The sequence below is a fragment of the Janthinobacterium silvisoli genome, assembly GCF_014200725.1.
Taxonomy (GTDB): Bacteria; Pseudomonadota; Gammaproteobacteria; order Burkholderiales; family Burkholderiaceae_D; genus Janthinobacterium.
This window is the reverse complement of the sequence record NZ_JACHCL010000008.1, coordinates 1-57,671: the sequence shown is the minus strand read 5'-3', so window position 1 is coordinate 57,671 and position 57,671 is coordinate 1. Positions and strand designations below refer to the sequence as shown.

Annotated in this window: 51 protein-coding genes (1 of these 51 running past the window's edge); 27 read left to right on the top strand and 24 right to left on the bottom strand. The window is 60.0% G+C overall.

Going from position 1 to position 57,671, the window contains the following annotated elements:
- On the top strand, positions 1 to 896 hold the 3' portion of the coding sequence (locus HDE75_RS24195; RefSeq protein WP_183681949.1) for a cholesterol oxidase substrate-binding domain-containing protein. 862 nt of this gene lie to the left of the window's left edge; the window shows 896 of its 1,758 coding nt (coding positions 863–1,758); its start codon lies beyond the left edge, outside the window; its stop codon occupies positions 894 to 896.
- Positions 897 to 1,168: 272 nt separating this feature from the next.
- Here the strand turns inward: HDE75_RS24195 and HDE75_RS24190 are convergent, their stop codons facing one another.
- Together HDE75_RS24190 and HDE75_RS24185 are read right to left on the bottom strand one after the other, a co-directional pair.
- Positions 1,169 to 1,579, bottom strand: coding sequence for a CopD family protein (locus HDE75_RS24190; RefSeq protein WP_183681952.1), 411 nt, complete (start codon positions 1,577 to 1,579; stop codon positions 1,169 to 1,171).
- 5 nt (positions 1,580 to 1,584) lie between these two features.
- Entirely contained in the window at positions 1,585 to 1,917 is a 333-nt protein-coding gene (locus tag HDE75_RS24185) for a DUF3817 domain-containing protein (RefSeq protein WP_221291988.1), read from the bottom strand.
- A 306-nt stretch (positions 1,918 to 2,223) separates the two neighbouring features.
- Here HDE75_RS24185 and cyoE point away from each other — a divergent pair, with 306 nt between their 5' ends.
- On the top strand, positions 2,224 to 3,075 hold the full coding sequence (gene cyoE, locus HDE75_RS24180; RefSeq protein WP_183681955.1) for a heme o synthase: 852 nt from the start codon (positions 2,224 to 2,226) through the stop codon (positions 3,073 to 3,075).
- 24 nt (positions 3,076 to 3,099) lie between these two features.
- On the opposite strand, the gene HDE75_RS24175 is transcribed toward cyoE, so the two are convergent.
- Genes HDE75_RS24175 through HDE75_RS24165 form a run of 3 tightly spaced genes read right to left on the bottom strand, consistent with a single transcriptional unit; the run spans position 3,100 to position 8,953 of the window.
- Entirely contained in the window at positions 3,100 to 4,572 is a 1,473-nt protein-coding gene (locus HDE75_RS24175) for an efflux transporter outer membrane subunit (protein WP_260174354.1), read from the bottom strand.
- Positions 4,573 to 4,586: 14 nt separating this feature from the next.
- The gene (locus tag HDE75_RS24170) at positions 4,587 to 7,769 is read right to left on the bottom strand and encodes an efflux RND transporter permease subunit (RefSeq protein ID WP_183681961.1); all 3,183 of its coding nucleotides are present in this window, start codon (positions 7,767 to 7,769) and stop codon (positions 4,587 to 4,589) included.
- On the bottom strand, positions 7,766 to 8,953 hold the full coding sequence (locus tag HDE75_RS24165; RefSeq protein ID WP_183681964.1) for an efflux RND transporter periplasmic adaptor subunit: 1,188 nt from the start codon (positions 8,951 to 8,953) through the stop codon (positions 7,766 to 7,768). Before HDE75_RS24165 ends, HDE75_RS24170 begins: the two co-directional genes overlap by 4 nt.
- Before the next feature lie 169 nt (positions 8,954 to 9,122).
- Here HDE75_RS24165 and HDE75_RS24160 point away from each other — a divergent pair, with 169 nt between their 5' ends.
- Positions 9,123 to 10,133, top strand: coding sequence for a GlxA family transcriptional regulator (locus HDE75_RS24160; RefSeq protein WP_183681967.1), 1,011 nt, complete (start codon positions 9,123 to 9,125; stop codon positions 10,131 to 10,133).
- Positions 10,134 to 10,199: 66 nt separating this feature from the next.
- On the opposite strand, the gene HDE75_RS24155 is transcribed toward HDE75_RS24160, so the two are convergent.
- A complete protein-coding gene (locus tag HDE75_RS24155; protein WP_183681970.1) occupies positions 10,200 to 10,991 on the bottom strand; it encodes an SDR family NAD(P)-dependent oxidoreductase in 792 nt (263 codons plus the stop codon).
- Positions 10,992 to 11,132: 141 nt separating this feature from the next.
- Between HDE75_RS24155 and HDE75_RS24150 the strand changes: the two genes are divergently transcribed.
- Both HDE75_RS24150 and HDE75_RS24145 read left to right on the top strand, forming a co-directional pair.
- The gene (locus HDE75_RS24150) at positions 11,133 to 12,050 is read left to right on the top strand and encodes a LysR family transcriptional regulator (RefSeq protein ID WP_183681973.1); all 918 of its coding nucleotides are present in this window, start codon (positions 11,133 to 11,135) and stop codon (positions 12,048 to 12,050) included.
- 89 nt (positions 12,051 to 12,139) lie between these two features.
- The gene (locus tag HDE75_RS24145; RefSeq protein WP_183681976.1) at positions 12,140 to 13,198 is read left to right on the top strand and encodes an alpha/beta fold hydrolase; all 1,059 of its coding nucleotides are present in this window, start codon (positions 12,140 to 12,142) and stop codon (positions 13,196 to 13,198) included.
- Here HDE75_RS24145 and HDE75_RS24140 read toward each other — a convergent pair.
- Together HDE75_RS24140 and HDE75_RS24135 are read right to left on the bottom strand one after the other, a co-directional pair.
- Positions 13,179 to 14,669, bottom strand: a complete 1,491-nt coding sequence (locus HDE75_RS24140; RefSeq protein WP_183681979.1) for an MFS transporter — start codon at positions 14,667 to 14,669, stop codon at positions 13,179 to 13,181. The two genes, HDE75_RS24145 and HDE75_RS24140, sit on opposite strands and share 20 nt — an antisense overlap.
- A gap of 119 nt (positions 14,670 to 14,788) precedes the next feature.
- Positions 14,789 to 15,328, bottom strand: coding sequence for a GNAT family N-acetyltransferase (locus HDE75_RS24135; RefSeq protein ID WP_183681983.1), 540 nt, complete (start codon positions 15,326 to 15,328; stop codon positions 14,789 to 14,791).
- Positions 15,329 to 15,425: 97 nt separating this feature from the next.
- Between HDE75_RS24135 and HDE75_RS24130 the strand changes: the two genes are divergently transcribed.
- From HDE75_RS24130 to HDE75_RS24115, 4 genes are read left to right on the top strand one after another with little or no spacing between them, the layout of a single operon-like run.
- Positions 15,426 to 16,319 carry a LysR family transcriptional regulator gene (locus HDE75_RS24130; protein WP_183681986.1) on the top strand — a complete coding sequence of 298 codons (894 nt, stop codon included), beginning with the start codon at positions 15,426 to 15,428 and terminating at the stop codon, positions 16,317 to 16,319.
- A gap of 44 nt (positions 16,320 to 16,363) precedes the next feature.
- Positions 16,364 to 16,873, top strand: coding sequence for a MarR family winged helix-turn-helix transcriptional regulator (locus tag HDE75_RS24125; protein ID WP_183681988.1), 510 nt, complete (start codon positions 16,364 to 16,366; stop codon positions 16,871 to 16,873).
- Positions 16,874 to 16,875: 2 nt separating this feature from the next.
- On the top strand, positions 16,876 to 17,313 hold the full coding sequence (locus HDE75_RS24120; protein WP_183681991.1) for a PaaI family thioesterase: 438 nt from the start codon (positions 16,876 to 16,878) through the stop codon (positions 17,311 to 17,313).
- Between the two features lie 60 nt (positions 17,314 to 17,373).
- The gene (locus HDE75_RS24115) at positions 17,374 to 18,900 is read left to right on the top strand and encodes a leucine-rich repeat domain-containing protein (RefSeq protein WP_183681994.1); all 1,527 of its coding nucleotides are present in this window, start codon (positions 17,374 to 17,376) and stop codon (positions 18,898 to 18,900) included.
- Positions 18,901 to 18,917: 17 nt separating this feature from the next.
- Here the strand turns inward: HDE75_RS24115 and HDE75_RS24110 are convergent, their stop codons facing one another.
- Positions 18,918 to 20,072 carry an acyltransferase family protein gene (locus tag HDE75_RS24110; RefSeq protein ID WP_260174356.1) on the bottom strand — a complete coding sequence of 385 codons (1,155 nt, stop codon included), beginning with the start codon at positions 20,070 to 20,072 and terminating at the stop codon, positions 18,918 to 18,920.
- 85 nt (positions 20,073 to 20,157) lie between these two features.
- Entirely contained in the window at positions 20,158 to 21,174 is a 1,017-nt protein-coding gene (locus tag HDE75_RS24105) for a site-specific integrase (protein WP_183681997.1), read from the bottom strand.
- Between the two features lie 253 nt (positions 21,175 to 21,427).
- Here HDE75_RS24105 and HDE75_RS24100 point away from each other — a divergent pair, with 253 nt between their 5' ends.
- Positions 21,428 to 22,444: a DNA-binding protein gene (locus tag HDE75_RS24100; protein WP_183682000.1), complete on the top strand. Its 1,017-nt coding sequence runs from the start codon at positions 21,428 to 21,430 to the stop codon at positions 22,442 to 22,444.
- A gap of 23 nt (positions 22,445 to 22,467) precedes the next feature.
- On the opposite strand, the gene HDE75_RS24095 is transcribed toward HDE75_RS24100, so the two are convergent.
- Entirely contained in the window at positions 22,468 to 23,115 is a 648-nt protein-coding gene (locus tag HDE75_RS24095) for a hypothetical protein (RefSeq protein WP_183682002.1), read from the bottom strand.
- Between the two features lie 183 nt (positions 23,116 to 23,298).
- Between HDE75_RS24095 and HDE75_RS24090 the strand changes: the two genes are divergently transcribed.
- Positions 23,299 to 24,243, top strand: a complete 945-nt coding sequence (locus tag HDE75_RS24090; protein ID WP_183682005.1) for a VirK/YbjX family protein — start codon at positions 23,299 to 23,301, stop codon at positions 24,241 to 24,243.
- 31 nt (positions 24,244 to 24,274) lie between these two features.
- Complete coding sequence (locus HDE75_RS24085) at positions 24,275 to 25,666, top strand: serine hydrolase (RefSeq protein ID WP_183682008.1); 1,392 nt, start codon at positions 24,275 to 24,277, stop codon at positions 25,664 to 25,666.
- A gap of 1,102 nt (positions 25,667 to 26,768) precedes the next feature.
- On the opposite strand, the gene HDE75_RS24080 is transcribed toward HDE75_RS24085, so the two are convergent.
- The 3 genes from HDE75_RS24080 to HDE75_RS24070 form a co-directional block, all read right to left on the bottom strand.
- The gene (locus HDE75_RS24080; RefSeq protein ID WP_183682011.1) at positions 26,769 to 27,248 is read right to left on the bottom strand and encodes a GNAT family N-acetyltransferase; all 480 of its coding nucleotides are present in this window, start codon (positions 27,246 to 27,248) and stop codon (positions 26,769 to 26,771) included.
- Positions 27,245 to 28,795 (bottom strand): EAL domain-containing protein, encoded by a 1,551-nt coding sequence (locus tag HDE75_RS24075; protein WP_183682014.1) that lies wholly within the window; start codon positions 28,793 to 28,795, stop codon positions 27,245 to 27,247. The genes HDE75_RS24080 and HDE75_RS24075 overlap by 4 nt, the downstream gene beginning before the upstream one ends.
- Positions 28,796 to 28,899: 104 nt before the next feature.
- A complete protein-coding gene (locus HDE75_RS24070; RefSeq protein WP_183682017.1) occupies positions 28,900 to 30,408 on the bottom strand; it encodes an MFS transporter in 1,509 nt (502 codons plus the stop codon).
- A 93-nt stretch (positions 30,409 to 30,501) separates the two neighbouring features.
- On the opposite strand from HDE75_RS24070, the gene HDE75_RS24065 reads away from it, so the two are divergent.
- The 3 genes from HDE75_RS24065 (at position 30,502) to HDE75_RS24055 (ending at position 33,099) form a co-directional block, all read left to right on the top strand.
- Positions 30,502 to 31,389 (top strand): LysR family transcriptional regulator, encoded by an 888-nt coding sequence (locus HDE75_RS24065; protein WP_183682020.1) that lies wholly within the window; start codon positions 30,502 to 30,504, stop codon positions 31,387 to 31,389.
- Between the two features lie 43 nt (positions 31,390 to 31,432).
- A complete protein-coding gene (locus tag HDE75_RS24060) occupies positions 31,433 to 31,921 on the top strand; it encodes a hypothetical protein (protein ID WP_183682023.1) in 489 nt (162 codons plus the stop codon).
- Positions 31,922 to 32,064: 143 nt separating this feature from the next.
- Complete coding sequence (locus tag HDE75_RS24055) at positions 32,065 to 33,099, top strand: hypothetical protein (protein ID WP_183682026.1); 1,035 nt, start codon at positions 32,065 to 32,067, stop codon at positions 33,097 to 33,099.
- Positions 33,100 to 33,306: 207 nt separating this feature from the next.
- Here the strand turns inward: HDE75_RS24055 and HDE75_RS24050 are convergent, their stop codons facing one another.
- The 4 genes from HDE75_RS24050 to HDE75_RS24035 all read right to left on the bottom strand — a co-directional run bounded on the left by HDE75_RS24050 (position 33,307) and on the right by HDE75_RS24035 (position 36,553).
- Positions 33,307 to 33,537, bottom strand: coding sequence for a hypothetical protein (locus tag HDE75_RS24050; protein ID WP_183682028.1), 231 nt, complete (start codon positions 33,535 to 33,537; stop codon positions 33,307 to 33,309).
- Positions 33,534 to 34,718, bottom strand: coding sequence for a low temperature requirement protein A (locus HDE75_RS24045; protein WP_409254936.1), 1,185 nt, complete (start codon positions 34,716 to 34,718; stop codon positions 33,534 to 33,536). Before HDE75_RS24045 ends, HDE75_RS24050 begins: the two co-directional genes overlap by 4 nt.
- A gap of 126 nt (positions 34,719 to 34,844) precedes the next feature.
- The gene (locus HDE75_RS24040) at positions 34,845 to 35,795 is read right to left on the bottom strand and encodes a 2-hydroxyacid dehydrogenase (protein ID WP_183682034.1); all 951 of its coding nucleotides are present in this window, start codon (positions 35,793 to 35,795) and stop codon (positions 34,845 to 34,847) included.
- 71 nt (positions 35,796 to 35,866) lie between these two features.
- Positions 35,867 to 36,553, bottom strand: coding sequence for a hypothetical protein (locus HDE75_RS24035; protein ID WP_183682035.1), 687 nt, complete (start codon positions 36,551 to 36,553; stop codon positions 35,867 to 35,869).
- Positions 36,554 to 37,526: 973 nt separating this feature from the next.
- On the opposite strand from HDE75_RS24035, the gene HDE75_RS24030 reads away from it, so the two are divergent.
- From HDE75_RS24030 to HDE75_RS23995, 8 genes are all read left to right on the top strand, one after another.
- On the top strand, positions 37,527 to 39,728 hold the full coding sequence (locus tag HDE75_RS24030; RefSeq protein ID WP_183682038.1) for a TonB-dependent receptor: 2,202 nt from the start codon (positions 37,527 to 37,529) through the stop codon (positions 39,726 to 39,728).
- A gap of 149 nt (positions 39,729 to 39,877) precedes the next feature.
- The gene (locus tag HDE75_RS26995; protein ID WP_183682041.1) at positions 39,878 to 41,017 is read left to right on the top strand and encodes a sensor histidine kinase; all 1,140 of its coding nucleotides are present in this window, start codon (positions 39,878 to 39,880) and stop codon (positions 41,015 to 41,017) included.
- A gap of 153 nt (positions 41,018 to 41,170) precedes the next feature.
- A complete protein-coding gene (locus tag HDE75_RS24020) occupies positions 41,171 to 42,616 on the top strand; it encodes a circularly permuted type 2 ATP-grasp protein (RefSeq protein WP_183682045.1) in 1,446 nt (481 codons plus the stop codon).
- Positions 42,617 to 42,618: 2 nt separating this feature from the next.
- Positions 42,619 to 43,575, top strand: coding sequence for an alpha-E domain-containing protein (locus HDE75_RS24015; RefSeq protein WP_183682047.1), 957 nt, complete (start codon positions 42,619 to 42,621; stop codon positions 43,573 to 43,575).
- A complete protein-coding gene (locus HDE75_RS24010) occupies positions 43,575 to 44,384 on the top strand; it encodes a transglutaminase family protein (RefSeq protein ID WP_183682050.1) in 810 nt (269 codons plus the stop codon). The genes HDE75_RS24015 and HDE75_RS24010 overlap by 1 nt, the downstream gene beginning before the upstream one ends.
- Before the next feature lie 57 nt (positions 44,385 to 44,441).
- On the top strand, positions 44,442 to 45,320 hold the full coding sequence (locus HDE75_RS24005; protein ID WP_183682053.1) for a proteasome-type protease: 879 nt from the start codon (positions 44,442 to 44,444) through the stop codon (positions 45,318 to 45,320).
- Positions 45,321 to 45,411: 91 nt separating this feature from the next.
- The gene (locus tag HDE75_RS24000; RefSeq protein ID WP_183682056.1) at positions 45,412 to 46,749 is read left to right on the top strand and encodes an alpha/beta hydrolase; all 1,338 of its coding nucleotides are present in this window, start codon (positions 45,412 to 45,414) and stop codon (positions 46,747 to 46,749) included.
- 85 nt (positions 46,750 to 46,834) lie between these two features.
- Positions 46,835 to 47,260 carry a Fur family transcriptional regulator gene (locus HDE75_RS23995; protein ID WP_183682059.1) on the top strand — a complete coding sequence of 142 codons (426 nt, stop codon included), beginning with the start codon at positions 46,835 to 46,837 and terminating at the stop codon, positions 47,258 to 47,260.
- An 11-nt stretch (positions 47,261 to 47,271) separates the two neighbouring features.
- Here the strand turns inward: HDE75_RS23995 and HDE75_RS23990 are convergent, their stop codons facing one another.
- The 4 genes from HDE75_RS23990 to zigA all read right to left on the bottom strand — a co-directional run bounded on the left by HDE75_RS23990 (position 47,272) and on the right by zigA (position 51,031).
- Positions 47,272 to 47,790 carry a GNAT family N-acetyltransferase gene (locus HDE75_RS23990; RefSeq protein ID WP_183682062.1) on the bottom strand — a complete coding sequence of 173 codons (519 nt, stop codon included), beginning with the start codon at positions 47,788 to 47,790 and terminating at the stop codon, positions 47,272 to 47,274.
- Between the two features lie 42 nt (positions 47,791 to 47,832).
- A complete protein-coding gene (locus HDE75_RS23985) occupies positions 47,833 to 48,627 on the bottom strand; it encodes a hypothetical protein (RefSeq protein WP_183682064.1) in 795 nt (264 codons plus the stop codon).
- Positions 48,624 to 49,634 (bottom strand): CobW family GTP-binding protein, encoded by a 1,011-nt coding sequence (locus HDE75_RS23980; protein ID WP_183682067.1) that lies wholly within the window; start codon positions 49,632 to 49,634, stop codon positions 48,624 to 48,626. Before HDE75_RS23980 ends, HDE75_RS23985 begins: the two co-directional genes overlap by 4 nt.
- A 167-nt stretch (positions 49,635 to 49,801) precedes the next feature.
- Complete coding sequence (gene zigA, locus HDE75_RS23975) at positions 49,802 to 51,031, bottom strand: zinc metallochaperone GTPase ZigA (protein WP_183682070.1); 1,230 nt, start codon at positions 51,029 to 51,031, stop codon at positions 49,802 to 49,804.
- A 172-nt stretch (positions 51,032 to 51,203) separates the two neighbouring features.
- Between zigA and HDE75_RS23970 the strand changes: the two genes are divergently transcribed.
- From HDE75_RS23970 to HDE75_RS23955, 4 genes are read left to right on the top strand one after another with little or no spacing between them, the layout of a single operon-like run.
- A complete protein-coding gene (locus tag HDE75_RS23970) occupies positions 51,204 to 51,860 on the top strand; it encodes an ABC transporter ATP-binding protein (protein ID WP_183682073.1) in 657 nt (218 codons plus the stop codon).
- Positions 51,857 to 53,050, top strand: a complete 1,194-nt coding sequence (locus HDE75_RS23965) for an ABC transporter permease (protein WP_183682076.1) — start codon at positions 51,857 to 51,859, stop codon at positions 53,048 to 53,050. Before HDE75_RS23970 ends, HDE75_RS23965 begins: the two co-directional genes overlap by 4 nt.
- 10 nt (positions 53,051 to 53,060) lie before the next feature.
- Positions 53,061 to 53,540 carry a DUF3299 domain-containing protein gene (locus tag HDE75_RS23960; protein WP_183682078.1) on the top strand — a complete coding sequence of 160 codons (480 nt, stop codon included), beginning with the start codon at positions 53,061 to 53,063 and terminating at the stop codon, positions 53,538 to 53,540.
- The gene (locus HDE75_RS23955) at positions 53,537 to 53,995 is read left to right on the top strand and encodes a TlpA family protein disulfide reductase (protein WP_183682080.1); all 459 of its coding nucleotides are present in this window, start codon (positions 53,537 to 53,539) and stop codon (positions 53,993 to 53,995) included. Before HDE75_RS23960 ends, HDE75_RS23955 begins: the two co-directional genes overlap by 4 nt.
- Before the next feature lie 18 nt (positions 53,996 to 54,013).
- On the opposite strand, the gene HDE75_RS23950 is transcribed toward HDE75_RS23955, so the two are convergent.
- Both HDE75_RS23950 and HDE75_RS26615 read right to left on the bottom strand, forming a co-directional pair.
- The gene (locus HDE75_RS23950) at positions 54,014 to 57,148 is read right to left on the bottom strand and encodes an AAA family ATPase (protein ID WP_183682083.1); all 3,135 of its coding nucleotides are present in this window, start codon (positions 57,146 to 57,148) and stop codon (positions 54,014 to 54,016) included.
- 16 nt (positions 57,149 to 57,164) lie between these two features.
- On the bottom strand, positions 57,165 to 57,671 hold a 507-nt coding region (locus HDE75_RS26615; RefSeq protein ID WP_221291987.1), incomplete at its 5' end, for a hypothetical protein.

Genomic DNA, 57,671 nt, shown 5'->3' with positions numbered 1-57,671 from the left:
CATTTTCCAGTTTCCTCGACAGTGCGGGCCGGGCGGAAGCGATCTGGTTTCCATTTACCGACCATCCCTGGCTCAAGGTATGGAGCGTATCCCCGGTCAAACCGGCTTTCGCGCGCGAAACGACAGTGCCTTTCAATTACACATTTTCAGACAACTTGCCGGCCAACCTCAACGACCTGGCGTACAAGATTGCCACCCTGGGTCAGGGCGGCATGACGCCGCTGTTCGGCCAGACGCAATTCACGGTGGTTGGCGGTGGCCTGACGTTCACCGGTGGCTGGGACTTGTGGGGCTGGTCCAAGAACCTGCTGCTGTACGTCAAACCGACCACCTTGCGCATCACCGCCAATGGCTATGCGGTGCTGACCCGGCGCGACAATGTGCAGCGCGTCTTGAATGAATTCGCCACCTTTTACCGCGCGCGGGTGGCCGCCTATCAGGCCCTGGCGCGTTATCCGATGAATGGCCCGGTGGAAATCCGCGTCACGGGCCTGGACCAGCCGGGCGACGTGGCCGGTGCGAACGGCGTCTCGCCCATCTTGTCGGCAATCCGCCCACGGCCCGACCATGCCGACTGGGACGTGGCTATCTGGCTCGACATATTGACCTTCCCCGGCACGCCGTATGCGAACGAGTTTTACCGGGAAGTGGAACAATGGCTGGAAGCCAATTACAACGGCAATGATGCGGCCGTCCGTCCGGAATGGTCGAAAGGCTGGGGCTACAGCAACCAGGCGGCCTGGGCCGATCCGATCGCCTTGCAAACGACGGTCCCCAACGCCTTCCGCACAGGCCAGCCTGCCGGCAGCAACTGGGATAGCGCCGTGGCCGTGCTGAACAAGTATGATCCGCACCGCCTGTATTCATCTGCACTGCAGGATAGCCTGGGCCTGTAAAGTGGCTGAGAAGAAATATTTTAAAGTAGACAACTGATGCAAAAAACGCTACCTTGTTGGCCAACTTCCATCGCCACCAAGGTAGCTCAATGACATTGTTGCCCCGTTTGACCTTGCAGGGCACGCAACGGGTCTTGCGCACCCTGCAACTGGGGCCGCTGCCCGTAAAAGGCGTGATCCTCGGCTCGCTGGTGCCGCCGCAAACCGACCCGCACTGGGACTTGAGCCAGCGTTCACCGGCCCACCGCTGCCCTTCAGTAGCGATCGATTTCCTACACTTGCGGCTTGACAATCACAAGCACGGTAATGATGGCTGTCGCGACGAGGATGCCTGCAAAAAAGCCGAAGCGGCCAGGCCAGGCTTGCCGCGCCAGGTTCGGCGACCTGTTGCGCAGCCGGGCCACCAGCATGCCATGCAGTCCGGACAAGCACAGCACAAGAAACAATTTGGCGATCAGCCAGGCTTGCGGAAACCAGCCGCCGGTCGACGCCAGCACCAGTCCCAGTATCCATGCCAGTAGCATGGCCGGCGTGGTGACTCGCCGGTCCCACGCGCGCAGGGTGGCAAGTAAAGGAGCCATGGGCTGGCTGCGGCAGGCCAGGATGCCTGCGACGGCCAGCATCCCGCCGATCCAGGTGGCGACTGCCGCAATGTGCAGCGTTCTCAGCAAAAGATAATCCATGCCGGCTATTCCTGTGCCAGCGACGCCAGGCGGCGCGCCAGCAACCGCTCGTTGAGCAAGGCGCCGAACGGGATGATGGGCGCCAACGCCATGCGCAGGCGCTCTGCACGTGTCCAGCTGCCAAGAAAAAGCGTCTGCACCAGCATCCAGCAATACAGCAGGAAGGCCAGGCCGTGTATCGGCCCGATGAGGGACACCATGCCTGGGTATCCGCCCAGATGCTTGAGCGGCATGGCAATACCGAGCAACAGCAGCAGCGTGCACCCTTCGAATAACGATATGTAGCGCATTTTGCATAGTTGTGCGCGGTCTTCCTGGTAGGTCGTTGCCAAATCCATCTGGTTTCCTTTAGTCGATACTGCAGGCATCTTAGTTCGTTCAAGCAGACCGCAAGCGCCATATTTCCCACCATTCCAGACATCAGGCGGCATGCCCCTTAAATGGCGGCAAACGAGGGAACTACGTCCTCTTTCCAGGCGGGCACGCCAATACAATATTCGCGCGACAAACAGTTGCCCAACCATTTGCCTACTTTGAAAGGATGATATGTACGATTCCCGGCAACACCAGCCCACCTGCCTTGCCGCAGAAGGCAAGCACGCGCCAGCGCCGCGCTTCGCGCTTGAATGCGCCCGGCGATACTGATGTACAAAGCTTATCTCGCCCTGACCAAGCCAGGCATCGTGCTGGGCAATCTTGTTTCCGTCACAGGCGGCTTCCTGCTGGCAACGCATGGACAGGTTGACTGGTGGCAAGGTGCGCTGGTGGCTACCGGCGTGTCGCTGGTGGTCGCTTCCGGCTGCACCGTCAACAACGTCATCGACCGCGACATCGACCAGCTGATGCAGCGCACGCGCAGGCGGCCGATGGCGAACGGCGCCATTGGCATACCCGCAGCGTGCGCCTATGCCACCATACTATTGCTGGCGGGGCTAGGCTTGCTGTACGCGGCAACCCAGCGCTGGCTGCCACTGATGCTGGTATTGCTGGGCTATGCCGTCTACGCCGGCTTGTACACGCTATGCATGAAGCGCACGTCGGTGCACGGCACGCTGGTCGGCAGTATTTCCGGCGCCATGCCGCCAGTGGCCGGCTATTGCGCGGCGCAGGGCCATTTCGACGCCACGGCGCTGCTGTTGCTGGTGATGTTCAGCTTGTGGCAAATGCCGCATTCCTATGCCATCGCCATCTTCCGCGCCGCTGACTACCGGGCCGCCGCCATTCCCGTCTTGCCGCTGGTGCGCGGCCATGCCACGGCCAAGCGCCACATCCTGCTGTATATCATCGCTTTCATGGCTGCCTCGCTGTCGCTGGGCGCCTTCGGTGCTGGACGTTTGTATATGCTGTCCATGCTGGCCGCCGGCGCCTGCTGGCTGGCGGTCGGCATCGCCGGCCTGCGCGCCTGCGACGATGCCCGATGGGCACGCCAGGTCTTCTTTGCATCGATCGCGGTGGTCACCGTGCTCAGCACGGCCATGGCGCTGCATGCAGTTTGAACTGGCGTACCCTGGCGGCTACTTTCAGCGCGCAGCCACCAGCCCCGCCGTCGCATCCCAGCCGCCGCCTAGCGCCCGTATCAGGCTGACGGTGGCCGCTGCCTGAGCCCCGGCCAGCCGGTTCAGCTGCAAACGCGCCTGCAGGATCTGCCGCTGTGCGTCGATCACTTCCAGATAGCTGACCTGCCCTTCTTCATACTGGCTCTGCGACAATTGCCCGGCGCGCTGCGCCGCCGTGACGGCCGCCGTCTGGGCAGCAGACTGCACCTTGAGCAAGCGCAAGTCAGCCAGGCTGTCCTCCACCTCGCGAAACGCCACCAGCACCTGCTGGCGGTACAGGGCCACGTCTTCGTCCAGCTGGGCTTGCGCGCCGCCCAGCATGGCGCTGCGCCGTCCGCCATCGAACAGGGGGACGGACAGCGCCGTGCCGGCCAGCGGCCCGAGCAGGAAAGTCCGGCTGGACCAGTGGAACAGGTTGCCCAGCGTGGCAGACTCGACACCCAGCATCGCAGTCAAGTCCAGCCTGGGGAAAAATGCCGAGCGGGCCAGGCCAACGCGCGCATAGGCCGCCGCCATGGCGCGTTCTGCCGCGGCAATATCGGGACGACGCTCGAGCAAGGCCGAGGGCAAGCCAGCCGGCACCGGCACATCGACCGGCGCCAGCGGCATGGCGGCAAAGGCAAATTGCGCCGGCGGCTTGCCCAGCAACACGGCCAGGCTGTGCTCGGCAACAACGCGCTGGCGCGCCACGCCTGCTGCATCGGCACGCGCGCTCTCCAGCACATTGCGCGCGCGCGCCACGTCCAGTTCGCCGACCTCGCCCTCCTTGAAGCGGCGCTCGACCAGCTTCAGCGTATCTTCCCGCAGGGCCACGGTTTGCTGATACACACGCAGTTGCGCATCAAACTCACGCAGCTGGAAATAGTGTTGCGCCACATCGGCCTGCAGCGCGAGCAGCACCGAATGAAACAGCGCAACGCTGCGGCCAGCATCGGCCTGCGCGGCGCGTATCCCGCTGCCGACCCGGCCGAACAGGTCCACTTCATATGAAGCCGCCGCCTGGGCGCGCCACAAGGTCTGGCCAGGCACTTGCGCGCCGTCTGCCAGCGACTGCGACGCCGGCGAAGCGCGTTGCCGCGTAGCGCCGAACCCGGCGTCGAGCGCCGGCAAACGTGCCGCCTCCTGCGCTTGCGCCAGCGCCCGCGCCTGCCGCAAGCGGGCGGCGGCGGCCTGCACATCCTGGTTGGCGGCGATGGCCTGGTGTTCAAGCTCGTCCAATAGCGGATCGCCGAAGATGGCCCACCACTGGCCGCGCGGCGCTTCTTCGGCCGGCTCGGCCAGCTTCCAGCCGGCGTTGTCTTCCGCCTGCGCCTCCTTGAAGGTGGCCGGGATGCTGGCCTCGGGCCGCTGCCATGGCTGTTCTACCGAGCACGCCGCCATCAGCGACAGCAGCGCGCTCCCTATGACCAGCCGTGGCAACGGCAGGCGTTTCGTCATTTTGCGTTTCTTCATCAGGCTACCTTGTTATAGTCGGTCTGGTGCGGCGCATCTTTTTGCGCCACATGTATTTTTCCGCCAGCAATCGTGCGCAGCACCACGTAGAACACGGGCGTGAGCATCAGGCCAAACAGCGTCACGCCCAGCATGCCGAAAAACACCGCCACGCCCATCGCCTGGCGCATCTCGGCGCCAGCCCCGCTGGACACTACCAGCGGTATCACGCCCATGATGAAGGCAATCGAAGTCATCAGGATGGGCCGCAGGCGCAGCCGGCTCGCTTCAATCGCCGCTGCCATCGGCGTATGGCCGTCATGTTCGAGTTCGCGTGCAAACTCCACGATCAGGATGGCGTTTTTCGACGCCAGGCCGACCAGCACCATCATGCCAATCTGCGTGAAGATATTGTTGTCGCCACCGGTCAGCCACACTCCGGCCAGCGCCGACAGCACGCTCATGGGCACGATGAGGATCACCGCCAGTGGCAAGGTCAGGCTTTCGTACAATGCCGCCAGCACCAGGAACACCAGCAGCACGCTGATGGGAAAGATCCACATGCCGGCGTTACCCGCCAGCACTTGCTGGTAAGTCAGGTCGGTCCATTCGAACTTGACGCCTTTCGGCAATACCTCGGCCGCAATACGTTCGGCCGCCGCCTGCGCTTCCCCGGACGAATAGCCGGGCGCCGGCCCGCCGTTGAGGTCGGCGGCGGTATGGCCGTTGTAGCGGACCACCGAGATCGGGCCATAGGTCGGCGTGACCGTTGCGAGCGACGCCAGCGGCACCATGTCGCCGGCGGCATTGCGGGTCTGCAACTGCAGGATGTCGTCGGCGTTCTGGCGGTAAGGCGCATCCGCCTGTACCCGCACCTGATAGACACGGCCAAAGCGGTTGAAATCGTTCACGTACAGCGAACCGAGGTAGGTTTGCATCGTGTTGAAGACGTCGGTCACGGGCACGCCCAGCTGTTTAGCCTTGATACGGTCCAGGTCAACATCGAGCTGGGGCACGTTGATCTCGTAATTCGAGAACATGGGTCCAAGCTCGGGCGCGCTGGCGGCGCGCTTGATAAATGCCGCCTTGGCCCGGTTGAGCGCCTCATAGCCGACCGCGCCATGGTCTTCCAGCTGCATCTTGAAGCCGCCCAGGGTGCCTATGCCGAGCACTGGCGGCGGCGGAAACACGGCGATAAAAGCCCCTTTGATGCCGGCAAATTGCTGGTTCAGCGAAGCGGCGATGGCGGCGGCGGACAAATCCTTGCCCTGGCGCTCGCGGAACGGCTTGAGCGGCACGAACACTACCGCCGCGTTCGAGCTATTGGTAAAGCCATCCACCGACAGGCCGGGAAACGCGACCGCATGCGCGGCGCCGGGCTGCTTCATGATGATGTCGCCCATGGCGCGGGCGACCTGCTCGCTGCGCTCGAGCGAGGCGCCATTGGGCAGGCGGGCAAAGGAAATCAGGTATTCCTTGTCCTGCGCAGGCACGAAACCGCCCGGCACGATGCGCGTCACCAACACGGTCACGCCCAGCAGCGCCGCATACACCACCAGCATCATGCCCTTGTGCCGCAACGCGCCCTTCACGCCGCGCCCATAGCGATCCGAGCCGCGCCGGAAGAGCCGGTTGAACCAATTGAAGAAGGGCCCCAGCACGCGATTGATGGCGCGCGTCACCGCATCTTCCCTGGCGCCATGCCCGCGCAGTAACAATGCCGCCAGGGCCGGCGACAGGGTCAGCGAATTGAAGGCGGAAATGACCGTCGAAATGGCGATCGTCATGGCAAACTGCTTGTAAAACTGGCCAGTCAGTCCGCTCATGAACGCCAGCGGGACGAAGACGGCCACCAGTGTCAGGGCAATCGCGATGATGGGGCCGCTCACTTCCTGCATGGCTTTATAGGTCGCGTCGCGCGCATTCAGGCCCGATGCGATATTGCGCTCCACGTTTTCCACCACCACGATCGCATCGTCGACCACGATGCCTATCGCCAGCACCATGCCAAACAGGGACAGCGCATTGATGGAGAAACCGAAGGCCAGCAGCAGCGCAAAAGTGCCGACGATGGATACCGGCACCGCAATCAGGGGGATAATCGAGGTGCGCCAGGTTTGCAGGAACACAATCACCACCACGACCACCAGCGCAATGGCTTCCAGCAAGGTGTGGATGACCGCCTCGATGCTCGATTTCACGAAGCGCGTCGGGTCGTACACGATGCTGTATTCCACGTCCTGCGGAAAATCGGCGCTCAATTCCTTCAACGCAGCGCGGACATCGTCGGCGATCTGCAGCGAATTGGCGCCCGGGCTCTGGTTGATCGACAGCGCAATGGCAGGCTTGTTGTCCAGCATCGAACGCCGCCCATATTCGGCGGCGGCCAGTTCTATCCTGGCAATGTCGCGCAGGTAAGTCACGGCGCCATCGGCAGTCTTTACCACGATGGCGCCGAATTCCTCCTCGGTCGACAGCCGGCCGCGCGCATTCACCGACAGTTCCAGCGGCGCGCCCGGCACCGACGGCGAAGCGCCCACCACGCCGGCGGCAACCTGCACGTTCTGCTCGCGGATCGCGCTCACTACGTCCATCGCAGTCAGCTTGCGCTGGGCGATCCTGGCGGGATCGAGCCAGACCCGCATGGCATAGTCGCCGGCGCCCCAAAGTTGCACCTCGGCTACGCCTTTTATGCGCGCCAGCCGGTCGCGCACGTTCAGCAGCGCGTAGTTGCGCAGGTAAGTGATGTCGTAGCGGCCATGCGGCGATAGCAGATGCAGGAACATGGTCACCGTCGGCGAACTTTTGGTGGTGGTCACGCCGAGACGCTGCACATCTTCCGGCAAGCGTGGCAGCGCCTGGTTCACGCGGTTCTGTACCAGCTGTGCCGCCAGGTCGGGATTGGTGCCGAGCTGAAAGGTCACCGTGAGTGTCAGATTGCCATCATTGGTCGATTGCGACTGCATGTACAACATGTTTTCCACGCCATTGACTTGCTCTTCCAGCGGCGCCGCGACTGCCTCGGCGATGACCTTCGGATTGGCCCCCGGATACTGGGCATGCACGATCACGGACGGTGGCACCACTTCCGGATACTCCGATATCGGTAGCTGGAACACGGCCACCAGGCCAGCGAGCAGGATGATGACGGACAACACGCCGGCAAAGATCGGCCGGTCGATAAAGAACCTGGAGATATTCATCGGATTGTGCTCTCAGCCAGTTGGCCAGCGCCTGGCGTGCCGCCCATCGCCACCAGATGCGCGCGCACCCTGGTCTCGGCCTGGATGCGTTGCGCGCCGTTGACCACCACCCGCTCGCCCGCCTGCAAGCCGCTATTGATGACGCGCAGATTGCCGCGCAAGGCGCCCACCTGCACTTCCCGGTAAATGGCGCGGTCTTGCTGATCGATCACATAAACAAACTTCCTGGACTGGTCCGTGCCGATGACGGCATCGTCGACCAGCAGCGCCGCGTGCGGCGCGCCGCCGCCCATGCGGATGCGCGCATACAGGCCGGGCACCAGCACGCCGTCGCGGTTGTCGAAGCGCGCCCGCATGCGTATCGTGCCCGACGATGGATTCAGGCGGTTGTCCACCGACTGCATTTCACCCTGGCGGGGATAGCCATTTTCACCGGCCAGTCCCAGTTCGGCGGCCACCTTGCCGCCATGGCGGCTGCGGCTGCTGTATTGCAGGTAGCTTTGTTCGTCCGCATCGAATTCCGCATACATCGGCGACACTGACACGATCGTCGTCAGCGGCGCGGCGCCTGCGCCCGTGCCAACGACATTGCCCAGCGTCATTTCGGCGCGGGATACCCGGCCGGCAATCGGCGCGGCGATGCGCGTGTGGTCCAGATTGATTTTCGCCGCCGCCAGCGCGGCGCGCGCCGATTGCAGATTGGCCGCCGCTTCGCGCGCGGCATGGCGTTTCTCGTCGTAATCGCGCCGGGCAATCGCGTTGTCGCCGATCAGGCGTTGCGCGCGCTCGCCGTCGGCTTGCAGATAATCGGCACGCGCCTGCGCTGCCGCCAGCAGGCCTGTGGCGCGGTCGACTTCCGCCTGGTACGGGCGGGGATCGATGACGAACAGCAGATCGCCTTTGTGCACCAGCGCACCGTCGCGGATATTGACTGCGACGATGGCGCCGGACACTTGCGGCCTTATTTCAACCTGCTCCACCGCCGCCAGGCGGCCGGAATAGGTGTGCAGCTCAGTAATGGTTTGTTGCAGCACGACGGCCACATCCACTTCCGGCAAGGTCGCCTGGGATGACGGTGGCGGCGTACCGGCGCGCAGGGCGCCATACGCGCCCAAGCCGGCCACGGCGATGGCGACCAGCGAGGCCGAGGCCATCCTGGAGCGGGAAAAAGAAAAAAGAGACATAAGGGATTGAACAAGATAGTTGCAGTGCCGCAATTCTCAGTGCTGGCTGCGGCAACGCAAAGGACGTAGTTCCCTCGTTTCTGGTCATTGACTGGCACATGCCTGTCATGACGTTTTTTGAGGGAAATATGTCATTGCCGCCACTACCATTTTGTTGCATCATGGCCCCATGAATACCATAGACGAACTCAAGGAACCCGCCTCCCTGCCCCTGGATAGCGCCGCCGGCAACGCACGCGAGATTGCATTCCTGGTGTACCCGGGCTTTCAGATACAGGACCTGAGCGGGCCATTGGCGGCGTTCGAGGTGGCGGCAACGATCAACGGCGGCTGCCGCTACCAGTGCGAGGTGGTGTCGCTCGCGGGCGGCGCCATCTGCAGTTCGGCCGGACTGGAAATCGTGACCCGCCAGATCCGGGCCCAGCCCTATGACACGCTGCTGGTGGTGGGTGGCTCGATGTCGTCCGATCCGGCCATCCTTCCTGCCATCTCCGACCAACTGAACATCGCCGCCATGCGCGGCAGCCGCCGCATCGCCAGCGTTTGCACCGGCGCCTTCCTGCTGGCGGCAGCCGGCTTGCTCGATGGCCGGCGGGCAACAACGCATTGGAAATATGTCGCTCGCCTGCAACGCCAATATCCCAGGATCAAGGTGGAAGGAGACCGTATATTTACCAAGGACCAGGGAATCTGGACTTCGGCCGGCGTGACCTCCGGCATCGACCTGGCGCTGGCCATGATCGAGGAAGACCTGGGCAGCGACACCGCGCGCGACGCCGCGCAGATGCTGGTGGTGTATCACCGCCGGCCAGGCAATCAGTCGCAGTTCTCGGCCATGGCGGCCATGGAGCCCGAGTCGGACCGCATCCGGCAAGTGCTGATTTATATGCGGGAACATCTGCGGCAAGAGCTGTCGACTGAGCATCTTGCTGCCGTCGCCTGCCTGAGTCCGCGTCAGTTCGGCCGTTCCTTCCTGATGGAGACGGGCGAAACGCCGGCGAAGGCGGTCGAGCGGCTGCGCGTGGAAGTGGCACGGCTGAAGGTGGAACGCAGCGCCGAACCGATTGAAATCATTGCCCGTACCTCCGGCTTTGCCGATCCTGAACGAATGCGGCGCGCCTTCATCCGCGTGACTGGCCATCCACCGCAAAGCATACGGCGCATGGCGGGCCATGCCTGACCCTGCCCAGCCTCGCCATCGATAGTACAAAATAATGACGACGTGCTTGTCATTCCTGCTCCACCTTTACATACCCACAACCGTATAACCGCCATCGACCAGCAGGTTTTGTCCCGTCACAAAGCGTGCCTCATCGCTCGACAACCAGACGGCCACGTCGCCCACGTCCGCTGGCTGGCCTACCCTGCGCAGTGGCGTGGCGGCGGCGAAGGTGTCGGCCAGCGCATCGTTGCCGCCCAGGCGCTCGAACATGGGCGTGGCGATAATCCCGGGCAAAATACTGTTGACACGTATGCCCAGCGGTCCCAGTTCCACTGCCAGCGCGCGCGTCATGGCCAGCAAACCACCCTTGCTGGCGGCGTAGGCGGAAGAGCCACTGACCGCCGTGTCCGCCAGCCACGAACTGGTGTTGACGATGACGCCACCTCCATCACCGCCATGGTGGGCCATGGCTTGTGCTGCATACTTGATGGAAAGCCAGACACCCTTCAGATTGATGCCCACCACATGATCGAAGTCGTTTTCTGTCAATTCGGTGATCGGGGCGAAAGCGCCTTCCGTACCCGCATTGTTAAACACGATATCGAGACCGTCAAAAGCGCTTAATGTGCGCTTCACCATCGCTTCGGCTTCGGCGGCAACAGACACATCGGCTACCACGGCAATCGCCATGCCACCCGCATCGCGTATCAAATTGACTGTTTCCTGCAACTTTTCCAGCTTGCGGCCAACCACTGCGACCCTGGCGCCTTGACGTGCATAAGCCAGCGCAGCGGCACGGCCTATGCCGCTGCCACCTCCTGTGACGAGGGCGACTTTGCTGGTGAAACGTTGCTCGGTAGAAGAATGGTTATGCATGGGTGATCTTTCTATTATCAAAAGTAAGCACAGGAATCCAGTGTAGGGCCATCGATTCCTGCTGATAAGCCATAGTTTCACCATAGCCTTGCTGGCCCTGATTCATCAATCAAGCTTGCCATTTGCGGTATAGTCACTTATATGCGCCCTCATGAATTTGCCGAACTGTCAGCCTTTATCGCCATTGCAGAAGAAGGCAGTTTCCGGCGTGCTGCAGCGCGCCTGAATTTGACACCATCCACGCTCAGCCACTCCCTGCGCGCACTGGAACAGCGGCTGGACGTACGCCTGTTGCAACGCACGACGCGCTCCGTGTCGCTGACGGACGCGGGCACAGCCTTGCTGGCGCAAATCGCCCCCGCATTCAGCAGCATCGCCGCCGCCATCGATGGCGTGAATGCGTTTCGCAAGCGGCCACGCGGCACCGTGCGCCTGAACCTGCCCCTACTGGCGGCGCAAATGATATTGGCGCCACGGCTGGGGCAATTCCATGCTGCCTATCCCGATATCGTGCTGGAAGTGGCCATCAACGACGGTTTGGTCGATATCGTCCGCGAAGGCTACGACGCGGGCATGCGCCTGGGCGACAGCGTGGAACTGGACATGGCAACCGTGCCCGTCAGCGGCACGCAGCGCCTGGCCATCGTCGGCGCCCCGGCTTATTTTGCGCACCATGCAGCACCACGCACACCGCATGACCTACTGGCGCACAGTTGCATCGGCTACCGCCTGGTGGCAGGCGGCGCCTTGTGCCGCTGGCAATTTGCCAAGGATGGCCATGCGCTGGAAATACAGGTCAGCGGCCCCATGGTGCTGGGCACGCCCGGACTGATGCTCGATGCGGCATTGGCTGGCGTAGGACTGGCTTCCGCACTGGAAAGTACCGTCACCGGGCATCTAGCCGCAGGCCGGCTGGTGCGCGTACTCGACGACTGGTGCCCGCCGTTTGCCGGATTTCATCTGTACTATTCCAGCCGTCGGCAGATGCCGGCCGCCCTGCGTGCCGTGATCGATTTCCTGCGCGCTGGCGAAATTATCACACCTCAAAATTCAGGTTAAATATTTCAATCTGGACAACTGCTACCTGACACGTTATCTTCATGGACTATGCCTATGTATCCGGCAGTCACGTCACCATGAAAGCCCCCATGCGCAAACTTGGTCCTGTATTGATCTTGCTGGCATTAATCGTCCTATCCTGCTTCGGCCTGGCGCAAGCGGCTTCCCCTCAGCCAATTTGTGCCGCGCCAAAACAAACCATCCATGAGCAAGGCTATGTGCCCATCAATGGCATTGAGCAATGGATCACGATCAACGGTGCGCGCTGCGGCAATCCAGTGATCCTGTTTTTGCACGGCGGTCCCGGCAATCCACTCAGTCCGTTTGCCGATAACATTTATGCCGGCTGGGAACAGCATTACACGCTGGTGCAGTGGGATCAGCGCGGCGCGGGCATGACGTACAGCAAGAATCGCCCTTCAGAGGATACAAAGCTGAGCCTGGAGCAGATGCGCGACGACGGGATTGCCGTGGCCACGTATCTGCAGCAGCATCTGGGGCAGCAAAAAGTCATTTTGATGGGCAGTTCCTGGGGTTCCATCCTGGGCGTGTATATGGCCAAGGCGCGTCCTGATTTGTTCCATGCGTATATCGGCACGGCGCAGGTGGTCAATGCCCAGGCCAATCTAAGCTCCATGTACCGCGAGATTTTGACTTTGGCGCAAGCGGCCAACGATACAGCGACGGCGGAAAGACTGGCGGCGCTCGGTAGCCCGCCATGGCGCGATCCGCGTAATTTCGGCATCTTGCGCCGGTTTGACCGCAAATATGAAGCGCTGGTGACGGATGCCCCACCGAAACACTGGTGGCAGCCGGCAGCCCTGTATGCCACGCCGCAAGCGCTGGCGGATGCCGAAGCGGGCGATGATTACTCGTATATCCAATTCATGGGCTGGCAAGGCGACGGCATGTTTTCCAGGGTGGACTTGCCGGCCCTGGGCACAAACTTTGGCTTGCCCGTGTATTTGCTGATGGGCGAGGAAGATTTGCTCAGCTCGGCGGCTATCGCCCGCAGCTACTTCGAAAGCATCCAGGCGCCGCACAAAAGTTTTGTAGTGGTGCCGCGCGCCGGGCACGACCCGAACCAGGCCGTGCTCGATGCGCAGTGGCGCGTGTTACGCGAACAAGTTACGCCCTTGCTACACTAGCCCGGATATTCAAGTATCGGATCGCCATCGCTGCCACCATCAAAATGCCCGAGGCAGTGGCCAGCACCACGATAAACGCCTGGTCGAAAGCCGAGCGGGCCAGTTCAGATACTTGCAAGCCCAGTTCGGCCGGCAATTGTTCGGCAGCCATCAGGGCGGCGTCCAGCGTATCGTGGGCGTTCGGCATCAGACCGGCGCTTTCCGGGATCACCAGGGTGGCGCTGTAGACGGCCGACAAGATGGTGCCCAGCACGGTTACGCCAATGACGGCGCCCAGTTCATACGACACTTCCTCGATCGACGCGGCCATGCCCGCCTGTTGAGACGCCACGTTCAGCATCACGGCATTCGATGCGGCCGTCATCACGGCGCCCAGTCCCAGGCCCAGCACCACCAGACTGGCGATTTGCGCCGGGACGGCGGCATTGTGCAGCAGCAAATACGCGGCCATGCCGATGCCTGACAGCAGCAAGGAACCCCACAAGACCATCGCCTTGTCGGCGCGCGGCAGCATGAAGCCGGTGATGGGGCCGGCAAATACGGACGCCAGCGGCAGTGGCAACAGCAACAGGCCCGCGTCCAGCGGCGACAATTCGCGCACCAGCTGCAGATGCTGGCTCAGCGCCAGTTCCATGCCGATCAGGGCGGCCGAGGCCACCATGGCGGCGGCCACGGCGCTGGAAAACGGCAGCGCGCGGAACAGGGTAAAGTCGATCAGCGGCTTGGCCTGTCGGTTCTGGCGGCGCACAAAAGCGAAAGTGAAAATGGCGCCCACGGCCAAGGCGATCACAGCGACCAGGTAAGACGGCGAAGATTTACCCAGTTCCTTGATCGCGTACACGCCACCGAGCAGGCCCATCATGATTTGCAGCGACCCCGCCAAATCCCAGGGTTTGTCGCGGTTGCCTGCTCGCTTGGGCAAGATCCAGGCGGCCAGCACCACGGTCAGCAGCACGATCGGCACGTTGATCAGGAACACCGAACCCCACCAGAAATGCTCCAGCAGGAAACCACCGAGCACGGGGCCGAAAGCGGCGCCGCCCGAAGCGATGGCGGCCCAGACGCCGATGGCGAACGAGCGCTCGCGGCGGTCGCTGAATGTCAGGCGGATGATCGACAAGGTGGCCGGCATCATCAGCGCGGCGCCGACGGCCAGCAGCACGCGGGCGGCGATCAGCCAGGCAGGCGTGGGTGAAAACGCGGCGCACAGCGACGCGGCGCCAAACACGGCCAGGCCGGCGAGAAAGACGGGTTTATGGCCGAGGCGGTCACCCAGCGTGCCGAAACCGGGCAGCAAGCCGCAGACGACCAGGGAATAGATATTGATGATCCACAGCTTTTGCGAGGCGGTGGCCTGCAATTCGCGGGTCAGCCCGGGAAGCGCTGTGTAGAGCACGGTCATGTCGACCACGATGAGGAACAGGGCGCTGGAGACGATGGCCAGGGTCAGCCACTTTTGGATGGGATGCATAGACAACTCATTTCAATTAACAACTATCGGTGTGCGTACAAGCCTTGTTGCGCAGGTTTTTGCCGCGCAAGTTCTTGGTATGGGGGTACAGCGCGTGCGGCGTACGTCGCGGCAGCTCGTCAAGCATGGTTCTCTCCTTCGAGTTCGCGCAGCATGACGACGGACACTTGCTGGAAGCCTCGGCCCTGAAAAAATTGCTGCGCCTTCAGATTGTGCGCACCGCATTCGAGGAACAAGCGGGCGATGCCATGGCTGCGCAATTCTCCCGCCACCCACTCCACCAGCGCCGTGCCGGCGCCGCTGCCGCGCGCGTCCGGGTGCAGCACGATATCGTCGAGTGCGGCAAACGATTTAGAGGCGCGCTGGCGCGTGTCGATGGAGACCAGCGCCATGCCGAGGATGCGCTCGCCAGCCTGGACCACGGCCAGCAAAGTCGAATCGCCATGTTCCCAGTCGTGCGACAGCGCGGCGCGGATTTCGCTGCGTATCACCTCGGGCAAGTCGGCGCGCCAATTGCCCGGGGCATCGGCGCGCGGGCCTTGCAGTTCGGAATGGGAAATATAGTCGGGGCTGACATTGTCCAGGTACAGGGCGCACAGGGCGTCTTCCTGGGCGGCGTCGTGGCACCAGTTGAAGGTGATGGCTTGAGTCTTTTTCATGGTAAATCTCTTGTTATTGAATAATGAATCACAGTTTATGTCGTGCAGGACTGTGCTTCAAGTTAAAATCCATCTGTAAATCAGATGGGAGCACGCCATGCAATGGACACTGGAACAAATGCGCTATTTCGAGGCGGCCGTCGAAGCTGGTTCCTTTTCGGGCGCGGCGCGGCGTTTGGGTCGCGCGCAATCGGTGGTCAGCACGGCCATCGGCTTGCTGGAAGCGGAATTCGGTGTGGAATTGTTCGACCGCTCGCGGCGCAGCGCCGTGCTGACGGAAGCGGGCAAGGTGATGCACCTGGAAGCGTGCGAACTGCTGCGCCAAGCCGAGCGGCTGCAGCTGCGCGCCCAATTGCTGAGCGTGGCGCCCGAAGCGCGGCTAACCCTGGCGCTCGATGAAGCGCTGCCTTATCTGGCCGTAGGTACCTTGATGAAAGAATTGGCAGCCCGCTACCCGGCGCTGGAGCTGGTGATGCTGAACGCCACCGCATCCGAGGTAGCCCTTTACGTGGAGCAGCAGCAAGCCGACGTGGCGTTTCACTTTGACCGGGGGCCGATTTCACCCGTGCTGGAACAGCAGCATATCGGCAGCGTGGCGCAAGGCGTGTTCGTGGCCAAGGGCCATGCCATGGCGCATGGACAGGAAGTCACGCGCAGCGAGTTGACGCGCTACCGCCAGCTGATCATGGATTCCGAGCTGAACCGTGAAAACGCCTACAGCCCCGCCGTCTGGTATTCCGACAGCTTTTATTCGATTGCGGAAATGGTGGCAGATGAGCTGGGCTGGGCCATCTTGCCCCTGAACATAGCCAATTACGACAATTACAAGGGTTATCTGCAAGAAGTGCCCTGCCCCGCGCTGGCCCTGTCGCGCTTGCCCGTGCGGCGTTTGTCCATTCACGGCAAGAAACTCAGCGAAACCAGTCTTTGGCTGACCAGCCGGCTGGCGGAATTGTTGCAAGACGGCCCACGGCACGATAAAAACGCTTGATTTGATACATGCATTTATTACGCAAGCGTAGTAATATACTCCGCATGCGTAATAACACCGCCCCTCTTTCCAGCCCCGTCGACGCCTGCCCGCTGGGCGAGCGCTCGCCGCGCCTGTTCAACCTGCTGACACTGGCGCGCCAGAATCTGTTCCGCTCGGCCGATGCCGTGTTTACCAATGAACTCGGTTATTCCGGCACGCAAATTGTCGCCCTGTTTGCACTGAAAGGCGAAGAAGGTTGCCAATTAAAGGACCTGGGGCGGGCGCTGCAGCTGAAAAACTCGGCCGTGACGGGCCTGGTGGCGCGCATGGAAGAAAACGAACTGATCGTGCGCGGCCAGTCCCGCCACGATGCGCGCGCCGGTTCGCTGCATTTATCAAGCAAGGGCCGCGAGGTGCTGGCCGTCGCCCTGCCGCTGCTCGACAGCTTGAATACCCAATTGAAACAAGGTTTTAGCGAGGAAGAACTGGCGATTGTTGCCCGTTTCCTGATCCACGCATCGCGCCTGCGTTTTACGCAGGACCTATACCATTCCACCACCCCACAGGAGTAGCAATGCATTTGAAAGACATGACTGGCTTGCAATTGATGCAGGCCTTTGCCCAAGGCAAGCTGCCTGGACCAGCGATCACCACCACCATGCCGATGGATTGCGTGGAAGCAGAACATGGCCGCGTCTTGTTTACGGCCACGGCCAACGAGACCCATACCAATGCCATGGGTGGCGTACACGGCGGTTTTGCCGCCACCATCCTCGATTCGGTCACCGGTTGCGCCACGCACACGGTGCTGGCGGCAGGCGAAACCTACGCCACCACCGACCTCAGCATCAAGATGTGCCGTCCCCTGCCCTTCAACAAGGCCGTGTATTCTGAAGGCAAGGTCATCAATGCGGGCCGCAACCTGGTCATTTCCGAGGGATACATCCGCGACGAAGCGGGCAAGGTGTATGCGCATGCGACGGCCACCTGCATGATTATTCGCCCTCAATAATACAAGCGGGCACTTTGGCAGCACCTTTAGCGCAATAATCCAGATCGAAAGGAACTCTCATTGCTAGCGAATGTTGGAGATATCTATAGCGTCTTTTCCGTGCCCTTGCAGCAGTACGTGACATGCCAGGTAACCCATATCAAGCCAGCCAGTACGCCCAAAGGCAATCCGCTGGCGGCCGTGCTGGAGCTGGACTGGACTGGCGATTGCCTGCCCGATGCGGATGCCGCACGCAGCATGCGGCCCCAGCGCTACAACTATTACTTTATTAAAGATGATCTCGATCACGCTTATGTCACAGCCAATGTGCCGCCGGATCATGTATTCATTGCCAACCTGCCGCCCTTGGTGGAAGCGGAAGTCAACAGCTATAAGTTTGGCTGGGATGTGGGCGACGGCATCGTGCGCCAGCGCAACTGGGAGAAGATAGATCCGGCCAGGCGCGCGCAGTTCAAAGCCGCTTCCAGGGCGCACAAGGTCATGATCGGTGGCAAGGAATTCGCGCAAGACGCGACACGCATCAACGACAGCGTGCTGCAATCGATCGGTGATTTGTCCGAGCTGGACCAGCTGCCTTGCCTGATGACCATAGAAACCGCGCACGGCACACGCGAATTGATGGAGTATATACAGCGCCATCCATTCGTCAACGAGCTGCACTGGCAGTCGTCGTCCGTCAGTGAGATCGATATCAGCGCTACCCGCCTGAGCCGCCTTATCCTGCAGCCCGACGGCGTCGCCAGCATGCGTCTCAATCCCGGCTTGAAACTGCTGTCGCTGACCGCCATGCCATCAACAAGCTTGCAGGTGGAGGCGCTAGCGCAGGGGCGCGATCTGAGCTTGCGGTGTGTGCAGGGCATGCCTGCCATTCAGGGGCTGGAGCAATTGGGCGGGCTGTCGCTGACAGGCGTCAGGGAACTCGACCTCGCGCCGGTCGTCCAGCGGTTTCCATCGTTGCGGGAATTGCGCATCTGGGGCAACCCGGGCCTCGCCAGCAATCTGCAAAGCATAGCGGGACTGACGCAGTTGCAGATGCTGACCACTTTCGATGTGTTCGGCTTTGGCGCGGACGAATTTCCATCGCCGCAGCAATTGCCGAAGCTCGCTACCTTATGGATGACCAGCGTGGATGCCGACGTGGCAAAAGCCGTCAAGACGGCGTACAAAAAGGCGGCGACGCAGGGGCTGGACCTGATGATCAGCAAACCACGCAAGCCGGAATGGCTGGCGGAAAATCTGCACAATCCGTTTCGCGACTGGGATGGCCGCGAGCATATTTCTGCGGCTGTTGCCAAAAAAGCGGCACTGGCCTACAAGAAATTGCTGGCCACCACGCGTACTATCACCGTTGACATGGATGCGGCCAGCGTGCAACAGCTATTGACGACCATGGTGACCGCCTATGCCGAGGATTTCAATGTTATCGATCGCCGTGCCGGTGTTATCGAGACGGTCGAGCGCGAGGAAATTTATACCGTGCTGGTCGATGTGCTGGAGCAGCTGGAGCTGGGCCTGGGTGAACCGGGCCAAGGCCAGTTCCAGCGGGATCGGCTATGCGAATTATTCGATCGCTTGCGCGAGTTCTAGAGGCACAAAGAACTTTTTCATGCACTTCGCGGCTGCTGTCCGACGCCAGCTTTGCGACGGCGATACCAACCGCGCAAGGCGGTATTGGCCGGCTCCGATACGTAGCGGCTTACCAGCGTCGCGACCAAAGCCGATACGGCGATAAACAGGCACAGCCAGGGCAAGCGCATGGCGTAGCTCAGGTCCGCTTTCGTCACGACGTTGCGCATGGCCGCCAGCACGATGATATGGAACAGATACAGTTCATAGCTGTGGCGCCCGGCCCAGCGCAGTGGTGCGGCCAGCCAGCCTGTGGTCCAACCCTGCCCGGTTTCACCGTGCGAACCGAGCAGGATGCCGGCGGCGGCCAGAGCGATCATGCTGAAACCAAACATTTCATGACCAGCGATGCCGCGCAGATAGATAAGGGGTAAAGCAAGGCCGGCGATAACACGCAAGACCAGCTTGGCACGCGGCGATAAAGCCAGCCGTGGCCCCCATAATGCCGTCAGGCAGCCGATGGCAATCGCGTCGAAACAGGCAAAATAGCCATACATAAAGTAGATTTCATTGTCCGCATGCAGTCCCCGATAGTATGGTCCTACCACGATGGCCGCCACGCAGACGGCGGCCACCAGCCAGGTGCGGCGCAAGGCCAGGCACAGCAGCGGCAAGGCCAGATAAAACATTTCCTCGACCGATAGCGACCAGTAAACGTTCAGGCAGTAATTGAAATAACCGGCCGACTGCATCAGCACGTTATGCCAGAAGGTCAAAATGGATAGCACTGCGATGCCAAAATAGCTGGCCGGCAACGGCGGCTTGGCGTCGCCGTTATTGAAGAACGGCACATTCAATACCCCCAGCACCACGATGATGGCCAGCGCGAGCAGCAGACTGGGCAGGATGCGGGCGGCACGCATCCAATAAAAGCTGATCACGTCAATGCCGCGCAAGCTACCCCAGCGCATCAGGATGCCGCTGGTAATCAGATAACCCGAAATCACGAAAAAGATCGTCACCCCATAATTTCCATTAAAAGCGATGGCCTTGATGGCCGCCGGCCCCAGCAAGTCTCCCAGCGGGCTTTTCAGCAGGCCAAAGGCCAGCGTAAAGTGCAGGATCAGCACGCAAGCGATGGCCACGCCGCGCAAAAAGTCGATGCGCGCATTGCGCAGTGTTGTAACGGTCATAGGAGTAAGCGCGGTAAAGGTGCCGCTTGCGACAAGGGGTATCAGTGTGTGACATTAGTCACGCAATGTCAATCGGCCCACTCTTTCACGCCGGCTTGCGCTTGGCCTTGAGCAAACTGCCAGCCGCATTTTCTTCAAAGCGGCCCGCTTCCTCGATATAGCCATGCACCGTGCCATCATGACGCCAGCCGCCCTGTCGCTTGATGGCCTGGAAATCGGCGCCGGCGCGGTGCGCGCTGGTGGCCATGCCGCGGCGCAGGCTGTGGCTGGACAGTTCCGGCACGTAATCGAGGCCCGCCAGCCGGGCGCAGCCTTCCAGTATGGTATTGATGCTGCTTGCGTGCAGCCCTTTTACACTGACTTGCCCCCACTGGTTCACCGTGCGCAGCAACGGCCCGGACAAAATATCGGCAGCGGCCAGCCAGCTGCGCAGCGCGGTGGCCGGACAGCACATGCCTTCCCCATACGGTATCGCCTTGACGATACCCTGCCCCAGTTGATCGGTCTTTGAGCGGGGCAAGGTAATCACCAGGCCTTGCGGCTCCCACGCTACATCGGCCACCGTCAAGGCCACCAGTTCGCTGCGGCGAAAACCGCCAAAAAATCCCAGTTGCAGCAGGGCGCTGTCACGCAGCGCTTTCAGGCTACCCAGCGTATGCAACTGGACCACGATGCTTTCAAGGTCTTCCAAAGGCAAGGCCTTGGCCTTCTTTTTCGGCTTGCCGTGCAGCCGGGCGATGCCGGCCAGGGTCTTGCGCACGGTGGGCGTGGATGCCGGGTCCACAAAGCCCTGATATACATGCCATTGCGACAGTGCCGTTAAACGCAGCGCCAGGGTGCGCACGTTCAGGCTTTCCGCATACGCCAGCAGATAGCGGATCACGGTCGATTCGTTCGCGGGCAATGCACCGCCCCATGTTTGGAAGTGGCGGATTGCCGAGCGGTAGGTACGGCGCGTGTTGTCCGAGGTGGCGGCAGCCAGGAAAGCCTGGTGGCGGGCGGCCAGTTCGGCCGTGATCAAGGCGCCCTCACCCGTATTACGCAAAGGAGTGGCGGCGATGGCGGGGCTGGAGCGGGCTTTTTTCAGCGGGAAGTCAGGCATAACACAGGCATAAGGTCGGCAAAATCGTGGGTAAAAGCATTGAAATGAGGCTTTCGTACTGGGCGCTACGCAGGATACCACTGAAAACCAGCTTATAACATGCGATAAGCAATCTTATCACGACTTATATTTTTGAATATTTAGTGAAATTTATATCGTAATATTATTCCATATTACGTATCATGTAATACATTACTAAATTTCGTTCATAGGTGATTTTATGGCTCGAGCCGGCATTTTGTACTCTGACGTTATGAAAGCAGCCCAAATCGTCGCTGCCGATGGGCGTAATCCCACGGTCGACAATGTGCGTGAGGCGCTGGGTAGTACGGGCAGCAAGAGCACCATCGCCCCGCTGCTGAAGCGCTGGAAGGAACAGTTTCAAAGTGCGGGCGCGCCGAAAACGGAATCCGGCTTGCCGGCAGAGTTGATGGAAGCGATGCGCGGCGTGTATCACAAGCAGCAGCGCGATGTGGCGCAGCAGCTGGAACAAGCCATGCAGGAAAACCGGACTGAGTTGAATACGGCGCTGGAGAAATTGAAGAAGACGGAAAGCGAACGGTTGAAGCTGACGGAAATACGGGCCGCCCTCACCCAAGAGTTGCGGGCTACCCAGCACGCGCTGGAACAATTGAAGGAAGAACACCATTTCCGCGCCGTGACGCTGGCCACCCTGCATAGCGACAATGCAGGCTTGACGCAGCGATTAAGCGACCGGGGCGAGGAAATCGCCGCCCTGAACCGCCAGCTGGCGCAAGTGCGTTCGCAATTCGACCATTACCAGGAAGCGTCCGCCATCCAGCGCAGCGAAGAGCGCCAGGCGGCGCAGCAGCGTGAAAGCCGGCTGGAACAGGAAAATGCCCAGCTGCAGCAGCGCCTGCAAGGCCAGCAAGCAACCCTGGTGCAACAGGATGGTCGTTTAACGCAATTACAGGATGAGCATGGCCGCATGGCAGTCGCCGCCAATGCCGACCGTGTAGCGCTGGCAGCCTTGCGGCCCGAACGCGACCAGTTTGAATATCAGTATCTGCAGGCGGCCGCTTCGGCCGATGCCTTGCTGGCCAAGCTGGAAACGGCGATGCAAGCGCTGGGCGATACAAAAATAGCGCTGGCCACGCAAGACCGGCAACTCGATATGCAGGCTGAGCAGGCCAAGCTGTCTTTGCTGCGCGAGCAGCAAATCACGCAGGAGCGCGACGCCTTGCTGCGCGAACACGCTGTACTGCTGGCGCAGGCCGAAGTGCGGGCGGCCAGGAAAACCGACCGTTAACCCGTCCACGCTATCAGATCAAGCTACCAGAATTTCCACCATGGCGATGACGGATGTTCAGCGGCTGGCTGCTGGAGCACTGGCGCAAACGGCGTCGGCCAGCGCTCGCTGCTATTGGCTGCGCCAGCGAGCACAAAAGCATCATAGTGCTGCAACTCGGGGGGATTTGGAAAACCGGCCAGGTTGGCCAGGGCCGGGCTGACCACCAGCTCGCCCGTAACAATCACTGTATTGCACGCTACATCGAGGTCCATCAGCGCCGTGCGCAATTCCTGCTGAAACTGTCCTTCTTCATCCATCGCATCGAGTTCTTCCGTGCGCACCAGCACATGGCTGAACGATTCCCGGGCGATACGCTCGATCCACTCCAGATACAGCGCATGGCGTTCAAGCCCCAACGGACCTTGCAGGGCAGCCGCGCGCGCCTGCAAGCGTGCCAGGCCAGCCTGGCGTTCACACACCAGATATGCATAGTCGCGCGCCTCTTCATCATCCTCGGCCTGCGTGCGCGCCAGGCGGATATCTTCAGCCCCAAACAGGCATAGCCAGTACAGCGGGATGCAATATGCCGCCTCGTATTCCGTGCCGGAACGCTCGCCGAACGCATGCCAGTCACCCTCTGCCGGCGGCGTGGAAAAGTCGGTGCAGCACAGATAAACGCGATTCGACATGATGCGGTTTCCTTGAAGAGGTAGGAGTACGCCATCTTAATAAGAAATTCACCTTGCTTGCGTACGATAGAAATCGGCAAGGTGCTCATCGGGTAGCGCCTGCCAATATGAACAATGATTGGACGACACCTTCATGCACATTCAAGACCTGCCCGGCTTGCGCGCCGCTACACGGGAGCGGCCATGAGTTTCGCCACGCATAGGATCACGCATACTGCCATCACCACGCCAGCGTTGATGATGGAACACGCCAACGGTAACCGCCACCTGCTCAAGGCGGCCCTGGGAGCGTTCGTCTATCCGCGCCAGCGGGCCCGCTGGCAAGCTTTTCTGGACGACACGCCGGGCCTGGCGGCGCTGGCGCGCGTTCACCCTTGCCTGCGCTACAAGATATACCGTCCTTACGCTACACGCCAGCTGGGCTGCTCGGCGCGGGTCTCCTTGCTGGAGGGCCATTACCGTTTTCTATGGCAAGCTGGCGCCCGTCCGCTGGTAGAGCTGGCCGCCCGCCGCCCACTGATACTGTCGCATGTCGACGGCAAGGATGGCGCGCTGTACCGCTTGCAACTGAGCGCCATCCACGACAGTTACCGCGAAGGCGAACTATGTCTGCGCTTGACGCGCAACGGCTTGCCCCTGTACCTGGCCAGTTTCCTGTTCGTGCCGCGCGCCGATGGCGTGGCCGTGCAACTGGGGGCGCTGCAGGGCTTGCGCTCGGAAGCGGCGGCCGAGATAGTCAGGTCAGCCACCCGCGCCTTGTACGGTTGCCGTCCGAAAAACCTGATGATCACCGCCCTGCGCGACCTTGGCGATTTTTTCGGCTGCAGCAACCTGTTTTTAGTCAGCAACGACAACCGCATCGCCCTCAATGCACGGCGCCGGCGCCATATCGCCGCCGATTACGACCTGGCATGGCGCGAACTGCACGCCTTGCCCATGCGCGATGGCAATTATCACTTGCCGTGCCTGCCCTACCGGTCGCCAGACCTGGACGCCATCCCATCGAAAAAACGCGCCGAAACGCGCCGCCGTGGCGAGCTGCTGCAAGCGATGGCGCTGGAAATGCGCGTCCAACTGGCTGCCCTGTTGCAAACGCCGTCTACAGATGCAGCAATGCTACCGTATTGACATTATCAGATCAATCATAAAGGATACCTCCATGTTATTAAAACTACGTACCCTATCTTTACACCTGCTTGCCCTGTCCATCGTTCCCCTCTCTGCGGCCACTGCCGCCAGCGCAGCCAATGTTCCAGCACTCGATGCCGCCGTGCGCCAGCGTGCTGAACTGCTGGTGCGCAATGGCAGCAACGCCAGCATCGTCATCGCCTTAACCGATGGCAAGAGTAGTGCTGTCTATGGTTTCGGCCGGGCTCAAGCCGACAGCAAAACCGTGCCCGATGCCGATACCGTCTATGAAATCGGCTCCGTCACGAAAACCATGACGGGGCTGCTGCTGGCCGACGCCGTGGTGGCCGGCAAGGTCAAGCTCGATCAACCGGTGGCAGACTTGCTGCCCGGCTACACCATCCCCACGTTCGAGGGACAAAAGATCAGCTTGCTGGACCTGGCGACCCACTTTTCAGGCTTGCCACGCCTGCCCGCCAACCTGGCGCCAGCCGACATGAGCAATCCCTATGCCGAGTATGGTGATGAGCAGATGCGCGCCTTTCTAAGCAGCCATGCGCTGGCACACCGGCCGGGTACGGTCTTTGAATACTCCAACCTGGGCTATGGCTTGCTCGGTACGGCCCTGGCAGCCCAGGCGGGCAGCAGCTATGAAGACTTGCTGCAAAGCCAGATCGTCCGCCCACTGGGCTTGCGCTCCACGTCCAACTTCGTCACGCCCGCCATGCTGGCGCGTCATGCGCAAGGCCACACAAGCGACGGCAAGCCGACGCCTAACTGGGACTTGCAGGCAATCGCCCCTGCTGGCGCCGTCCACTCGGATGCGCGCGACATGCTGATTTATCTGCAGTCCTATATGAACAAAACCAGCGCTGCCCAGCAATTGGCCGTGCAAGCGCAAAAGTCCGTCGAAGGAGGAAATGGCGCAAAGGTCGGCCTGGCCTGGATGATCGACCAGGCCAAAGGCCAGCCATACGCCTGGCATAACGGCCAGACCGGCGGCTACGCCAGCTTTGCCGGCTATACGCTGGACGGCAAGCGGGGCGTGATCATCCTCAGCAGCACAGCCAACGACGTCGATGCGCTGGGCCTGGCCAGCCTGGTGCCGGGCACCTTGCCGCCCTTGAAAAAAGTCACGCCGTTGCCGAAGGAAATCGCCATCGCGCCATCCAAGCTGGCGCAATACGTGGGCGACTATGCGTTGGGGCCACAAATGGTGCTGACCGTGCGCCAGGGCCCCGACGGCTTGCTGGTCGGCGCCACCGGCCAGGGCGAAGCGCCCGTCTACGCCAGCGCCAGGGACCGTTTTTTCTACAAGGCCGTCGATGCGCAGCTGGAATTCAAGCGTGATGGCAAGGGAGTTATTACGGGCCTGGTATTGCAGCAGGATGGGCAGGCGATACCGGGAAAGCGCATACCTTGAAATGCCCTCGCCCAATAGCAAGCACTCCCTTGCGAATTTCTAATTGTTGTGATGATTTGTATGGAGTGCTGCAGAAATAACGTTGGATAACCAGGCCACGTCCTTCCTGGCAGTCCACTTGCCATAAAAAATCATCGCAATGGTGAACCCAAACATTGCCACACCAGCCAAGGGGAAAAAAAGGTCCTCAAAAGACCTGGAAATAACTGCTTTAGTAGCAAATATAGTCCAGACTGTTGTGAACAGGAACACGTATAACATCGATATGACTGTCCAATTTGAGAACCTGAACTTCCCCTTCAGTATGGTTTTATTGTTATTGCATTCAAATGAACCAACGAAGATTGGTTTCCAGGAGTTTCTGAAGTATGGTATTTCCCGATAAATCAACACTTCCTTTTCTGTCACCTTGCCAACCGCACATTGTTCGGGCACCCAGGAAGATCTGGATGGCGTCACTTCCCCTGCCAGGCGAAAAACCGCTTCATGAACAGCATACTGGCTTTCAAACTGAGCCTAGCGTGAGCCGTAGAGAAAATCAAGCAGCCGACCAATCATATAGTTAAGTACTCATAAAATAGCAAAAGACCTCACAGGGCATACTGTGCACCAGGGACCAACTAACATCGTTACTCCTGATTTTCCATTATGACAACTCCGCGCAACACAAAAAAATATTACTTTAACAATTTACTCGTGAGTTGACGTTAGGACAATCTCGCAGCCAGATATATTTGTTCTTCCATAGCGTAATGTAAAAGATCTGCAAGAATGGTACGGCATTCGGTCCGCATTCAAGTATCACAGGTTCTACAAGACAAACGTTAACTTCAAAACTTTGCGAATAACACCAATCGATTTGCAACTGCACAGTGTGCTTTCCGGGTACGACATCGAACGCAACTTCTGAGCCATTGGAAACCCTGGCAATTTCGGCCCCATCCAGAAGAACGATGTATTTCCGCCCCCTATCTTGCCAAATTGCCTTCTTTCGTCGAACAATGATTTTTGCCATTAAAGATGCATTCAAAATGAATTAAGCCAGTGGATATGCTTGGCAGTCAGCGGCTCAAGAGCATAACGAATTACCAAACAGAAATAGTCACACATTGTCACGACAGCGCGAATGGCTGCTTTTGTCGCAATACCAGCAATGCATGCGTATCCACCTGCCGATCTGATCTGTCCCCGTATCGTGACTATCCTCTACCCATCCTGCACACGCATAAAAACGCCTGGCCCGGGTATTGCTCACTTGCACTTTCAACGACAGCCTTGGCCCGAACTGTGCCACCACGGCCGCCAGCAGCAGTGTTCCAGCGCCCTGGCCACTGGCGGCAGGATGCACATACAGGTGATGCAGGAAGTTATCCGGAGCCTGGCCTGCATACACGGCCGCAAAGCCGATCACCACGCCGTCGCGCTCGGCAACCAGGATGGTTTCATCCTGCGTGACAGAAAGAAAAGCGGCCACGTCATGCACGGGCCAGGCGCTGGCGCCAAAAGCTGCCCGGCCGGCCAAGGTCAGGATGTCGGCGCAGGTGGCCGCATCGGCCATCGCATACGGTCGAACGGTGATCATCCAGGGCGGCGGCTTTCGTAAAAGGCCAGGAATTCGGCCGCTGGCAGTGCCTTGGCAAACAGCCAGCCCTGGCCGAATTCCACTTTACGTTCCAGCAAATAGTCCGCTTGCGCCTGGGTTTCGATGCCTTCGGCAACGATCTGCATATTCAGGGTGCGCGCCATGTCTATGATGTGCGGTGTGACGCTGCTGGTGGCGGCATCGGTGGCGATGGTGTCGACAAAGGATTTGTCGATTTTCAGGGCGTCCAGCGGCAGGTTTTGCAGGCTGGACAAGCTGGAATAGCCGGTGCCGAAATCGTCGATGGCTACTGCATGGCCGCGCGCGCGGGCTTTTTCGATGGTGGCCCGCGCCGCATCAAGGTTGATGAAGCCCCGTTCGGTCGCTTCCAGCCAGATCTGCTGCGCCTCGATACCGGTGCCAGCCAAAGATTTCTCCAGCACATCGAGCACCCTGCCCGTCTCGATATCGCTGGCGCACAGGTTGATCGCGATGTGCAATGCGCGGTCGGCTACCAGCGCGCTGCGCATGTCGGCGATCACGCTGTCGATCACCTGGTCGGTGATCGGCAGGATCAAGCCGCCTTCTTCTGCCACGGGAATGAAAAGGTCGGGCCGTATCATGCTGCCGTCTGGACGGCGCCAGCGTATCAGCGCCTCGGCGCCCACGCATACGCCCGTGTCGAGCGCGATGATGGGTTGATAATGCACAAAGAATTCGCGTTGTTCGACCGCCAGTTTCAATTCGCCGAGCAAGGACAGGCGGCGGCGCGACACCCACACGACGCCGGCCACGATCAGCGCCGCAAATAGCAGGCCCAGCGGCAACAAGACGATTTGCTCGTTGCGCAGCCGCGCTTCGAGCTTGCTGCGCGGTTCGATAACGATGGCCGTCAAGCCGTCGCCAGGCACCACGGCATAAATGGCATTGGCGTCGCTACCCGCCCCTTGATGGTTCATCAGTCCCTTGACCAGTTCGGGATCGGGCTCATGCAAGGTGCCCAGCACGGCGCCATTGGCGGCGACCACGGCCAGCTGGATCTCTGCGTCGGTAATCACGTCGGCAAAGCGTACCGGGTCGATCAGCGCCTTGTGCGACAGATAGGCCACGCCCACCATTTTTTTGCCACCGCTGACGATAGGATGCAGGTCAATATCCACACCCATGCCATTGCCCATCAAGAATTGCGGCGGACTGACCTTGATGATGTCATGTTCGATGCCGCTCGACGTGCATTTGAGCAAGCCATTTTCCACGTAGCCGATATCATCGACGCTGCGTGTACGCACCGTCGTACGGCGCATGCGCTGGATATGTACCTGGGAGCACGGCGCCTCCATCAGCGGTTCAAAGCTGCGCAAGGCGTTGCTGGCGTCGCGGAAAGTGCGTTCGGAGCGCATCAGCGCGTGGCGGGCCAGCAGATGCAGGCGCTGCTGTTCAGCCGCCACGGCGCGCTGCTGCGACCATTGCCATGCAACAGTCACCGGCGCAGCCACGCCAGCGATCGCGGCCAGTACGCCGAGTATGATGATGCGATTCCTGCGCATGCGCGCCTCCTGCCCTTGGACTGCGTTTGTTAGATGATTGCCATGTATTTCTAGGTGGAATCATATTACAGCCAGGGGGCGCACAGACAAAACTTGTTACTTAGTTACATTTCACTGTTCAGCTGGGATGCAGGCCTTGCCAGGATAAACACCAGCGCCGCCACTACCGCAGCCAGCGCGCCTGCCAGATACAGCACGCTGGAAAAGCCATCGATAAAGGCTTGCCGCCCGGCCGCCTGCGCCACCGCTTGCATGGCTTGCGGCAACTGGCCAAATGCTTCGGCCGCATTGCCGGCCACGATGCGCCCTATCATGTCTGGCGAGGACGTCAATCCATGGACCAATGCCAGGCGCTCGAAGGACGCCCCCGTGCGCAAGGCCAGCACCGCGCCCAGGCCACCCACGGCCAGCACGATGCCCACAAAGCGGGTGGTCGTGCTGATGCCCGAACCCATGCCCGAACGCTCGCGGGGTATGCAGGCCAGGATGGCTTTTTGCGTCGTGCCATTCAACAAGCCGGCGCCGGCGCCCGTGATCAGCATGCCTTGCGCCACCAGCCAGTACGACAGGCTGACGGCCGCCAGTGCCGTCGCCACATTGCCGGCAGCGACGATCAGCAAGCCGGTAACGAGGATGCCACGGTCAGACAAGCGCCGCCCGGCCAGAGGCGCCAAACGGGAAAACACCACCATCGCCACGGCGAACGGCAGCATGGCGCAGCCGGCCACCACCGCCGAATAGCCAAATGCATTTTGCAGATACAGCGGCAAAAAGGTCATCAGCACCTGCGCAGCGATGGCGTAGCCGAACATGCCCAGCACCGCGCCCACGAACAAACGCTGGCCAAACAGGGACAAATCGACCATCGGCGCGCGCTGGCGCCGTTCAAAGACAATGAAAGCAGCCAGCAGCGCGGCGCCGCCCGCAAAGCGCAGCACGGTGATGCTGCTGGTCCAGCCAGCCACGCTTGCCTCGATCAAGCCCCAGATGATGCAAAACAGGCCAGCCGAGAATAGCGCCGCGCCCAGCGGATCGAAGCTGGCGTTGCCGGCGTCCTTCGATTCATCCACATGGCGCGACACCAGCCAGACCAGGATGGCGACCACGGGCAAGTTCAGGTAAAAGATCCAGCGCCAGTTGATCGCGCTGGTGATCAAGCCGCCCAGCAAGGGCGCCACCGTCATCGCCACGCCCATGGCCGCGCCCCAGATCGACCAGGCCCGCGTGCGTTCGCGCTCGCCGTGGAAGGTGTGGCCGATCACGGCCAGCGCGGACGTGAGCAGCAAGGCTGCGCCTATGCCCTTGACGGCGCGGGCGATATTAAGAACGGTGGTGGTCCAGGCCATGCCGCACAACAATGACGCCAGGGCGAACACGGCCAGGCCGAACAGCATGACTTTGCGCCGGCCCATACGGTCGGCGATGCTACCAGCGGGCAAGAGGAAGGAGGCGAAAGCCAGCATATAAGCGCTGACCACCCATTCCACGTCGACAAAGCTGGCGTTGAGGGATCGGGCGATCGATGGCAGGGAAACGGCCACGACATTGGTGTCGAGCATGATCAGCGCGCACACCCCCGAGCAGGTATATAAGGTCCAGTTGAGATTTTTCATGCCTGTATTTTAGGCAGTAGTATGTTATTTCCTGTTATAAGACAAGCGGCTTATAATTTCCCTATGGTGAATACAGAATACACAGACAAACAGATGGAATTGCGCCACTTCCGCTGCGTGCTGGCGGTGGCGCACAGCCTGCATTTTGCGCGGGCCGCTGTCGAACTGGGCATTTCCCCGCCCGCGCTGACCAAGCGGGTACAGGAAGCCGAAGCCCTGCTGGGCACGCGGCTATTTCAACGCAGCAAGCGTTCAGTGGTCCTGACGGCGGCTGGGGAATTATTTGTGCTGGAGGCACGGCGCGCCTTGGTCCAGCTGGAGCAGGCGCAAGATGTGGCGCGGCGGGCCGGCCGTGGTGAACTGGGACGGCTGGAAATCGGCTATATCGCCTCGGCGGCATATTCCGGCGTACTACAGACGCAGTTTGCGCGTTTCCGCGCTGCCCACCCCGGCATCCATATCAGTGCGCGTGAATATGCGATGGAATTGCTGCCCGACTTGCTGGACCAGGGCCGGCTGGACCTGGCCTTCGTACGCCCGCCCCTGCACTTGCCGGAAGGACTCGATAGCGTAGTGCTGCTGCGTGACCGCTTCGTGCTGGCCGTGCATGCCGACAGTGTGCTGGCGCAATTGCCAGGCGCTACCATTGCCCCCACAGTACTGGCGCAGGCGGCCTTTATCGTGCCGGAACAGGAATGGGGAACCCTGGAAGTGAGCCGGCGCGGCGGCTTCGTGGCGCAGGTGGTGTCGCGCCCTGGCAGCCTGGTAGCAGTCTTGACGGAAGTCTCGCTGGGGGCAGGCTGCGCCATCGTGCCCCATTCCCTGATGGCCACCGTCAATATGCCGGGCGTCACTTACCGCGAATTGGCCGGCCCCTTGATCAGCTCGGAAATTGCAGCAGCCTTCCGCCGCCACGAACAGGCGCCCGCAGCCCGGCTGTTTATCACGCAGTTGCGCGCGGCGGCGCTGGCGATGGCATAGAATTTGATGACGATCAGAGGTCTAACTGTACCGGGAGAAACGCATGACTGCCAGTAACAGCATTGGTGTTGAAGAGATTCCAGGCCAGATATCGGGGGAAATACCGGGTGAAATACCGGCCAGCTTGCTGCAGTTGCGGCTGCAAGTGAGCCTGAACGAAGAACACGTTTACCTGGGCATCATGTTCGAAGGCGGGCAAACGCTGGATCTGGGCGAACGTCAGCACCACCACTGCCTGCTGACGCTGGCACGCCAGCGGCTCAGCGATGCCCAGCGCGGTATCGTCCCCGGCAGCCAGGGCTGGCTGGAACGCCAACAACTGGCGCGCATGCTCGGGCTGGACCCCGGCAACCTGACTATCCAGCTCCACCGGCTACGCCAGCAGATCGCCCGCGCCTTGCCGATCGGCATACAGCTCGACGAGGTGGTCGAACGGCGCCGAGGCGAACTGCGCATCGGCACACTGCCGTTTTGTATCGTGCGCGGCTCGATTGTCGAGGGAGAGTTCATCGTGCCGCGTCAGGCCGGGTAATTGACTGTAACGATCCATCATCGGCCGTCGCCTTCTCTGCTCCCTTCACTTCAAGCAGGAATATCATGGTAAATTGGCAAACCTGTTTAATCTCTGCCACCGATTGAAGTCGAGTTCTTCTCTACACTGAAAATGCCGCCGCCATGACCACCCTAGCGTTTAAGCAAACCTGGACTGCCCTTAAGGGCAAGCTGATATTTGATTTCACCCTGTATCGTAGCGAAGAACATGGCGCCAGCATCGTCAAGATATGCTTCGAAGGCGACGGCGAGCACCGCGTGCATGAGGTGCTTTTGCCTTCCGGCCCCACGCGCCATCTCGATTTCCAGTTCAATTTCACCCCCGATGGCGTGGTCTATGTCAAGGGCACGCTGCGCCACGAGTCAAATCATCACGGCGATGCCGACGCGCACGTCACCGTCTTTGCCGACATCGTCTATGGCCATCAGGGGCGCCATGACGAGCGGCATTTCGAAGGTTTCATGATCGCCATCAATTGCCATGAAGCGTCATCTGCATCCGAGCCGATAGCGCCGCCCCTCCCTGTGAATGCGCCCGATTCCGCGCGATGCCTGGCCGTCGGTGCAGAAGCGCTGCGCCTGCGCTTTATTTCTTATGTGCCTGCAATAGTGGACCCTTCGGCCCCTCCGGGCAATACGTTGTACCAGGCCTTGCTGGCCGCACGCCCTGCCGGCCGCGAGTCTATGGAAGCACTGGCATTGCGTTATATCCAGGGCGAAAGCCCTTGCGCACCAGCGTTTCTTGGCCTGCCCGGCGAACTGCCAGCGCTCTGGCACTCCTACGTGGACGTGGCGATGGCGGCGCAGCAATTATGCAGCCAGCCAAAACTCTTGCAGCAGCGCATCTTCACCCTGCTACATGCCGAAACCGACGAGCAGGTCGCCGCACTGCTGGCCAGCCCTGCCTGCGCCGACGCGACCGCAGCGGCCTGGCAAAGCTATTTTGCGCTGATCATCACGCCAGGTCACGACAACGCGCTACTGAGCACGCTGCCCCATTTCCTCGGCGCCATCCACCTGCTCAATCACCTGTACCTGTTTGCACCATCATCCCCGCCGTCAGCCGCCACGCTGACCGCCCTGGCCCACGCCTCCATCGTGCTGCCAGCCGCCATCTTCCCCTTGCCAGCGGCTAAGGATGCGGCAAGCGGCGATTAAGGTAAAGATTGACACAAGACGGCCTGGTGGCGATGCTCTCAGGAACAGCCGCTAACGGCTAAAACGGTCTATCGCGAGATTCAGGTAACCCTGTGAGTTGTGTCAAACTTTATTGCCCATCCAAAGCGCGGCGGCAGAAAAAACGCCAGCCAAATCTGTAGCGACTGCAGGCCCACCTACGGCCCGTCGCATTCAGAGCAATCTGCGCTAGCGTAAAGTCCTGAGCTGCTTTGCGCGCGAGGTGTTGAACATCGTCGCAAACAACATCGAGCGCCAGATCGGCCAGCTCTGCCGTCGGGCACCGCCGCGTACACCTTTTGGCAATGCCTCAGAGCAGGAAGTATCAAAGGCATCGCCAAGCCGGTCGATATGGGCCGTTTGCTGGCGCACGCGATAGTTAAAACGCTGCTGTGCACCTGGCAAGGCTGCATGGATCAAGGATCAATTTCAGGCGGCGGACGGCGCAGCGCCAGATGTTCCCACACGGCCACCAACACCAGCACGCAGGTGGTGATGCAGGTCAAAATCAGCGGCGAATACAGACGGCCATACGCCATCGGGATCAGCGCCAGAATGATCAACAGGCCCAGCAGATGCGACAGCGGTGGCGTGGGACGGTCGTTGCTGACCCATTTGAACAGCGCATTGCCCAGCAGGTACATGGCGGGGCCGCCCAGCATGGCGCTGATGCCGGCAAAGCTGGTTTCCTCGGCATGCATCAGGGCCAGTTCGTCGGCCACGGCGCTGACGATCACGCCGCCAATAATCAGTACGTGGATATAGGTGTAGGCCACGCGGGCGATGCGGCCTGGGTCTTTTGAGTGGGAAATGCGCTGGTGCCCTGCTTCGGCGCCCGTGTCGAAATAAATCCACCACATGGCGATGCTGCCGACCAGCGCCGACAAGAAGCCCAGCCAGGCGCCGCTATTCCATTCCATGCCGGAAAACGTGGCGCCCGTGACCAGCAAGGATTCACCGAGGGCGATGATGACGAACAGGCCGCAGCGTTCCGCCATATGGCTGCCATCGACATCCCAGTCGGCGGTCGAGGAACGACCGAGTCCCGGTACCCGAAACATCATCCACGGGCCGGCCAGGTCGATCAGCAGTGCCACGGCCCACCAGCAGATGCGCTGTTCCGGCTCAGCCAGGCCGCCGGCGACCCAGAAAATACCGGCAAATGCAGCCCACAAGGCGATGCGCTGGAAATTGCGGCGGCGCTCTACCGGCTCGGCACGAACAGCCCACCAGGCGAACAGCGGGCGGCCCAGCTGCATGGCGACATAGGCGGCGGCAAACGCCAGGCCGCGCGTGCCGAACGCTTCGGGAATCGAGGCGGACATGACCAGCCCGCCCAGCATCATCACGAACAGCGCCACGCGCACGGGGATGCGTTCAGGGTCCAGCCAGTTGGTGATCCAGGAAGTAAATATCCAGACCCACCACACGGCCATCAGCAAGAATGCCGTCTGCAGCCAGCCCATGGCGCTCAAATGGGCCAGCAAGCCGTGCGACAGTTGCGTCACAGCAAAGACGAACACCAGGTCGAAGAACAGCTCGACCATGCCGACCTTGCCACTCTCATGCCCGCCGCGCTTGCGCAGCAGGGATTTTGTCAATTCCATACAACCTCTTTCTTCATTTCATCGCTGACCGTGCTGGCAACAAGCGGGCCGGCCAGGCGCGACATGCGCGCGGTGAGGCGCATCTTACGGCAAACGGCGGCGGCGCCAAAGTTTTCAGTCTTACTTGACCGGTGTCGGCAAAGGCAAGCCGGCGAAGTGCGCCTGCAGATTATCGACCACCAACTGGCCCATGGCATGACGCGTCTCAACGGTCAGACTGCCCACGTGCGGCGTCAGCACCACATTGGGCAAGGCACGCAAGGCAGCAGGCACGCGGGGTTCGTCGCTGAACACATCGAGTCCGGCCGCTCCCAGGCGGCCATCTTGCAAGGCAGAAATCAGCGCCTCTTCATCGACCAGCGCGCCGCGCGCGATATTGATCAGGGTGCCTTGCGGACCCAGCGCTTCCAGCACGGCCCGGTCGACCGCCTTGTGGGTGGCGGGCGTGCCCGGCGCGCTGACGATCAGGTAATCGCTTTGTTCGGCCAGGGCCAGCAAGGAATCGGCACGCGGCACGGTGGTGTTTGCAATCGGACGCGGCTGGTAGTAGCGCACGTGGACGCCAAAGGCGGCCAGGCGCAGCGCGATTGCTTGCCCGATCTGTCCGAAACCAAAGATGCCGGCCGTCTTGCCGCGCAGGCTGGACGCCGGTTTCAGGGGCTCGCGCCGCTCCCAGGCGCCATCGCGCACATAACGGTCCAGTGCGGGAATCTGGCGCACGCTGGCCAGCAGCAAGCCCAGCGCCACATCGGCCACGTCGTCCGTCAGCACGTTCGGCGTGGTGGTGACTGCAATACCGCGCTGGCGCGCCACGTCGAGCGCCACGCCATCGAGGCCCACGCCATTGATGGCGATGATTTCCAGCGCGGGCAGCAAGCCCATGTCAGTGGCGTTCAAGCCCAGCGCACCCGTAGTGACAACGGCACGGATGCGCGGCGCCAGTTCGGCCAGCCAGGCGTGGCGCTGTTCGGGCGCCACTTTCCAGGCATGGTGGCAGGTGTAGGCTTGTTCGAGTTGGGCGTTGACGGAAGCGGAGGGGCTGGCGGCGAGGATCAGGAGGTCGGGTAGCATGGCAAAGTCAGGCAGAGTGATGAGTAAGCTCAACTTAGCATATTTGGCGAGCGGCCGGGGGCTGCGCTGCGTCAGTTGCTCGGGCAAGGCACCTGTTTAAGCTTGCCGCCCGTCTTGAACGGATCCGCCCCTGCGCCTGGATTTTCGCCCATGGCGTAGCATCTTGAGCCGCCGGCGCTACGCACGCGCGAGGCGGGCCGTCCGTCTGCCGTCAGGTAATCTTCCACCGCCAGCACGGGGCCGCCGCGAAACGCGCTGGCGGCAAGTTTCTGGAATTTGCTCTGGCTTTCCAGCGTTGCCGGCGCCAGCCATGGGGTTTCCTTGCCCACTTCGGTACGCATGGCCTTGTCGATGGCGCCAGCGGACAGCCTGGCCCGCGTATGCAAATCTGCCGCCACCGGAGCTGCGGGTGTTGCCGCAAGTTCATCGACAGGAGGCAAGGTGATCGTTTCTACCAGGGCCGGCGCAGGCACGCTTGCAGGCGCCAAGGCCTGGGAGGCAGGCGTGCGCGATAGCTGCCTCGGCGCCGTGATCGGCAGGGGCAATGGCAGCTGTGCGGCGGCAATCGGTGTCGCCGGCCGGGGTGGTATCAAGGTCATGAAAGCGACTTCCGTATATTGCTTCAATTGCCGCGCCGGCAAGGTCAGGAAGTACAGGCCCAGCCCGTGCATGGCCAGTATCAGCGCGACGGCGGCGCTTTTCAGGCTCAATAGCCGCTGCCTGCTCTCACCGCTTTGCCCCCCTGCCAACAGATCCATACTGTATTCCATAGATGCCCACGCGCAATAGTCTATTCTAGCCATACTTTTAAGCAGCAATAAGAAAATTCGCAAGGTATCGTCTGGCGCCACCTTTTTGCGCCGATTCCGGTACCTGTCCCTTGCCGGGGAATCAACTAAAAAATTAAAATCATTTCAGGGATATTGATCCATATATGGAAATTGAAACGATAGATAGCAAGAGGAAGAGAGATGCCTGAATTAACCCGCATACTGTTGATACACGGCTTGATTGGCCCGCTCCATGAAAATCAGCGTGGAAGGCAATTTCACCCTGGATGATGCCTTTTGGTCGCAGAAGCTGGCAAAAATGCCGCTGGAAGCCGTCGAGTCCACACTGGCGCAAGACCGCTCAGAGCCTGAAAAATGGCTGCACGGTGCTGGAGTAAAAGCCACCGAGGCGACCTTATTGGCTGCAGCAAGCTCTCTGGCCTTCCAGCCTGCCAGCACGCTACAACACATGGCGGCCTCCGTCGTGGATATCACGGGCGCCCCCGCCTATTTGAATGGCATTAAAAACTGGATTGAGCATATTCCGCTGCACCTTGTTGCGGGAGAGCGAACAGCCGATGGATGGCATATTCCTGATTGGGTCAAACAGCAAGCCGCCTCATACCAGGTAATAAAAAATTGTGGCCATCTGATGATGCTTGAAGATGGCCAGCAATTTTCGGACGCCATCACCGCCATTATTGAAAAAGCCAAGGCCAGCCAAGGTCAGCTGAGGATGAAGACGACTGGCGACGTTTTGGCCGGGATGAAGAACAGCCAGAACTCACAATCGTTTCTTGAGGATGCGTTAGTTTTTCTTCCCAGCCCGCAAACCCTTGCCCACCCGGCAACAGTGTTGTACGGCACACGGTTTTTTAGCAAAAGCAGGTACAGATACACGCAAGCCATGTCCACGCTATATAATGATAATCATTCTCATTTATATTCAGCCAACATTACCATGCGTCAATTCCACTGCACCCCTACCCCTTTCGCCCTGGCCGCTTTCTTGCTGGCCAGCGCTGCCGCCCAGGCGCAGACCGCGCCCGCCGCCGATACAGCGCAGGCACTGCCCACGGTCGTCGTCAACGCTTCGGCCGATGCGTCGGCCGAAGGCTTGTCGCGCGCCTATGCCGGTGGCCAGGTGGCGCGTGGCGGCCGCGTAGGTATCCTCGGTAGCGTGGACATGATGGACTCGCCGTTTGGCAGCACCAGTTATACGCAGCAATTCATTTCTGACCAGCAAGCACGCAGCATAGGCGACCTGCTGCAAAGCGATCCGGCCGTGCGCCTGTCGCGTGGTTATGGCAATTTCCAGGAAGTGTACGTGATACGCGGCTTTGCGCTGAACTCGGACGACATCGCCTACAACGGCTTGTATGGCGTGCTGCCGCGCCAGTATGTGTCGCCGGAATTGCTGGAGCGCGTGGAAGTGTTCCGCGGCGCCAGCGCTTTCCTGAACGGTGCGGCACCTGGCGGGAGCGGCCTGGGTGGCGCCATCAACCTGATGCCCAAACGGGCCGGCAATACGCCGCTGACGGAAGTCACCGTGGGCGTGGAAAGTGGCGGCCATACGTATGTGGCTACCGACATAGCGCGCCGCTTCGGCGACAACCAGGAGTTTGGCGTGCGCGTGAATGCCGCCAAGCGCCAGGGAGAAACCAGCATCAAGCATGAAGACCACGATGTGGGCATGTTTTCCGTGGGCCTCGATTACCGTGGCCACGATTACCGCCTGTCTGCCGATGCGGGCTACCAGAATTTTGACCTGACGACACCGCGCCCCAGCGTCAACAGCCTGGTAGCGGGCGCCATTCCTGCCGCGCCCGATGCGTCCAGCAACTTTGCCCAGCCATGGAGTTTTTCCAAGGAACACGATGTATTTGGCACCGTGCGCGGCGAATACGATCTGGCCAGCAATGTCACGGCCTGGGCCGCCTTCGGTTCCCGCTCTACCCACGAATCGAACAGCCTGGCCCAGCCCACCGTGACTTCCCTCAATGGCGACGCCAGCGTCTACCGTTTCGACAATGCTCGCAAGCAGCAAATCCGCACGGGCGAACTGGGCGTGCGCGCCAAGCTCAATACGGGCGCCGTCAAGCATACGCTGGTGGCCAGCTGGTCGGGGCACTGGAATGAGGACAAGAATGCCTACGCCATCAGCGATTTCGCCGGATTGCCAACCAATATCTATCAACCCGTCGATGTGGCCATGCCGCCTACCCTGCCACAAATCTCCGGCGGCGATATGAGTGACCCGCGCATCACGCAAAAAACTATCCTGACCAGCTTTGCCGTGGCCGATACCATGGCTTTCCTGGAGGATAGCCTGCTGCTGACGGTGGGCTTGCGCCACCAGCAAATCCGCGATGCCGGCTATGCCTATGGCACGGCGGCGCCTACCTCGTACTACGACCAGAGCGCCAACACGCCCGTGGCAGGCATCGTGTACAAGCTCGATAAAAGCGTTTCGCTGTACGCCAACTATATAGAAGCGCTGGTCAAAGGCCCGACAGCCAGCGGTACCGATGCCAACGGTGATGTCGTTTCCAATCTGGGCCAGGTTTTTGCCCCTTACAAAGCCCGGCAAAAGGAAGTCGGTCTCAAATATGACGGCGGCAAGCTGGGCGCGAGCGCCGCCCTGTTCAGCACCAGCGTGCCCCTGCAAGCGGTGCGCGGCACCGAAGCCGGCCTGTTTGGCCAGCAACGCAACCAGGGTGTGGAATTGTCCGTGTTCGGCATGCCCGCGAATGGCGTGCGCCTGCTGGGAGGCCTGACCTGGCTCGATACCAAGCAAAGCGACACGGGCGTCGCTGGCGATGATGGCAAGAAAGTCATCGGCGCACCGCAAACGCAGCTGAGCTTTGGTGCCGAATGGGATGTGCCGGGCGCGCCTGGCCTCTCCTTGAACGCGCGCACCATCTATACTTCCACCCAGTACGCAGACTTGGCGAACACCAGGCAACTGCCATCGTGGACCCGTCTCGACCTGGGCGCGCGCTACCTGACCCGCGTGGCCAATCACGATGTCACGATACGTGCCCGTGTCGATAACGTTGCCAACCGTAACTACTGGGCCTCCGCCGTCTCATCGTTTGGCGCCGGCAGCCTGGTGCTGGCGTCGCCACGCACCTTCGTGGTTTCTGCAACAGTCGGTTTCTAAAGCCGCCACCCGCAGTAGCCTTCATCAGGCGGCTGCGGGTGTTGATACAGATCATAAGAGCATCGCTCTCTTAAAAAAGCATTATTACCGCCAGCCGCTAAATCAGCGCATACTGCAAGACGCATCAGCTTTCCCATCATGGAGTTAGCGTGAATATTGCACACAACCATCAGCAAGCCTTGCGCCGCCCCTCCGTGCGGGCGCAGCGCCTGTTTGCCATGCGCGAGGCCGTGCTGACCGACTGGGAATACCGCGTACGCGCCAGCGTGCAGGGCGCCGACCAGTTACTGACGCCGATACTGATTAATACCCTGCCCGCTTTCTTCGACAACCTGGCCGAAGCCTTGACACCCGGCCATCCGCGCCAGGATGCGACCAGCAACACCAATGTTCCCGCCGTGCATGGCAACGAACGGGCCCGCATGACCAGTTACGGGCCCGAACAGGTGATTCAGGAATACCAGATCTTCCGCGACTGTTTTGCCTTGAACGCGCGCGAAGCAGGGATCGCCTTGCGCCGCAATGACTGGCACATCATCAATGCCTCGATCGACATGGGTATCCGTGAATCGATACGCGAATTTACGGCCATGCATGAAGGTTTCCAGCGCCGTATCGCTGCCGGCCTGTCGCACGATATGCGCAACCCGCTGTCCGTCATTACCACGGCGGCGCAGATGCTGCACCACTATCCCGAGCGCGTGAATGTAGCCGACTTGGGACAAAAGATACTCGACCATGGACACCGGCTCGACACCATGATAGAGGAATTGCTCGACACCCTCAGCTACCAGCAAGGACAATACTTGCCACTGGTGCTGACGCAATTCGACATCCTGCCGCTGGCGCAAGCCGTTTGCACCCAGATCAACGAACTGGTCACCCTGCCGCAGGGCGACAAGTGCAACTTATCGGGTGTTTCCGTGACCGGCTGGTGGTGCGAGAATTCGCTGCGGCGTGCGCTGGAAAATCTGCTCAACAACGCCGTCAAATATGGCGATGGCGACCCGATCACCGTGCACGTGGAAGCAACGCATGAGCGCATGATCATCTCGGTGCACAATACGGGCAGCCCGATTGCGCCGGAACAGGCGCCGCGCATCTTCGAATACCTGCGCCGCGAAAACCATGGCCCGACTCCTGGCTGGGGCATAGGCTTGCCCTATGTCCAGAACGTGGCCGAAAGCCACGGCGGCAGCGTCGCCGTCGACAGCGCACCCGAAACGGGTACCACCTTCATCTTCGATATTCCCGTCGATTGCCGGCCCTTCGTGACACCCCCGCCCTGAATAGCGACTGGCTACGCACCAAGCCGGTGCGCGCAATTGAAAGATGCCACAAAAGTGATCATTTTTAACATGCTGGAGCGCACCTGCGCTGGCATGGAGTTGGCACGATTTCTGCTGAGCTAAGCATGTCCACGGCTCAAGGGAAATCACAACATGGCAAATTTTTTCAATGAAATGACTGCGGATGAAGTGGGTACGGATGGCAAGGTACGCGAACACTACCGTGAATTCAGCCACTGGCTGCAACAGCAATCCCCTGACACCATTGCCCGCAAGCGGGCCGAAGCCGACTTGCTGTTCCGCCGCGTGGGCATCACCTTTGCCGTGTATGGCGATGATGCCGGCACGGAACGATTGATTCCTTTCGACACCATCCCGCGCATCATTCCGGCCACCGAATGGGCGCAGATGCAGCGCGGCCTGGCGCAGCGCGTACAAGCCTTGAACATGTTTTTGCATGATATTTATCACGAGCAAAACATCATCAAGACGGGCATCATTCCTGCCGAGCAAATCTATCGCAATGCCCAGTACCGGCCTGAAATGCAAGGCATAGACGTGGCCTCCGACATTTATGCGCATATTGCGGGCGTCGATATCGTGCGGGCCGGCCAAGGCGAATTTTATGTGCTGGAAGATAATCTGCGCGTGCCGTCCGGCGTGTCCTATATGCTGGAAGACCGCAAGATGATGATGCGGCTGTTTCCCGACCTGTTTGCACGCAACAAGATCGCGCCCGTCGACCACTACCCGGACATGCTGCTCGACAACTTGCGCTCGGTCGCGCCCATCGGCGTCAATGATCCGACGGTGGTCGTGATGACGCCGGGCATGTACAACTCGGCCTATTTCGAGCACGCCTTTCTGGCCCAGCAAATGGGCGTGGAATTGGTCGAAGGCAAGGATTTGTTTGTCAACGACAATGCCGTCTACATGCGCACCACGCGCGGGCCGAAACGGGTGGACGTGATTTACCGCAGGGTCGACGACGATTTCCTCGATCCGCTGGCCTTTCGCGCCGATTCTTCGCTCGGTGTGCCTGGCTTGCTGTCGGTCTACCGCGCAGGCAGGGTGACCCTGGCCAACGCCATCGGCACCGGCGTGGCCGATGACAAGTCGATTTACCCCTACGTGCCCGACATGATCAAGTTTTACCTGTCGGAAGAGCCGATATTGAACAACGTGCCTACCTACCAGTGCCGCAAACCGGCCGACCTGTCGTACGTGCTGGCCAATCTGCCCCAACTGGTCGTCAAGGAAGTGCATGGCGCGGGCGGCTACGGCATGCTGGTGGGGCCTGCTTCCAGCAAGGCGCAGATCGAGGACTTCCGCCAGCGCCTGCTGGCCAATCCGGGCGGCTATATCGCCCAGCCTACCCTGGCCCTGTCCGCCTGCCCCACCTACGTTGAAAACGGCATCGCGCCACGGCATATCGATTTGCGGCCGTTTGTGCTTTCCGGCAAGACGATTTCCATGGTGCCCGGCGGCTTGACGCGGGTGGCGCTGGGCGAAGGCTCGCTGGTGGTCAATTCCTCGCAGGGCGGCGGCACCAAGGATACCTGGATACTGGAACAGGCGATGGCTTTTGGAGGTGAATAATAATGCTGAGCAGAACCGCCGATCATTTATTCTGGATGGCGCGCTACACCGAGCGTGCCGAAAACACAGCCCGCATGCTGGACGTTAATATGCAGACAGCCATGCTGCCCCAATCCGAGGCCGACGCCGAGCAAGGCTGGCGCGCCACCCTGGGCATTTCCGAGCTGCAAAGCGCGTACGACGAGAAATATGGCCGATCAGGTGGCAAATTCCAGACGCAGGACGTACTCGATTTCATGGTGCGCGATCCAAATAACCCATCGTCCATCATGGCATGCCTGACGGCCGCCCGAGAAAACGCACGCGCCGTGCGCGGCACCCTGACCACGGAAGTATGGGAAATCCAGAACGCCACCTGGCTGGACATGCAAAAACGCTTGAACAGCAAGCTGCTGGAAACCGATCCCAGCCAGTTTTTCGAATGGGTGAAATACCGCTCGCACCTGTCGCGCGGCGTCACCCTGGGCACCATGCTGAAAGATGAAGCGATCCACTTCATCCGCCTGGGCACCTTTCTGGAGCGGGCCGACAATACGGCGCGCATCCTCGACGTGAAGTTCCACGGCGCCAAGGATGCTGCCAAAGATGTGACGCAGCGCGATTTTTATTACTGGGCGGCCCTGCTGCGTTCCGTCTCCGGCTTTGAAATCTACCGCAAAGTCTACCGCGACGTCATCACGCCCGAGCGCGTGGCCGAATTGCTGATGCTGCGCGGCGACATGCCCAGGTCATTACTGGCCTGCATGGAAGACGTGGTCGACAATCTGCGTCAACTGCGCAACGATGTCTCGGCCGATACAGAACGGTTTGCCGGCAAATTGCACGCGCAGCTGAAATTCGGCCATATCGACGACATCATGAAAGCTGGCTTGCACCAGACCCTGACCGAATTCCTGGAAAGCATTTATGAACTGGGCAACCGTGTCAGCCGCAACTTTCTCGTTCCCCTGGCGGCCTGATGCAAATCACCATCCGCCACGAAACCCGGTACGCCTATAGTACGCCGCTGGCCCACACCATCCAGCAGTTGCACCTGACGCCGCGTATAGAGCCGCAGCAGCGCGCGCTGTCCTGGCAATTGTCGACGCCAGGGCAATGCCACGCCTATACGGATGCGTATGGCAATTTGTCGCATATGCTCACCATCAATGGCCAGCATCAAAGCCTGAGCCTGGTGGCCCAGGGCGTGGTGGAAACCATTTATCCGTACCAGGGCCGGCTGAACCTGGAGGACACCCTGTCGCCGCTGTTGTTTACCACGCCGACCCGGCTGACCGCACCGGGGCCAGCCATTGTGGCGCTGGCCGCGACCAGCCTGCCCGACCGCAACACGGCGGCCAACACGCAACATTTGCTGCGCCTGGCCGAAAACATCGCCGCTAAAGTCGCCTATGAAAGCGGCGCCACCATGGTCAGCACCACTGCCGACGACGCCCTGGCGCTTGGGCGCGGCGTGTGCCAGGATCACGCCCATCTGTTCCTGGCATGCTGCCACGCCTGGGGCATCCCTGCCCGTTATGTTTCCGGCTATATCGATCCGGAAACAAGCGGCCACGCAGCCAGCCACGCCTGGGTCGACGCCTGGGCCGTGGACAGCGATTTCGCGGGCTGGGTCAGCATCGACGTGACCCATGCGCGGCTGATGACGGACGCCTATTGCCGCCTGGCCATCGGCCGCGACTACGACTCGGCCGCCCCCGTGCGCGGCGTGCGCCAGGGTGGCGGCCAGGAAACGCTGAATGTGGAGGTCAAGATTTCGACCCGTTAGCGGGCCGCCAGCCTGGTGTAGAATCATCCCCCTTTGAATCTTTTTACAAGCATTACGATGACCTATTGCGTAGGATTACGGTTAAATGAAGGCCTGGTTTTCCTGTCCGACTCGCGCACCAACGCGGGCGTGGACCAGGTGGGCACCTTCCGCAAGATGAGCGTATTTGAAAATCCCGGCGACCGCATGCTGGTCATGATGACTGCCGGCAATCTGTCGATTTCGCAGGCGATACGCCAGATCGTGGCCGAACACGTCGATGCCGATGGACGCAGCATCTGGAACGTCACCAGCATGTACGAAGCGGCCCGCATCGTCGGCGACGCCGTGCGCGCCGTGCACCAGCGCGAAGCGAAGGCCCTGGCCGACTCTGGCATCGACTTTAATGTCAGCATCATCCTGGGCGGCCAGATCGGTGCAGAGCGCTGCCGCTTGTTCCAGGTGTATGCAGCAGGCAACTTCATCGAATCGCACGATGAAAACACCTATTTCCAGATCGGCGAAGCCAAATACGGCAAGCCTATCCTCGACCGGGTGATCAACCCTGCTACCGGCCTGGACGAAGCGGCGAAATGCGCGCTGATCTCCATGGATTCCACCTTGCGTTCCAACATTTCCGTCGGCTTGCCACTCGATTTGCTGGTGTATGAAGCAGACCGCCTGGCCGTCACGCGCTTCGTGACCATCGATGAAAAGAACCAGTATTTCCGCATGATCCGCGATACCTGGGGTGAACAGCTGAAGCGCGTATTCGAAGGCATGGACGATCCCGTGTGGAATGCCGCGCCGGACATCACGACGAACGTCTTGTCATCCGGCAATATGCACAGCAAGCCCGTGCGTGTGGCCATCCCCGCCCATGTCAACCGTGGCAGCCTGGAAACGGCGCCGCTGCAATCGCTGGCGCAGCAGGCTGGCGACGAGCGGCAATATTGATACAGTTCCGCCAGCAGCGCACGCGCCGCTGGACAAGCCGCCTGGAGCGTGATCTTATGACAATATAGCTAACATGCATAAGGTGGCGCAGATGGACCTGATCACTTCCGCCGTCGTGGCCGCCATCGGGCAAGGCGCGCCCGACCACGCGCCCGAGCCTGTTGCCCGCTATTACCAGCAGCTCAAAACGGCCATCGGCCAGTTCGATAGCGCCGCAGCCATCCTGGCGGCCATCACGGCGCTGGAAGCGGACTCTGCCTGCGAACCCTTGCGCCTGGCGCTGGCGCAAACCTTGTCGGCTGCCAGGGTGGCCGATGATATGGCTAGCCTGTTTGCTGCGCAAGGCTTGCTCGATCAGTCACACCTGCCCTCCACTACCGTGACAGCCGAGGCAAACGAAGCAGATCAGAAAAGTGGCGTGGTCTCGAACTATGCCGTCATCAAGACGTATTTCGCCACGGACCGCCAGCGCGACCTGGGCAAGCCACCGGCCCAGCGTTTCAGCGGCGCCCGCAACGCCCCCAGCGCAGAGCAGGACACGCTCAGCTATGGCTATTGCGATATCAGCATCCCGCGCGACCACCGCATGGGCCAGCTCGAATCGCCGTCGCTGTGGCGGCTGGAGTTTCGCGACGATCCAGCCAAGCACGTGGTGCTGCTGACAGCCGATGTGCAAGACGCCGATACTTTCTATGCGGCCCTGGGTGCGCAGGTCGCCGCCTCGGCCGGCAAGAACGCCTTTTTATTTATCCATGGCTACAACGTCACGTTTGAAGATGCGGCGCGGCGCACGGGGCAGATGGCTTACGACCTCGGTTTCGATGGGGCACCTGTATTTTACAGCTGGCCGTCGCAGGGAGACTTGTCTGGCTACACCATCGATGAAAACAATATCGAATGGAGCACGCCCCATATTCTGGGCTTTTTAAGCGAGTTTCTCGACAAGACGGCCGCGCAGAATGTCTATCTGATCGCCCACAGCATGGGCAGCCGGGGGCTGGCGCGCGCCCTCGCGGCATTGATGGCCACCCAGCCGCTGCTGGCGCAAAAAATTACGGAGATCATCCTCGCCGCACCCGATATCGATGCGGCCATATTCAAGAACGATATCGCACCGCAACTGGCCAAGGCCCGCAATCCCGTCACCCTGTATGCGTCCTCGGACGACTTGGCGCTGGCCGCCTCGAAAGCCGTGCACGGCTATGCGCGCGCGGGCGACAGCGGGCCCGGCATGCAGATCGTGGCAGGTGTAGAAACCATCGATGCCACTGCGGTCGACACAGGCTTCGTGAAACACATGTATTTCGCTGAAAAACGCTCGGCCCTGTCCGACATGTTTTACCTGATCCACAACCAGGTGCGGGCCGACCAGCGCTTCCTCGCCCCCGTCGATACCCCTGCCGGGCGCTATTGGATGTTCAGGCCCTGAGTACACATGTTAAGATACGGCAAAGAGCGTGACAAAGTCACGGCGATCGCGCCGCAAGACTTGTCGTGCACATGCAGGCCATATTATGTTGACATCTTCTTCTACCCCGCAAGCCGAATCGCTGATACGCAGCACCAACGCCCGCGTCACCAAGACACGCGTGAAAGTGCTCGACTATCTGCTGTCGCACAACCGTTCGCAAACCCACCATGAAATCCAGCAAGCGTTGTCGCAAGACAGCGATATCGATTCCGTCACCCTCTACCGCGTGCTGGAATGGCTGACTGAAAACGAGCTGGTGCACCGCATCGCGGGCGCCGACCAGGTCTGGCGCTTCAGCGCTGGCGCCGGCCACCAGGCGCACGAACACGCGCATTTCCAGTGCACGCGCTGCGCCGACGTGACCTGCTTCAATGAAGTCAAGCTGCCCGCCCCCGTTGCCTTGCCAGAAGGTTTCAGCGGCGGCGAAGTCGATTACCTGATCAAGGGACTGTGCCCCCGCTGCAAATAAGACGACGGCGATTATCGGATCAGCAAGACCAGGTGGTGTTCGTCATAATACAGCTCGCCCACGCGCATGGAGCGCGGTTCCGTGCCATACCGCTTGAAGCCCAGCGATTCATATAATTGCCGGGCATTATTGTTTTCCGTATTCACACTCAAGTGTAATTGCAAGATGGCTGGCTCGCGCTGCGCATGGGCGATGCAGGCGGCCACCAGCCGCCGCGCCAGGCTCTTGCCGCGCCAGGCCGGCTCGACAAAGACACCCCACAAGGTCGCCTTGTGCGACAGCTGCGACATCTGTTCGCGGCGCAAGCCCGCAAATCCCAGCAAGTTCCCCTCGCCATCGAACGCCCCATAGCCCAGTTGCAAGGGACTGGCGATGCGCTGCACATGCACCGCCATGCTGCGCCCCAATTCATCTTCGCGCGACGATGAAAACGAGGTGGGGGAATCATCGATGGCGTGCAGGCGCAACGCCAAAAAGGCAGGAGCGTCTTCGGGATGCAGCAAACGGAAAGTGATATCAGGCAGGGACATGTTCATGGCCGGAAAAGTTTTCAGCCATTATATCCACTACGCTTAAAGTTTGGCCTGGCGCAAACCGTATAGGGTCCAACCATATAAACCCGCCATCGCCAGCACCATCGCTACGCCCACGGCCGCATACCAGGCTTCGGACAAGGCAAGTTCAGGCTGCAGCTTGCTGGCGGCCAGATAGACTGCCATCAGCAGGCACATGGCGACGATGGGCCAGCCCAGGCGACGGCGGAAGGCGCGCATCACGTCTTCCTTGCCGGTGCGCATGACCTTGGCCGTCACCCAGCCGTCGAACAAATCTGTTACGCCCATGCCCAGTGTAAATACCAGGCCAGTCATCAAAGCCGGCCCCATGCCGCCCAAAGCCACGGCCGCATAACCCCAGGCCGCTGCTTGCACGGCAGTATCGACCACCAGCGCAAACAACATGCCCACCAGCACGCCCGCCACCGGACCGGATGCGCCGCGCAGCCACGGCGGCAAGATGCGGCTGCGCACGCTGGCCAGGGCCGGACCTTGCGTGCTGAGCAAAGAGCGGCCGTTCATCACGGCGATCATCAATAACAAGGCGATCGGCAGCCATTCCAGCGCAGCGAATACCTCGGGAGACAGCGCCAGTTCGCTCGATGCCATGGCAGCCGCAGCGATGATGGCCAGCACGGTAATGCCATGGCCCAGGGCAAACATGCCGCCCATCCATGGCATCCAGCGCGGATGAGTCGGCATGCTGCGCATGGTCAGGCCATCGACGGCGGCCAGGTGGTCGGGTTCCAGGCCGTGCCGCATGCCGAGGATAAAGATCAGCGCCAGGGCGGGCAAGCCCGCTTCTACGCTCATGCCAGCTCCGCAACGCTCAAGCCGGCACTGACGCCGGCCACGCACTTGTCCAGGCCACGGATCAGCATATCCTGCGGCAAGTTGCGGCCGATAAAAATCATCTTGCTGGCCCGCGTTTCATCATCGCGCCACGGTGCGCCCAGTTCCGAGCCCATCAGCATGTGCACGCCCTGGAATACGGCACGGCATGGCGTGCCGGCAATATTCAAGATGCCCTTGTAGCGCATCAGTTGGGTGCCAAACACTTGCACTACAGCATCGAGGAAATTTTCCACCTGCATCAAATCCATCGCCTGCGGCTGGTGGTACACGAACGATTGCACGCCGTCGCCATGCCGATGGCCCAGTTCGCCGAGGAAATCCGGCTCCAGTTCCACGATGGCGTTCAGGTTAAAGCCACGGATATTGAGGATATCGCGCAGCGGCACATTGCCGAAGCTCACCTTCTGTATGCTGGCGCGGCAATTGATGGCCACCAGGCGCCGGCGCAGGGCCGCCAGTTCTTCCTTGTTGACCAGGTCCGTTTTCGACAGCAGGATGCGGTCGGCAAAGCCTACTTGCTCCTGCGCTTCCTTGTGCTCCGTCAATTGCTGCTGCGCATGACGGGCATCGATCACCGTCAAAATGGCGTCGAGCATGTAAAACTCGCTGACCGACGGTTCCGCAAAAAAGGTTTGCGCCACCGGCCCCGGCGCGGCCAGGCCCGTCGTTTCGATAATCACATGGTCGAAAGCCAGCGTGCCCGCCTCGCGTTTGCCATGCAGCTCGCCGAGAATGCGGATCAAATCGCCGCGCACGCTGCAGCAGATGCAACCATTATTCATTTCCACGATCTGCTCATCGCGGTCTTGCACCAGCAGCGCATTGTCGATGCTTTCGGCGGCAAACTCGTTTTCGATCACGGCGATGCGGTAACCGTGATCGGCTTGCAAGATACGTTTCAGTAAAGTGGTTTTCCCGCTGCCGAGAAAACCCGTGATGATGGTGACCGGTATCAATTCTGTCATGCCTTCTTCCTGTTCATGGTTAAGAACGTCTTTCAAAACCTACTGCGCGTCGCGATTTACGACCTCCGATGCTCACTGACTCGGCGTCCCCGTGCATGCGCACAGCTCCGCTTCTCAGTCGCAACTCACATCCGCTCGCTACGGTTTTGTCAGGCGTTCTGATTTCCTTATTCTTCCAGCTCTTCCATACGCTGCCATTGCGGGAAAGGATCGGGCAATGTGCGCCAGGCCGCCATGCCCTTGCGCGTTTCGGTAAAGTTCAGCTGGCATTTCTTCAAGTCCGCTTCGATGGCCGCCTGGTCCATGTCCTGGCCGATGAAAACGATTTCCTGGTAGCGGTCGCCATAGGTTTCTGTCCAGCCCGCCTTCAGTTCCGCCAGGGTTTCCGCGTCGGTCGGCCAGCGCTCTTTCGGCACGGAAGCCCACCACAGGCCCACCGGTTCGATATTGATCAGCTTGCCCGCGCCGGACAGGCTGGCCACCCATTCCGGACGGCTGGCCAGCCAGAAATATCCCTTGCTGCGCACAACGCCGGTTATCGGCTGGGAAATATAGTCATGCAGGCGCTGCGCATGGAATGGTTCCCTGGAGCGGTACACAAAGCTGCTGATGCCGTACTCTTGCGTCTCTGGCGTATGCACACCCGCCAGTTCCTGCGCCCAGCCCGGCATGCTGGCAGCCTGTTCCAGGTTGAACAGGCCGGTGCCCATGATGGCGTCCAGCGGTACCACGGACTGGTTGGTTTCAATCACGCGCGCAGCCGGGTTCAAGGCCTTGATCACGCCCAGCACGCGCAGGCGCTCGGCTGCATCGACCATGTCCACCTTGTTGAGCACGATTACATTGGCAAATTCGATCTGTTCGGTCAGCAAGTTGGCCAGCTGGCGGTCATCGCCCTCGCCGGCGATTTCACCACGCTGCTCAAGCGTGTCTTCGCTGCCGAAGTCATTGAGCAGGTTGGCGCAGTCGACCACGGTGACCATACAGTCGATGCGGGCCACGTCGTTCAGGCTATCGCCGTTTTCATCTTCGAAATCAAAGGTGGCCGCCACCGGCATCGGTTCGCCCACGCCCGTCGACTCGATCAAGAGGTAATCGAAGCGGTCTTCCTGCGCTAATCGGCGCACTTCCAGCAACAAGTCGTCGCGCAGGGTGCAGCAGATGCAGCCATTCGACATCTCGACCAGTTTCTCCTCGGTGCGCGAGAGGGCCGCGCCGGCCGCATCCGCGCTCTCTTTCACCAGCGAAGCGTCGATATTGACTTCGCTCATGTCGTTGACGATGACGGCCACGCGCTTGCCTTCGCGGTTGCGCAGTATGTGATTGAGCAAGGTGGTCTTGCCCGCGCCGAGAAAACCGGACAGGACGGTCACGGGGAGTTTGCGATGTTGCGTCATGGAAAATCCTAGAGATGAAGTTGAAACAGCGATAAGCGATACACGGCAGCGATACGCCTTGAGTGATACATTCAGTAATGCAAGTCGATTGCGTTTTTAAATTATAATGCAGCTCACTTGCATTTGTGCAGCATTCTTTAAACAGTGTTTTTTTGATCAGACCAGAGGCTTCATGCTCCATCTCGCTTCCCTCACCTATGGCTATGCACATGGCAAGGCCGTGCTGTCCGTCGACGCCTTTCACTTGCCAGCCGGCCAGCATGGCTTGCTCTTGGGTCCATCCGGCTCGGGCAAATCGACCCTGCTGCATTTGCTGGCAGGCATACTGACGCCACAAGCCGGCAAGCTGGAAGTGGCCGGCATGGAACTGTCGCAACTGACGCCGCGCCAGCGCGACGGCTGGCGCGGCCGGGCCATCGGCTTGCTGCCGCAGCAACTGGCGCTGGTGGCCAGCCTGTCCGTACTGGAAAACGTGCTGCTGCCCGCGTATGCCAGCGGACAGCGCCCCAATCCCGGCCATGCGGCAGACTTGCTCGATACCCTGGGCTTGGGCGACAAGCTGGCCGCCTACCCGCATCAATTGAGTGGCGGCCAGCGGCAACGGGTAGCCATCGCGCGCGCCGTGGTGATGCGGCCGAAATTGATACTGGCCGACGAACCGACCGCCAACCTCGACGACGAAGCTTGCGCGGCCGTGGTGCAGTTGCTGGCCGGCCAGGCGGAACAGGCCGGTGCCTCGCTATTGATCGCCAGCCATGACGCGCGCGTGCTGGCCGCCTTGCCAGACGCCAGCGTGTTGCGCTTGTCTGCGATGCGGGTGGCGGCATGAATGCGCTGTCACTGGCCTGGAAAGCCTTGCGCCACAAGCCGCTGGGCACGGCTCTGAACTTGCTGCTGATGGCGATCGGCATCGCCATGATGACCTTTATCCTGGCCGTTTCCACCCAGCTGGAAGAAGGCGCGCTGCGCGACGCCGAAGGCATCGACCTGGTGGTGGGCGCCAAGGGTTCGCCGCTGCAATTGATCTTGTCTTCCGTCTACCACGTCGATATTCCGACTGGCAACATTCCCTACCCAACCTTGCAGGCGCTGGCCACGCATCCGATGGTCAAGACGGCGATTCCGCTGGCCCTGGGCGACAATTTCCATGGATTTCGCATCGTTGGCACGAACGCCAGTTATGCCGAACACTACGACGCGCAGCTGGCGCAGGGAAACCTGTTCGAGCACCCGATGCAAGCCGTGTTTGGCGCTTTGGCGGCCCGTGAAACGGGCGCCACCATCGGCGCCAAATTTGCCGGCTCGCACGGTTTGACGGCAGGCGGCGAACTGCACGACCATGCGCCGTACACGGTGGTGGGCATCTTGCAGCCGACTGGCAGCGTGCTCGACAGGTTGATACTGACGCCCGTCGATTCCGTGTGGCGCGTGCATGAAACCGATCCCGACGAAGCGCAAAAACCCGCGGCCGAGCGCGAACTGACGGCCGTGCTGATCGAATATGCTTCGCCGCTGGCGGCCGTCAGCATGCCGCGCTGGGTCAATAGCCAGCCACGCTTGCAGGCGGCGCAACCGGCATTCGAGGCCGCGCGGCTGTTCGATTTGCTGGGCATCGGCATGGATGTGCTGCGGGCCATCGCCGGCGGCGTGCTGCTGGTAGCCGCCTTGTCGATGTTCGTGGCGCTGTATGGCGCGCTGGAAGAACGCAAGACCGATATGGCGATCTTGCGCACCCTGGGCGCCAGCCCGGCCAAACTGCTCAGACTGCTGCTGGCGCAAGGCTTGCTGCTGTCGCTGGCCGGTGCGCTGATCGGTTGGCTGCTGGGCCACCTGGGCGTGGGGGTATTGGCGGCCAGCCTGGGCAGCGCGCAGCAATTGCATCTGCACACCTGGCGCATCGTCGATGGCGAAGCCTGGCTACCCTTGATCGCCGTGGTGGTGGGGCTGCTGGCAGCCGCCCTGCCCGCCGCGCGCGCCTACCGTACCGATATCGCCGCCACCCTGGCCAGATCCCACTAAAGGAGCACCCATGTTGAAAATCATCGTTTTATCGGCTTGCGCCCTGTTGTCGATCTCGTCCAGCGCCTCTGCCTTGGCAGGCGCCACCGAGCAGCCTCCCTCGTTTTTTGCTCCTTTAACCGATATTCCCGGCGTCGTATCGTGGAACTTGCTTGGCAAGGCCACCACCGTGAAAGCCAGGAAAGGCCGCATGGTGCCGCAGTACACGCCGGAAATCAGCGCCCTCGACAATACTGACGTGAAAGTCCAGGGTTTCATGATGCCGCTGGAACCTGGGCAGAAACAAAAACATTTCCTGCTGACCGTGACCTCCGCCAGTTGCCCGTTTTGCCTGCCGGCCGGCCCCGAAGGCGTGGTGGAAATCAAGAGCAAGACCGCCGTCAAGTTCACCTACGCACCCATCATCATGCAGGGCAAGTTCAAGGTGCTGGCCAATGACAGCATGGGCTTGTATTACCGCATCACGGATGCGGCCGTGGGGTCGGAATGAAGCGTTTGCTTTGCATTTTAGGATTGGCCGGCAGTGTCTCCAGCGCGGCGCCGCTGCCTCTGGACTTGCCCAGGCTGAACGGCGAAGGCCAGGTCAGCCTGAACAGTTTCAAGCATCGCCCCGTGATCCTCAATTTCTGGGCCAGCAATTGCGTACCCTGCGTAGCCGAATTACCCTTGCTAAATGCACAAGCAGCCAGGCAGCGGCACACGGCCGTGATCGGCATCGCCATCGATGAGCGGCAAGCGGCTCTGAGCTTTTTGCAACAGCATCCCGCCAGCTATGAACAGGCCCACGCGGCCCCGCCAGCGAACCTCCTGATGGGCAGATTTGGTAATCAAATCAGTGGCTTGCCATACACAGTGATACTGAATTCTGAGCATGAGGTCTGCACGCGCCGCCTGGGCCGCATCGATGCCAGCTGGCTAGCCAAGGCCGTGGCGGCTTGCACATAAGATGATCTCCAACACAATTCATGGTTCGCTCAGCCGTCTTGCCAGGTCGATTCGTTGAAATTTCTCCTGACCGAGAAACGCAAATTTCTTCTCGAACAGCGCCGCAACTCGGGAGTCCGCCGTCGCAAAGAAGATTTGTCTTCTTGAGTGTACTGATAAGTCGCGCAAATAATCCATGAATGACAGCGCATTCAAATCATCTATGTGCGCAATTGGATCATCAATGAGTACTATCGGCGGCGCAGATTGTGCCGTCAAATTTAACGCAAGGAAGATTGACAGCGCGAATGCTGCGCGCTGGCCCGTGCTGACCTCTTCTAGCGAGCGGGAAACGTGTCCTTCCCTAGTTCGCAGAATATTATCGCCGTAGCCATCGTACTCATATTCACTTGGCGAGTGAACTCGGCTGAAGACGTCGTTGATTTGTTCGCGAATGGAATCGAGCGCATCGCAGGTAGCCCCTTCCAACGAGCTTTCTGCCCTAAGTGAACGAAGAATTTCTAATGCCGCACCTTGATTCTTATTCACGATACGAATCTGTTCCAGCAGATTTTTAGCTTCTCCTAATTCAGCGGTTTTCACAGTCAAGGCATTAGAGGTGTTCGACTCCGTCACTGCAGCATGTAATGCTTGGTCTAAAGCGGAAATCAATGCGCTTAAAGTCACCTGTAAGTCCACGAATCGCAAGTCATCATCTAGGCTAATGGTAAGGCCGATAGCAACAGCTTTGCTGAGTGCTGTTTCATGCCTCTCCAATGTCTTTAATAAAAATTCGTACGTACCGCTTCCATTAGATAGATCTTCTGACGGAGATAATTGCCCTAACGCTTCGATTGCAGAACGAACTGTTTGCAAAGCCGACGCGCTCTCGGCCTGAAGCTGCTGGCGCCGAAGTTCCAGCACGGTTTCGGCTTCGATTTTTTTCTGTCTGCACGATTCAATGCTAGCGACAGCCTCAATATCTTGGCCTTCGTCAAAGAGTGCTTTCACATCAGACTTCAACGAGTTAAAGTCCGCTTCAACAAGACCCTTCGAGGCAAGGTTTCGGATAGTTTCATCTGCAGCAGCAGCTGCCAACTCTAACTCAGTTACTTTGTCTTTCAGTGCTTGAAAACTGTTGATGATTTTCCCAATAGTAGTATCCTGACTTAACTTCAGCTGTATGAATATTTGTCGAAGTGTCTTTATCACGGCGGCCAGCTGACGGGCGCTTGAGAGCTGGGATCTCTCTGCATTCAACTGTTCCTGGAGCTCTTTTAACGGTGCAGACGATGCCTGCCTTTCGGTAATTTTCTCAATTTTTTCCGCAAGACTTTCAGGGCTGTGGATTGTTCCGCAGACCGGGCAATTGCCAGTAGCCTCAGCATGCTCAGTCAGGACCTTGGCAGCATCCTTTAGCTGTTGTGACGCTTTCGCGTACGCAGTCTCCCACTGCCCAAATTGCTGTTCAGATGACTCTAGTTTTCGAATCGACGCTGACATCGCTTCAATAGCCTGGTCTGTACCAACTTCTACGTCTACCAACGATACATCTTTAAGATTGTCGTCAATTGCCGGTGGCGCGACCGAAATCAATGCACCTAGCCGTTGACGGCTAGTCTCTAAATCACGCTTGGTCTTCTCTTTAATATGTAGCGATTGCGGAAACTTAGCACCGCAAAATTCTAGCCACTTGCCAAGAACATCAATCTCTTTACGAACTCCGTTAGATTGCTGTTCCAGCGTAGATAACGCGACGTTTGCGTCTCTGCGTTGCTTTTCAATCGGCTCCAGCGTTTTTACCGTTTGCGCAAGTGAGCCAGCACGACCGCGAATCTGGGCAATGGTTTCGCAATGGGGCAATGAAAGAGAAATTAATGACGCAATCTCAGCAACCAGTGCCTCGAGTGGCTCCCGTTCGCCAGAAACAACTAGTTGCTCACCAACTTGAGAAGTACCCCGCCATCCTGCAGTCTTAAGTACTGCGCGGTAGGTCGTGGAAAGCGATTTAGCTTCTGAAGGCAAATTGCGGAGCTGCTCGAGTTCACGCTCTAAAAACCCGTTTGCCTGTAGTTGGCGCTCAATCTGAGAAGTAGACTTCTCCCACTCAGTCTCCAGCGCTAGGTGGGTCTTCCCAAGGTAGTCCCACAAAGTAGCGGCATCGGCGCCGATTAGAAGACGGCTGAGGTCATTTGAAATGTCACCTGGTTCTAACTCACTAGACAAACGAAAAGCCGCATCCGTATCAAGAAAATTGAACCGAGTAAAAGCATCGACAATGGATTTTGCCTGATGTTCGGCACGTCCGTACCATGCCAAACAGCGCCCCTTAATCCGGTTGCTGTCAGAAGTCGATTTAAGCATTATGACTTCTCCGGATTCAAGGTTAGCAAAACTCCCGGTGACGCTAGGGCTTGAGTGGGATGCAGGACGCCTATTGTGACCGCAGTAAAGAAGCTCAATAGCCTCAAGGAGTGACGTCTTCCCTGTTCCGTTGGCGCCAACTATCAACGTAACAGCACCAAAGCTATACGTGTGCCCATTATGGACTGGGCGGAACTGTGCTACTTCGAGCTTCTTTAAGTGAGATGTAGAAAATATTTCGTCAACAGAGCTCAACGGCTTCGGTTTTTTGGGCTTAGCACTGCGTGCTGCAGTTCCTTTGCCAATGTTTTGGAGAACTGCGGTACGCGGCGTCGGCAAGTCCATCAAAAGGTCAAGGTTCCCCTCTGTGAGTTTTTCCGCCCAAATTGCCATAATGTCCGCAGAGGCGGTCACTTCCTCAGCTTCAAATAGCTTGGAATCGCCGAGCAGTTCGACCAGCTCGACCTCGGAAACAACGCGCTTTCGTGCGTAGTCTTTGTCCGCCTCGATAGTGGATTTTGCCTTCAGATATCCGCCACTGTTAACAGACTTCGGTCCGGCCACGATGTAGAGGTAGTTATTCCAGCGAAGTTGCTCTGGAGCCTGAAAGAAATCCTCACCGAGAACGCGTTCTTGGAACTCCCGCAAATGGTTGGCTCTCTCGACTATGTCGTCGGCAAGGTCGAAATATGCTATTGCGTAGGCTTTATCCTTATGAAGCTTCTCTCCGCGGATTACTTGGTCATCAATTTCAACGACGTTTTCGAACTGACGAGAAACTACCTCTCGTGCCGCTGCCATACTTGTCATAACTAATCCTTAGTTCTTACAGAACGGTGGTGATATTGGTCAGACTGCCGCCATCATGGTCGATGCGAGTCAATGCAGGCATCGGAGCAAATTCAACGACTCCGTCTACATTGCGATAGCAGACCGCGACGCGCTTATTATGAGGTTTGTTCTCCTTGCGCAGAAGCTCTAAAAGGCCGTCAGCCATATTTTGGACACGGTCGGGCATCGGTTGGGCACCGAGATACGCAACCAGAGCTGGCAAACATCCATTCTTAACTATGTTTACGTGGGGAGTCGCGCGCGACCAAGTAATGATTGCTTCGACGCCGCCGACATCGCGCACCTGCATTGGAAGCGTCTCCAGAGTCAGAATACGATGTAGGGCTGCAACTCGCTGTACGCGGTCGTGCCTGGCGGTCCGGGCATCGAGGCACGGGTCCATACAAAACTGTAGTGGTTTAATGTACCCGGACACTGATTTAGGCGAGAATGCTCGCCATGGAGAGGTGTTTGATGAGCAAGCAAAGACGTACGTTTTCCC

Coding starts and splice junctions, on each gene's coding strand:
- HDE75_RS24190 (WP_183681952.1), bottom strand. CDS start 1,579: ATGGATTATCTTTTGCTGAGAACGCTGCACATTGCGGCAGTCGCCACC.
- HDE75_RS24185 (WP_221291988.1), bottom strand. CDS start 1,917: ATGGATTTGGCAACGACCTACCAGGAAGACCGCGCACAACTATGCAAA.
- cyoE (WP_183681955.1), top strand. CDS start 2,224: ATGTACAAAGCTTATCTCGCCCTGACCAAGCCAGGCATCGTGCTGGGC.
- HDE75_RS24175 (WP_260174354.1), bottom strand. CDS start 4,572: ATGACGAAACGCCTGCCGTTGCCACGGCTGGTCATAGGGAGCGCGCTG.
- HDE75_RS24170 (WP_183681961.1), bottom strand. CDS start 7,769: ATGAATATCTCCAGGTTCTTTATCGACCGGCCGATCTTTGCCGGCGTG.
- HDE75_RS24165 (WP_183681964.1), bottom strand. CDS start 8,953: ATGTCTCTTTTTTCTTTTTCCCGCTCCAGGATGGCCTCGGCCTCGCTG.
- HDE75_RS24160 (WP_183681967.1), top strand. CDS start 9,123: ATGAATACCATAGACGAACTCAAGGAACCCGCCTCCCTGCCCCTGGAT.
- HDE75_RS24155 (WP_183681970.1), bottom strand. CDS start 10,991: ATGCATAACCATTCTTCTACCGAGCAACGTTTCACCAGCAAAGTCGCC.
- HDE75_RS24150 (WP_183681973.1), top strand. CDS start 11,133: ATGCGCCCTCATGAATTTGCCGAACTGTCAGCCTTTATCGCCATTGCA.
- HDE75_RS24145 (WP_183681976.1), top strand. CDS start 12,140: ATGCGCAAACTTGGTCCTGTATTGATCTTGCTGGCATTAATCGTCCTA.
- HDE75_RS24140 (WP_183681979.1), bottom strand. CDS start 14,669: ATGCATCCCATCCAAAAGTGGCTGACCCTGGCCATCGTCTCCAGCGCC.
- HDE75_RS24135 (WP_183681983.1), bottom strand. CDS start 15,328: ATGAAAAAGACTCAAGCCATCACCTTCAACTGGTGCCACGACGCCGCC.
- HDE75_RS24130 (WP_183681986.1), top strand. CDS start 15,426: ATGCAATGGACACTGGAACAAATGCGCTATTTCGAGGCGGCCGTCGAA.
- HDE75_RS24125 (WP_183681988.1), top strand. CDS start 16,364: ATGCGTAATAACACCGCCCCTCTTTCCAGCCCCGTCGACGCCTGCCCG.
- HDE75_RS24120 (WP_183681991.1), top strand. CDS start 16,876: ATGCATTTGAAAGACATGACTGGCTTGCAATTGATGCAGGCCTTTGCC.
- HDE75_RS24110 (WP_260174356.1), bottom strand. CDS start 20,072: ATGACCGTTACAACACTGCGCAATGCGCGCATCGACTTTTTGCGCGGC.
- HDE75_RS24105 (WP_183681997.1), bottom strand. CDS start 21,174: ATGCCTGACTTCCCGCTGAAAAAAGCCCGCTCCAGCCCCGCCATCGCC.
- HDE75_RS24100 (WP_183682000.1), top strand. CDS start 21,428: ATGAAAGCAGCCCAAATCGTCGCTGCCGATGGGCGTAATCCCACGGTC.
- HDE75_RS24095 (WP_183682002.1), bottom strand. CDS start 23,115: ATGTCGAATCGCGTTTATCTGTGCTGCACCGACTTTTCCACGCCGCCG.
- HDE75_RS24090 (WP_183682005.1), top strand. CDS start 23,299: ATGAGTTTCGCCACGCATAGGATCACGCATACTGCCATCACCACGCCA.
- HDE75_RS24085 (WP_183682008.1), top strand. CDS start 24,275: ATGTTATTAAAACTACGTACCCTATCTTTACACCTGCTTGCCCTGTCC.
- HDE75_RS24080 (WP_183682011.1), bottom strand. CDS start 27,248: ATGATCACCGTTCGACCGTATGCGATGGCCGATGCGGCCACCTGCGCC.
- HDE75_RS24075 (WP_183682014.1), bottom strand. CDS start 28,795: ATGCGCAGGAATCGCATCATCATACTCGGCGTACTGGCCGCGATCGCT.
- HDE75_RS24070 (WP_183682017.1), bottom strand. CDS start 30,408: ATGAAAAATCTCAACTGGACCTTATATACCTGCTCGGGGGTGTGCGCG.
- HDE75_RS24065 (WP_183682020.1), top strand. CDS start 30,502: ATGGAATTGCGCCACTTCCGCTGCGTGCTGGCGGTGGCGCACAGCCTG.
- HDE75_RS24060 (WP_183682023.1), top strand. CDS start 31,433: ATGACTGCCAGTAACAGCATTGGTGTTGAAGAGATTCCAGGCCAGATA.
- HDE75_RS24055 (WP_183682026.1), top strand. CDS start 32,065: ATGACCACCCTAGCGTTTAAGCAAACCTGGACTGCCCTTAAGGGCAAG.
- HDE75_RS24040 (WP_183682034.1), bottom strand. CDS start 35,795: ATGCTACCCGACCTCCTGATCCTCGCCGCCAGCCCCTCCGCTTCCGTC.
- HDE75_RS24035 (WP_183682035.1), bottom strand. CDS start 36,553: ATGGATCTGTTGGCAGGGGGGCAAAGCGGTGAGAGCAGGCAGCGGCTA.
- HDE75_RS24030 (WP_183682038.1), top strand. CDS start 37,527: ATGCGTCAATTCCACTGCACCCCTACCCCTTTCGCCCTGGCCGCTTTC.
- HDE75_RS24020 (WP_183682045.1), top strand. CDS start 41,171: ATGGCAAATTTTTTCAATGAAATGACTGCGGATGAAGTGGGTACGGAT.
- HDE75_RS24015 (WP_183682047.1), top strand. CDS start 42,619: ATGCTGAGCAGAACCGCCGATCATTTATTCTGGATGGCGCGCTACACC.
- HDE75_RS24010 (WP_183682050.1), top strand. CDS start 43,575: ATGCAAATCACCATCCGCCACGAAACCCGGTACGCCTATAGTACGCCG.
- HDE75_RS24005 (WP_183682053.1), top strand. CDS start 44,442: ATGACCTATTGCGTAGGATTACGGTTAAATGAAGGCCTGGTTTTCCTG.
- HDE75_RS24000 (WP_183682056.1), top strand. CDS start 45,412: ATGGACCTGATCACTTCCGCCGTCGTGGCCGCCATCGGGCAAGGCGCG.
- HDE75_RS23995 (WP_183682059.1), top strand. CDS start 46,835: ATGTTGACATCTTCTTCTACCCCGCAAGCCGAATCGCTGATACGCAGC.
- HDE75_RS23990 (WP_183682062.1), bottom strand. CDS start 47,790: ATGTCCCTGCCTGATATCACTTTCCGTTTGCTGCATCCCGAAGACGCT.
- HDE75_RS23985 (WP_183682064.1), bottom strand. CDS start 48,627: ATGAGCGTAGAAGCGGGCTTGCCCGCCCTGGCGCTGATCTTTATCCTC.
- HDE75_RS23980 (WP_183682067.1), bottom strand. CDS start 49,634: ATGACAGAATTGATACCGGTCACCATCATCACGGGTTTTCTCGGCAGC.
- zigA (WP_183682070.1), bottom strand. CDS start 51,031: ATGACGCAACATCGCAAACTCCCCGTGACCGTCCTGTCCGGTTTTCTC.
- HDE75_RS23970 (WP_183682073.1), top strand. CDS start 51,204: ATGCTCCATCTCGCTTCCCTCACCTATGGCTATGCACATGGCAAGGCC.
- HDE75_RS23965 (WP_183682076.1), top strand. CDS start 51,857: ATGAATGCGCTGTCACTGGCCTGGAAAGCCTTGCGCCACAAGCCGCTG.
- HDE75_RS23960 (WP_183682078.1), top strand. CDS start 53,061: ATGTTGAAAATCATCGTTTTATCGGCTTGCGCCCTGTTGTCGATCTCG.
- HDE75_RS23955 (WP_183682080.1), top strand. CDS start 53,537: ATGAAGCGTTTGCTTTGCATTTTAGGATTGGCCGGCAGTGTCTCCAGC.
- HDE75_RS23950 (WP_183682083.1), bottom strand. CDS start 57,148: ATGACAAGTATGGCAGCGGCACGAGAGGTAGTTTCTCGTCAGTTCGAA.